The 41,457-nt window shown below is 68.7% G+C and carries 44 protein-coding genes, 1 tRNA gene and 1 pseudogene; 23 read left to right on the top strand and 23 right to left on the bottom strand.

The window, feature by feature from the left end; translation table 11 throughout:
• The first annotated feature begins 154 nt into the window (after window positions 1–154).
• A complete protein-coding gene (locus FE811_RS01590; RefSeq protein WP_166435399.1) occupies window positions 155–415 on the top strand; it encodes a helix-turn-helix domain-containing protein in 261 nt (86 codons plus the stop codon).
• A gap of 219 nt (window positions 416–634) precedes the next feature.
• On the opposite strand, the gene FE811_RS01585 is transcribed toward FE811_RS01590, so the two are convergent.
• Window positions 635–709: transfer RNA gene (locus tag FE811_RS01585), tRNA-Gln, on the bottom strand.
• A gap of 96 nt (window positions 710–805) precedes the next feature.
• Between FE811_RS01585 and FE811_RS01580 the strand changes: the two genes are divergently transcribed.
• The gene (locus FE811_RS01580) at window positions 806–2,014 is read left to right on the top strand and encodes an NAD(P)/FAD-dependent oxidoreductase (protein ID WP_116220924.1); all 1,209 of its coding nucleotides are present in this window, start codon (window positions 806–808) and stop codon (window positions 2,012–2,014) included.
• On the opposite strand, the gene kdsA is transcribed toward FE811_RS01580, so the two are convergent.
• Genes kdsA through FE811_RS01565 form a run of 3 tightly spaced genes read right to left on the bottom strand, consistent with a single transcriptional unit; the run spans window position 2,015 to window position 5,230 of the window.
• Window positions 2,015–2,848 (bottom strand): 3-deoxy-8-phosphooctulonate synthase, encoded by an 834-nt coding sequence (kdsA, locus tag FE811_RS01575; RefSeq protein ID WP_036760622.1) that lies wholly within the window; start codon window positions 2,846–2,848, stop codon window positions 2,015–2,017.
• Window positions 2,845–4,593 (bottom strand): capsule biosynthesis protein, encoded by a 1,749-nt coding sequence (locus FE811_RS01570; protein ID WP_116220925.1) that lies wholly within the window; start codon window positions 4,591–4,593, stop codon window positions 2,845–2,847. Before FE811_RS01570 ends, kdsA begins: the two co-directional genes overlap by 4 nt.
• Entirely contained in the window at window positions 4,577–5,230 is a 654-nt protein-coding gene (locus FE811_RS01565) for an ABC transporter ATP-binding protein (RefSeq protein ID WP_072462460.1), read from the bottom strand. Before FE811_RS01565 ends, FE811_RS01570 begins: the two co-directional genes overlap by 17 nt.
• Window positions 5,231–5,433: 203 nt before the next feature.
• Between FE811_RS01565 and FE811_RS01560 the strand changes: the two genes are divergently transcribed.
• Both FE811_RS01560 and FE811_RS01555 read left to right on the top strand, forming a co-directional pair.
• Entirely contained in the window at window positions 5,434–6,042 is a 609-nt protein-coding gene (locus FE811_RS01560) for a uracil-DNA glycosylase family protein (RefSeq protein WP_244294918.1), read from the top strand.
• Window positions 6,026–6,778 (top strand): SseB family protein, encoded by a 753-nt coding sequence (locus FE811_RS01555; RefSeq protein ID WP_116220927.1) that lies wholly within the window; start codon window positions 6,026–6,028, stop codon window positions 6,776–6,778. Before FE811_RS01560 ends, FE811_RS01555 begins: the two co-directional genes overlap by 17 nt.
• A gap of 68 nt (window positions 6,779–6,846) precedes the next feature.
• On the opposite strand, the gene FE811_RS01550 is transcribed toward FE811_RS01555, so the two are convergent.
• Window positions 6,847–7,407: a DUF882 domain-containing protein gene (locus tag FE811_RS01550; protein ID WP_036760631.1), complete on the bottom strand. Its 561-nt coding sequence runs from the start codon at window positions 7,405–7,407 to the stop codon at window positions 6,847–6,849.
• Window positions 7,408–7,740: 333 nt separating this feature from the next.
• Between FE811_RS01550 and FE811_RS28110 the strand changes: the two genes are divergently transcribed.
• From FE811_RS28110 to FE811_RS01530, 5 genes are all read left to right on the top strand, one after another.
• Entirely contained in the window at window positions 7,741–8,427 is a 687-nt protein-coding gene (locus FE811_RS28110; RefSeq protein ID WP_255469572.1) for a hypothetical protein, read from the top strand.
• Window positions 8,405–9,328 (top strand): murein L,D-transpeptidase, encoded by a 924-nt coding sequence (locus FE811_RS28105; RefSeq protein WP_255469574.1) that lies wholly within the window; start codon window positions 8,405–8,407, stop codon window positions 9,326–9,328. The genes FE811_RS28110 and FE811_RS28105 overlap by 23 nt, the downstream gene beginning before the upstream one ends.
• Before the next feature lie 26 nt (window positions 9,329–9,354).
• Window positions 9,355–10,449: a UDP-3-O-(3-hydroxymyristoyl)glucosamine N-acyltransferase gene (locus FE811_RS01540; RefSeq protein ID WP_116220929.1), complete on the top strand. Its 1,095-nt coding sequence runs from the start codon at window positions 9,355–9,357 to the stop codon at window positions 10,447–10,449.
• A 47-nt stretch (window positions 10,450–10,496) separates the two neighbouring features.
• Entirely contained in the window at window positions 10,497–10,757 is a 261-nt protein-coding gene (locus FE811_RS01535) for an acyl carrier protein (RefSeq protein ID WP_116220930.1), read from the top strand.
• A 137-nt stretch (window positions 10,758–10,894) separates the two neighbouring features.
• The gene (locus FE811_RS01530) at window positions 10,895–12,103 is read left to right on the top strand and encodes a beta-ketoacyl synthase (protein WP_114535988.1); all 1,209 of its coding nucleotides are present in this window, start codon (window positions 10,895–10,897) and stop codon (window positions 12,101–12,103) included.
• A 45-nt stretch (window positions 12,104–12,148) separates the two neighbouring features.
• On the opposite strand, the gene FE811_RS01525 is transcribed toward FE811_RS01530, so the two are convergent.
• From FE811_RS01525 to FE811_RS01510, 4 genes are all read right to left on the bottom strand, one after another.
• On the bottom strand, window positions 12,149–13,369 hold the full coding sequence (locus tag FE811_RS01525) for an MFS transporter (RefSeq protein WP_166435491.1): 1,221 nt from the start codon (window positions 13,367–13,369) through the stop codon (window positions 12,149–12,151).
• Window positions 13,370–13,382: 13 nt separating this feature from the next.
• Window positions 13,383–14,021, bottom strand: a complete 639-nt coding sequence (gene eda, locus FE811_RS01520) for a bifunctional 4-hydroxy-2-oxoglutarate aldolase/2-dehydro-3-deoxy-phosphogluconate aldolase (RefSeq protein WP_114535978.1) — start codon at window positions 14,019–14,021, stop codon at window positions 13,383–13,385.
• 188 nt (window positions 14,022–14,209) lie between these two features.
• The gene (locus tag FE811_RS01515; protein ID WP_116220932.1) at window positions 14,210–14,830 is read right to left on the bottom strand and encodes a DUF1190 domain-containing protein; all 621 of its coding nucleotides are present in this window, start codon (window positions 14,828–14,830) and stop codon (window positions 14,210–14,212) included.
• 2 nt (window positions 14,831–14,832) lie between these two features.
• The gene (locus FE811_RS01510; protein ID WP_116220933.1) at window positions 14,833–16,056 is read right to left on the bottom strand and encodes a glutathionylspermidine synthase family protein; all 1,224 of its coding nucleotides are present in this window, start codon (window positions 16,054–16,056) and stop codon (window positions 14,833–14,835) included.
• A 211-nt stretch (window positions 16,057–16,267) separates the two neighbouring features.
• Here FE811_RS01510 and FE811_RS01505 point away from each other — a divergent pair, with 211 nt between their 5' ends.
• From FE811_RS01505 to FE811_RS01485, 5 genes are all read left to right on the top strand, one after another.
• Window positions 16,268–17,866: an ABC transporter substrate-binding protein gene (locus tag FE811_RS01505; protein WP_114535976.1), complete on the top strand. Its 1,599-nt coding sequence runs from the start codon at window positions 16,268–16,270 to the stop codon at window positions 17,864–17,866.
• A gap of 81 nt (window positions 17,867–17,947) precedes the next feature.
• Window positions 17,948–18,958 carry an ABC transporter permease gene (locus FE811_RS01500; RefSeq protein ID WP_072462472.1) on the top strand — a complete coding sequence of 337 codons (1,011 nt, stop codon included), beginning with the start codon at window positions 17,948–17,950 and terminating at the stop codon, window positions 18,956–18,958.
• Entirely contained in the window at window positions 18,955–19,860 is a 906-nt protein-coding gene (nikC, locus tag FE811_RS01495; protein ID WP_116220934.1) for a nickel transporter permease, read from the top strand. The genes FE811_RS01500 and nikC overlap by 4 nt, the downstream gene beginning before the upstream one ends.
• Entirely contained in the window at window positions 19,857–20,711 is an 855-nt protein-coding gene (locus FE811_RS01490; protein ID WP_116220935.1) for an ABC transporter ATP-binding protein, read from the top strand. The genes nikC and FE811_RS01490 overlap by 4 nt, the downstream gene beginning before the upstream one ends.
• 46 nt (window positions 20,712–20,757) lie before the next feature.
• Window positions 20,758–21,513, top strand: a complete 756-nt coding sequence (locus FE811_RS01485; RefSeq protein ID WP_072462451.1) for an ABC transporter ATP-binding protein — start codon at window positions 20,758–20,760, stop codon at window positions 21,511–21,513.
• A 42-nt stretch (window positions 21,514–21,555) separates the two neighbouring features.
• Here the strand turns inward: FE811_RS01485 and FE811_RS01480 are convergent.
• Both FE811_RS01480 and FE811_RS01475 read right to left on the bottom strand, forming a co-directional pair.
• Window positions 21,556–22,853, bottom strand: a pseudogene (locus FE811_RS01480) (IS701 family transposase).
• An 84-nt stretch (window positions 22,854–22,937) separates the two neighbouring features.
• Window positions 22,938–23,645 carry a VIT family protein gene (locus FE811_RS01475; protein ID WP_036759830.1) on the bottom strand — a complete coding sequence of 236 codons (708 nt, stop codon included), beginning with the start codon at window positions 23,643–23,645 and terminating at the stop codon, window positions 22,938–22,940.
• A gap of 121 nt (window positions 23,646–23,766) precedes the next feature.
• On the opposite strand from FE811_RS01475, the gene FE811_RS01470 reads away from it, so the two are divergent.
• Window positions 23,767–25,212: an aldehyde dehydrogenase family protein gene (locus tag FE811_RS01470; RefSeq protein ID WP_140846484.1), complete on the top strand. Its 1,446-nt coding sequence runs from the start codon at window positions 23,767–23,769 to the stop codon at window positions 25,210–25,212.
• Window positions 25,213–25,227: 15 nt separating this feature from the next.
• Window positions 25,228–25,971, top strand: a complete 744-nt coding sequence (locus tag FE811_RS01465) for an SDR family oxidoreductase (RefSeq protein WP_116220937.1) — start codon at window positions 25,228–25,230, stop codon at window positions 25,969–25,971.
• Here FE811_RS01465 and FE811_RS01460 read toward each other — a convergent pair.
• The 4 genes from FE811_RS01460 to FE811_RS01445 are packed head-to-tail and all read right to left on the bottom strand — an operon-like array spanning window position 25,968 to window position 29,422.
• Window positions 25,968–26,801: a metal ABC transporter permease gene (locus tag FE811_RS01460; protein WP_072462448.1), complete on the bottom strand. Its 834-nt coding sequence runs from the start codon at window positions 26,799–26,801 to the stop codon at window positions 25,968–25,970. The genes FE811_RS01465 and FE811_RS01460 overlap by 4 nt on opposite strands.
• Window positions 26,801–27,661, bottom strand: coding sequence for a metal ABC transporter permease (locus FE811_RS01455; protein WP_036759834.1), 861 nt, complete (start codon window positions 27,659–27,661; stop codon window positions 26,801–26,803). The genes FE811_RS01460 and FE811_RS01455 overlap by 1 nt, the downstream gene beginning before the upstream one ends.
• Window positions 27,658–28,524 (bottom strand): manganese/iron ABC transporter ATP-binding protein, encoded by an 867-nt coding sequence (locus tag FE811_RS01450; protein ID WP_116220938.1) that lies wholly within the window; start codon window positions 28,522–28,524, stop codon window positions 27,658–27,660. The genes FE811_RS01455 and FE811_RS01450 overlap by 4 nt, the downstream gene beginning before the upstream one ends.
• The gene (locus FE811_RS01445; RefSeq protein ID WP_116220939.1) at window positions 28,517–29,422 is read right to left on the bottom strand and encodes a metal ABC transporter substrate-binding protein; all 906 of its coding nucleotides are present in this window, start codon (window positions 29,420–29,422) and stop codon (window positions 28,517–28,519) included. The genes FE811_RS01450 and FE811_RS01445 overlap by 8 nt, the downstream gene beginning before the upstream one ends.
• A 107-nt stretch (window positions 29,423–29,529) precedes the next feature.
• On the opposite strand from FE811_RS01445, the gene FE811_RS01440 reads away from it, so the two are divergent.
• A complete protein-coding gene (locus FE811_RS01440) occupies window positions 29,530–29,952 on the top strand; it encodes a Fur family transcriptional regulator (RefSeq protein WP_072462445.1) in 423 nt (140 codons plus the stop codon).
• Window positions 29,949–30,308, top strand: coding sequence for a YigZ family protein (locus FE811_RS01435; RefSeq protein WP_140846483.1), 360 nt, complete (start codon window positions 29,949–29,951; stop codon window positions 30,306–30,308). Before FE811_RS01440 ends, FE811_RS01435 begins: the two co-directional genes overlap by 4 nt.
• On the opposite strand, the gene FE811_RS01430 is transcribed toward FE811_RS01435, so the two are convergent.
• From FE811_RS01430 to pth, 3 genes are read right to left on the bottom strand one after another with little or no spacing between them, the layout of a single operon-like run.
• Window positions 30,305–30,679 (bottom strand): DUF2237 family protein, encoded by a 375-nt coding sequence (locus FE811_RS01430; protein ID WP_072462444.1) that lies wholly within the window; start codon window positions 30,677–30,679, stop codon window positions 30,305–30,307. The genes FE811_RS01435 and FE811_RS01430 overlap by 4 nt on opposite strands.
• Before the next feature lies 1 nt (window position 30,680).
• The gene (locus FE811_RS01425) at window positions 30,681–31,727 is read right to left on the bottom strand and encodes a DUF2332 domain-containing protein (protein ID WP_116220940.1); all 1,047 of its coding nucleotides are present in this window, start codon (window positions 31,725–31,727) and stop codon (window positions 30,681–30,683) included.
• The gene (gene pth / locus FE811_RS01420) at window positions 31,724–32,431 is read right to left on the bottom strand and encodes an aminoacyl-tRNA hydrolase (protein ID WP_116220941.1); all 708 of its coding nucleotides are present in this window, start codon (window positions 32,429–32,431) and stop codon (window positions 31,724–31,726) included. Before pth ends, FE811_RS01425 begins: the two co-directional genes overlap by 4 nt.
• A gap of 196 nt (window positions 32,432–32,627) precedes the next feature.
• Between pth and FE811_RS01415 the strand changes: the two genes are divergently transcribed.
• The 5 genes from FE811_RS01415 to FE811_RS01395 all read left to right on the top strand — a co-directional run bounded on the left by FE811_RS01415 (window position 32,628) and on the right by FE811_RS01395 (window position 36,877).
• Window positions 32,628–33,257, top strand: a complete 630-nt coding sequence (locus FE811_RS01415; protein ID WP_036759845.1) for an ATP-dependent Clp protease proteolytic subunit — start codon at window positions 32,628–32,630, stop codon at window positions 33,255–33,257.
• Window positions 33,258–33,419: 162 nt separating this feature from the next.
• Entirely contained in the window at window positions 33,420–34,685 is a 1,266-nt protein-coding gene (clpX, locus tag FE811_RS01410) for an ATP-dependent Clp protease ATP-binding subunit ClpX (protein ID WP_036759847.1), read from the top strand.
• 854 nt (window positions 34,686–35,539) lie between these two features.
• Entirely contained in the window at window positions 35,540–35,914 is a 375-nt protein-coding gene (locus FE811_RS01405; RefSeq protein WP_036759849.1) for an NADH:ubiquinone oxidoreductase subunit NDUFA12, read from the top strand.
• Between the two features lie 4 nt (window positions 35,915–35,918).
• Entirely contained in the window at window positions 35,919–36,386 is a 468-nt protein-coding gene (gene mlaD / locus FE811_RS01400) for an outer membrane lipid asymmetry maintenance protein MlaD (protein WP_072462441.1), read from the top strand.
• Entirely contained in the window at window positions 36,383–36,877 is a 495-nt protein-coding gene (locus FE811_RS01395) for a DUF2155 domain-containing protein (protein WP_116220942.1), read from the top strand. The genes mlaD and FE811_RS01395 overlap by 4 nt, the downstream gene beginning before the upstream one ends.
• On the opposite strand, the gene aat is transcribed toward FE811_RS01395, so the two are convergent.
• The 5 genes from aat to FE811_RS01370 all read right to left on the bottom strand — a co-directional run bounded on the left by aat (window position 36,841) and on the right by FE811_RS01370 (window position 41,334).
• Window positions 36,841–37,482 carry a leucyl/phenylalanyl-tRNA--protein transferase gene (gene aat, locus FE811_RS01390; RefSeq protein WP_116220943.1) on the bottom strand — a complete coding sequence of 214 codons (642 nt, stop codon included), beginning with the start codon at window positions 37,480–37,482 and terminating at the stop codon, window positions 36,841–36,843. The genes FE811_RS01395 and aat overlap by 37 nt on opposite strands.
• Window positions 37,483–37,517: 35 nt before the next feature.
• On the bottom strand, window positions 37,518–38,870 hold the full coding sequence (accC, locus tag FE811_RS01385) for an acetyl-CoA carboxylase biotin carboxylase subunit (RefSeq protein ID WP_036759858.1): 1,353 nt from the start codon (window positions 38,868–38,870) through the stop codon (window positions 37,518–37,520).
• 7 nt (window positions 38,871–38,877) lie between these two features.
• Window positions 38,878–39,396, bottom strand: coding sequence for an acetyl-CoA carboxylase biotin carboxyl carrier protein (gene accB / locus FE811_RS01380; RefSeq protein ID WP_072462438.1), 519 nt, complete (start codon window positions 39,394–39,396; stop codon window positions 38,878–38,880).
• A 103-nt stretch (window positions 39,397–39,499) separates the two neighbouring features.
• A complete protein-coding gene (locus tag FE811_RS01375) occupies window positions 39,500–40,396 on the bottom strand; it encodes a lysophospholipid acyltransferase family protein (RefSeq protein ID WP_116220944.1) in 897 nt (298 codons plus the stop codon).
• Window positions 40,393–41,334, bottom strand: coding sequence for a DMT family transporter (locus tag FE811_RS01370; RefSeq protein WP_116221687.1), 942 nt, complete (start codon window positions 41,332–41,334; stop codon window positions 40,393–40,395). The genes FE811_RS01375 and FE811_RS01370 overlap by 4 nt, the downstream gene beginning before the upstream one ends.
• Window positions 41,335–41,457: the final 123 nt, after the last annotated feature.

Here is a 41,457-nt window from a genome sequence, read left to right as displayed (position 1 = left end):
GCCGGGTTTTACTCCGCCGTTGACACCATAGTTGACCGCTAGCTGACCGTGTCAGCTATGGCGATGGGGTTGATTCATCAAATACTTCCTGAAATCCGATTTTTCACAGAATACTTCATAGAGCAAGAGGGATAAGTCTTGCTTGTGCGCGGGGATGGATACCAACCCCGACGCCTTTCTCATGGTCTATGCGCGGGTGCTGCGCAGGCATCGCAAGGACCGGGGCCTCTCACAGGAGGAACTCGCATTCCGGGCGGGGTTGAGCATGCGCTACGTGTCGCTGCTTGAGAGCGGGAAGCACCAGCCCAGCCTTGCCACGATGAAGGCGCTGGCCGATGCCCTGGAAACGAATCTTACCGCGATGATCGCCGAAGCCGAGGGCGACGATCAAGGAGAGAGGCGGCTTCCTGAATAGGGCGGCATCAACAGATCAAGCACGCAACAAGGTCTCGGCACTCTCACCTGACCTCCTAGACGTAAACTTGGGGCATCTCTTGGGGCATAACCACGCTCGTTGCCCAATCGGCATCACGAGGCAGGTCACGAGCCGATCTAGGCTATCCCGTCAAAAAGGTTCGGAAAGATCCTGTCCTTAAGGGAGGAAAATCCCATCTCCTCAAAGACTTGGATGATTTGGCTGGGGCGGTAGGATTCGAACCTACGGTACACGGTACCAAAAACCGTTGCCTTACCACTTGGCCACGCCCCAACTTGTGGAGGCGTATCTAGCCAAGCCGACGGGGGGGTGCAAGAGGCAAAACGGAAAAATCTTGTGGCTTCCGCGCCGGAGTTCTATGCGCCCGGCATGGAACAGGTCGATACAGTCATTCTTGGTGCCGGGGCCGCCGGACTTTTCTGCGCCGGCTCGATCCTGTGGCAGGCAGGCGAGCGGGCGGGGCGGATCGTCGTGCTGGATCACGCCCGTGCGCCGGGCGAAAAGATCCGCATCTCGGGCGGCGGGCGCTGCAACTTCACCAATCTGGCGACGGGGCTTGATCGCTTCGTTTCGGGCAACCCGCGTTTTGCCGCCTCGGCCCTGGCGGGCTTCACGCCTGGGGATTTCGTCGCCCTGGTGGATCGGGCGGGCATCGCCTGGCATGAAAAGACGCTGGGGCAGCTGTTCTGCGACGGCAGCGCCCGGCAGGTCATCGACATGCTGCTGCACCGAATGCGCGGCGCCGAATTGCGGCTCGGGACCGCCGTCGCGGGGGTGGAGCGGGCAGGCGACGGCTTCGTGGTCGCCACCCCAGGAGGGCCGCTGGCGGCGCGGCGCGTGGTCGTGGCGACGGGCGGCAAGTCGATCCCCAAGATGGGTGCCACGGGGATCGGCTATGACATCGCCGCCCGCTTCGGGCTGGCGCTGGCCGAGCCAAGGGCCGGGCTGGTGCCGCTGACCTTCGCCCAGCAGGACCTGGACCTTTGCCGGCCGCTGGCCGGGCTGTCGGTCGCCGCCGAGGTCAGCCATGGCGCCGGGCGGCGGCGCACCCGCTTTCGCGACGGGCTGCTCTTTACCCATCGCGGCCTGTCGGGACCGGCGATCCTGCAGATCTCGAGCTTCTGGCGGCCGGGAGAGGAGATCGCCGTCGACCTGGCCCCCGATGCGGATGTCGCCGCGGCGCTGCGCGAGATCCGCGGGCAGGGCGGGCGCATGGCCGTGGCCTCGGCCCTGACGCGCTGGCTGCCCGCGCGGCTGGCCGAGGCCATCGCTGCCGAGGCAGGGCTGGTCGGCGCGCGGCTGGCCGATCAGGGCAACGCGACGCTCGACCGGCTGGGGGCGCGGGTGAATCGCTGGGCCCTGCGCCCGGTCGGCACCGAAGGCTGGCGCACGGCCGAGGTCACGGTGGGCGGGGTCGATACGCGGGCGCTCGATTCGCGGAGCATGCAGGTGAAATCCGTTCCCGGCCTCTATTTCATCGGCGAGGTGGTGGATGTCACCGGCTGGCTCGGCGGCTATAATTTCCAATGGGCCTGGGCCTCGGCCCATGCCGCGGCCAGGGCCATTGCGGCCGGCTGATCAGCCCATCACCGGGTCGGATTTGGCCAGCGCGTCGAAGCGCATCAGCGAGGCGATCAGCGCCGGCATCCGTTCCAGATGGATCATGTTCGGCCCGTCGGAGGGGGCGTTGTCGGGATCCTGATGCGTCTCGATGAAGACGCCGGCCACGCCCAGCGCCACCGCCGCCCGCGCCATGACCGGCGCGAATTCGCGCTGCCCGCCGGAGGAACCGCCCTGTCCGCCCGGCTGCTGCACGGAATGGGTCGCATCCATGATCACCGGCCAGCCGGTCCGCGCCATGATCGGCAGGCTGCGCATGTCGGCGACCAGCGTGTTGTAGCCGAAGCTGACGCCGCGTTCGGTCAGCAGGATGCGCTTGTTGCCGGTCGAGGCGACCTTTTCGGCGACATTGGGCATGTCCCAGGGGGCAAGGAACTGGCCCTTCTTGATGTTCACCGCCGCCGGTGTCTCGCCCGCCGCCAGCAGCAGGTCGGTCTGGCGCGACAGGAAGGCGGGGATCTGGATCACGTCCACCACCGAACCGGCCAGGCGTGCCTGCTCGATGTCATGCACGTCGGTCAGCACCGGGCAGCCGATGCGGCGGCGCACCTCGTCGAGCATGCGCAGCCCCTCGTCGATGCCGATGCCGCGCCGGCCCGTCAGCGAGGTGCGGTTGGCCTTGTCGTAGCTGGCCTTGAAGACGAAGCCCGCGCCGGCCTTGGCGCAGGCCTCGGCCACGGTCTCGGCGATCATCAGCGCATGATCGAGGGTTTCAAGCTGGCAGGGGCCCGCGATCACCGCAAGGGGGCGGTCGTTGCCGAAGGTGACGTTGCCGATCTGGACATGATTCATGAGGATACCTGTTCGCGCAGGATCGAGGCGGTCAGCGAAAGCATCAGGTAGATGCCGGAAAACACCAGGAAAGCCACGATCGTGTTCTGGAAAGCCTTGGGATAGGTCGCCTCGTCCGGCGGGACCGGCGCGACCGAGAGCGAGAGATAGCGCACCTGCTTGTTGGCCTCGATCCGCGCGGTTTCCATCTGCGCGGCGGCGGCGGCCAGCAATTCCTGCCGGGTCAGCAGGTCGGATTCGGCGATGCGGATCTCGCCCGAGATGGTGGCCAGCGAGCCGCGGGCGGTGCTGCCCTCGGTCAGTTGGCTGCGGGTCTCGGCCAGCATCTCCTCCAGCCGGCCGATGTCGCCCTTGACCCCGGCGACGCGGCTGGCATTGGGGCTCTGGTTGGAGAGCAACTGGCCCAGCTCCAGCTTCTTTTCCGCCAGCTGGCGCTCGAGTTCGGCGATATGGCTCATGATCACGCCGCCCTCGGCCGCGGGGTCCAGCACGCCCAGCCTTTGCTGCAGCTCCTGGACGCGGCGCTGCGCCAGCAGCACCTTTTCCTCGGCCTCCTGGTAGCTCTCGACCGAGCCCTTCATCTGGTCCTCGCGCAGCCGCGCGGTCATCTGGTCCACCTGGCCCTCGGCATATTTGATCAGCGCCAGCGAGAATTCCTGGCTGAGCTCGGGATCGGGGGCGATCACCTCCATGTTGATGACGCCCTCGGTCGGATCGTAGCCGATCTTGACCGAGTTCCGATAGAGCTTGTAGGCCTGTTCGTTCGTCGTATCCGGCGCCAGGCGCAGGATCGGGTCCATGGCCGGATCCTGGAAGGCGCGCTTGAAGCCCAGATCCCGGTCGAGCCGCAGCATCGCATCGCGCGAGGTCAGGTAGCTTTGCACCGACACCGAATCGGTATTGGTCGCCAGCTGCGTGCCGCCGAACAGGCCCCCCAGCCCGCTCGAGCTTGACTGATCGGCCTGCTGGATCTGGAATTGCGAGACGGTGGCGTAAAGTGGCGTCGCGACGAAGAAGTAATACCAGCCGGCGACCAGCGTCGGCAGCCCGACAAAGGCCGCCAGGCGCGCGAACAGCATCAGGAGCTTGCGGCGGCGGCGGCGGGCGATGTCCTGCTGGATGCGGATGATCTCGGCGGCGCGGCGGTCCTCGGTCAGTTCCTCGCGCGAGGGCAGGTTGGTCGTGCCGGGGGGCAGCGGCGCGATCTCGGTCCCGCGCCGGCGGGGCGGCGTGCGATCCCCCCGCATCGGCACCGGCATGGTGGTGCCGGCCGCCTCGGCCGCCGCCTGGGCCCGCGCGCCCTCTTCCGACAGGATCCTGCTGACGGAGGCGCGGTGGAACGGGTCGATGCCGCGGTCGCGCAGCAGGACCACCGCCTCGTGATCCGAGGCGGCTTCGATCTCGTGCATGGCGGCGATGCGGCGCGCCATGCGCAGCTGGCGATCGGTCAGGTTTTCCGCCCGCACCGCGGCGATACGCTCGGCCATCGGGGGCTGGTCCGGGGCTGCCGCATCCTGGGGCGGATCGGCCGGCCGCGGCGCCGCGCCGGGAAAGCGCATGTCGCCGAAACCGTCGTCGGCCGTGGCGAAAAGCCGTTCCGCGTCCTGGGTCGGGGTCTCGGCGCCTTTCCTGACCTCGACCTTCACCTTGGGCTTCTTTGCGGTCTCCGTGGGTTCCTGGCCGACGGCCAGCACCGATTCCTCGCGGCGGGTGCGATAGGCGCGCGCCTTAGGCGGTGTAGTCATAATATTGCTTCGCCTCTTCGAGGGTTTCAAACTGGTATAGCTTGCCGTCGCGCAGGACGGCAGCGGAATTGCAGAATTTTTCAATGGTTTGCGCCTGGTGCGACACGACGACCACCGTCGCCGACCTGAGGCGTTCGTAAAGCACCGTCCCGGCCTTGCGGTTGAATTCCGGGTCGGTGGTGCTGGGCATGCCCTCGTCGATCAGGTAGACGTCGAACTCCAGCGCCAGCATCAGCGAAAAGGTGAAGCGCGACCGCATCCCGGCGCTGTAGGTGCCGACCGGCATGTCGAAATATTCGTCGATGTCGGTCAGCCAGCGGCAGAACGCCTCGACGTAATCCGGGTCCAGCCCGTAGATGCGGGCGATGAAGCGCGCATTCTCGTTGGCGCTGAGCGACGAGGTGATGCCGCCCATGAAGCCCAGCGGAAAGGACACCCGGCATTCGGTGCGGATCGTGCCCTCGTCGGGCTTTTCCAGCCCGCACATCATGTTGATGATCGTGGTCTTGCCGGTGCCGTTGGGGGCCAGGATGCCCATCGACCGCCCCAGCTCGATCCGAAACGAGGCGCGGTCGAGGATCACCTTGCGTTGCGTGCCGGTCCAGAACGATTTGGAGACGTTGTCGAATTCGATCATCTGGCCGTCCTGGTCCGCGCGCGGGCGCGGAATGGTAATGGTTACGACATACACAGTTCCCGCCGCCGACCGAAAACACCCCAGGCCGCGGCAGGCCGGACCATATGCCGGGCGGGTCGCGCTGTCCACCATGGCGATCAATGCTTGATATATCGTGAATGCCGGCCCTTTTCTGCCGTCGGCGGGCTGCCTATCTGCCAGGCATGCCCAGCCTTCTTCGCGAGATTTCCGACTGCCGTCTCTGTGCGCCGCGCTTTGCCGCGACGGCGACCCGGCACAGCCCGCGCCCCGTCGCCTGGTTCCGGCCCGGCGCGCGCATCCTGGTCGTCGGCCAGGCGCCGGGCATGCGCGTGCATCTGGCCGGGCGGCCCTTTGCCGACCGTTCGGGCGACCGGCTGCGCGACTGGATGGGCGTGTCCGAGGCCGAGTTCTATGACCGCGCGCGCATCGCCATCGTGCCGATGGCCTTCTGCTTTCCCGGCTATGACGCCAAGGGTGCTGACCTGCCGCCGCCGCCGATCTGTGCGCAGACCTGGCGCGCGCGCGTCATGGCCGAGCTGCGGCCCGACCTGACGCTGCTGGTCGGCGGCCATGCGCAGCGCTGGCACCTGCGGGCCGCGGCGCGCGGCGGGGTGACGGCGACCGTCGCCGGCTGGCGCGATCATGCGCCGCACATCTTCCCCTTGCCTCATCCGTCCTGGCGCAATACCGGCTGGCTGCGGCGCAATCCCTGGTTCCAGGCCGAGCTGCTGCCGGAATTGCGCGCCGCCGTTGCCGCCCTGTTGAGAGAAGCCGATGACCCCGCTGGATGAGCTTTGCCAGGTTCCCTTTCACGAGGCCGATGCGCCCGCCCGGTCGCGCATCCTGTCGCGCCTGGCCGATACCGAGCTTTTCGTCGCGCTGTTGGCCGAGCCGGCCGACGACCGCGCCGAATTGCGGCTGTTCGACCTGCCCGAGGGCCGCTTTGCCCTGGCCTGCGACCGCGAGGAGCGGCTGGCCGGTTTCGTCGGCGGTCCCGTCGCCTATCTTGCCCTGCCGGGCCGCGTGCTTGCCGCCGCCCTGGCCGAGGAGGGGCGGGGCCTGCTGGTCAATCCGGGCCATGGCTCGCAGCTGATGCTGGATGCCGGGGTGCTGGCCTGGCTGGTGCGGGCGCTCGAGGCGCGGCCCAGCATGGCGCCGGACGAGGCCGCGCGGCGCCTGGGCGCGCCCTCGCCCCAGGCGGTGGCGCTCTTGGCCGAGCCCCTGGCGCAGCGGCTGGGCGACATGGCCGGGCTGGTCGGCCGCCTGGCCCTGGTCGCCGCCGAATGGCGCGACGGGCGGCAGGGCCATGCGCTGATCCTGTCGGGCGTCGAGCCGGCGCATCAGGCCGCGGTGGCCAAGGCCCTGGCGGAGTTGCTGGCCTTCCTGCCCGAACTGCCCGGCGGCGTGGACATCGGCTTTGCCGAGCCGGACCTGCCCGCCGGCGCGCTGATCCTGGAGCCGCCGCCCCCGCCGCCGGCGCCCGAACCGGTGCGGCGCGATCCCTCGGCCCCGCCGCGGCTGCGCTAGCAGGCAAACGAAAACCCGCCCAAGCGGGCGGGTCTTTGCGTGATCACCGGAAGTTGATCGGTCGCGAGTCAGGCGCCCCAGTGGCGGATCGGGCCGCAGTCCATATGGACGAAGTTCGAGCGCGAATATTTGCCGACCCCGCCCGCATTGCAGGCGGCCGCGGCCTTGTACATCTGCGAGACCGAGCGCGACTTCAGGCGCAGGTCCGCAGCCTTGCCCACCATGTGCAGCGAGTTGCGCGCGACGCCCGAGGATTGCGAGCGCAGCATCGCATTGGTCTTGGGCGAGCGATAGCCCGACAGCATCATGTAGGGTTCGTTGGTTTGCAGCAGCCTGTGCGAGGCTGCGGCGATGTCAACCGTGCGCGGATCGATTCCGATGGCCTGGCCCGTCCGCCAGTCGCGCATGAAGATGTTGATTTCATTCAAGGCATCCCGGATATACTTGCCTTCGACCCAGTAAACCGTGTCGATGCTTTCGCCCGTGCGCCCCGAATACATGCGAATGCGGCGGATGTCGCCGGCACCCCGCAGCAGACCGAAGGCATTGGCCATAACCGGCGCTGCTGCCACCGTGGTCGCCGCGAAGACGCCAAGGATGCCCCGACGCGAGAGAGTTTCGAACGTCATGTCAGATCGCCTGTCCTGCTTTCGTTGTTCTTGCCGTCCGTTGAAACGGCGCGGTCCGGTTTAGCCGGAACCGGTTAAGACTATGTCACCAGCGCGCGAGCGGTGGGAAGCTTTTCGTTCCAGGGGCGGCGAAGTTCTGCCATTCTCGGCGAGAATCCGCCGAAATCCGCGCGATTCGGAACCAAATCCAATGTTTCTGCGCGGCCGTGTTCACGCTGCATCAGTGATGCAACAAAAAACCCGCCTCGCTGGACCGGAATCCGCCCGGATGCGAAGATTTGCCGCAGGTGTTGAAGGGAATGTCAGGTGCGCTCTTTTGGGCTGATTCGCGTGATGGTTGTTGCGGCCGTTCTGGCCATGCCGGGGGCTGCCGCGGCCCAGGCGCTGGATGCCGCGCCCGTGGCCGCGCTTCCGGCGCCGCGGCTGAGCTTTTCCGAAAGGGAAATGCGGCTGGCCGAGCAGGTCGCCGACCATCCGGGCCTTGCGGATTTCTATGGCACGAACGGGCTGAAGCCGATCTTCGCCGGTGCCGAGGGCGCCCTGCGCCGGGCCGCGCTGATCGAGGCGCTGGGGCAGGCGGCCTCGCACGGCCTGCCGCCCGCGCGCTATCGCCAGGCCGCGCTGCGCAGGCTGGGCGGCGCCGGCGCCGATACGGTCGAGGACGAGATCCGCTTTGCCCGCGCCTTTGCCGACTGGAGCCGGGACGTGTCGGGCGGGATCCTCGATCCGCGCAAGGTCGAGCCGGGGATCAAGCGCGAGGTGCAACGCCCGCGCACCGGCGACCTGCTGCGCGCCTTTGCCGCCGCCGACGATCCGGCGGCGATGCTGGCCGCCCTGCCGCCGCAGGATCCGCGCTACGAGGCGCTGCGCCAGGNAGCTGGTGGCGCCCGCCGATGCGCCGCCGGTGCCCGAGGGGCTGTGGCGCGAGGGGACCAGCGACGCCGCCGTCGCGGCCTTGCGCGTGCGGCTGGCCTCGGTCGGCTTTGCCGCGGCGCCCATGGGCAGCCCGCTGACCTATGACGGCGCGCTGGCGCAGGTGGTCGCCGCCTATCAGCAGGCGGCGGGGCTGCCGGCCGACGGGGTGGCCGGGCCGCGCACGGTCGCGCGGCTCAACCGCGGCACCGGCCCCGAGGCCGAGGCGATCCTGGTCGCGCTGGAGCGGATGCGCTGGATGGCCGGCCACGACCTGAACGCCCGCCACGTCTGGGTGAACCTGCCCGAGTTCAACGCCCGCATCTACGAGAACGGCCGCGAGGTCTTCGAGACCCGCGTCGTCATCGGCAAGGCCAACCAGGAATTCGAGACGCCCGAGTTCAGCGAGACGATGAAATACATGGTGGTCAACCCGCGCTGGAACGTGCCGCGCTCGATCACCGTCAAGGAATACCTGCCGCGGCTGCAGGCCAACCGCCACGCGGTTTCCCATCTGGACGTGGTGGACGGGGCCGGCAACGTCATCCCGCGCGACCGCATCGACTTTCGCAAATACAGCGCCAAGACCTTTCCCTATCACATGCGGCAGAAACCCAGCGACGACAATGCGCTGGGGCAGGTCAAGTTCATGTTCCCCAACCCCTGGAACATCTATCTGCACGATACCCCGACCAAGCACCTGTTCAACCAGTCGAGCCGCGCCTATTCGCATGGCTGCATCCGCGTCGGCCGCCCCGTCGACCTGGCGCATGAGCTGCTGAAGGGCCAGGTCGAAAGCCCCGAGGCGGTCTTTGCCAAGGCGCTGAAATCCGGGCGCGAGACCTATCTGAACCTGCACCCGCCGGTGCCGGTGCATCTGGTCTATTTCACCGCCTTCCCCGACGAGACCGGCCAGATCCGCCGCTTTCCCGACATCTATGGCCGCGACGCGCTGATCCATGCCGCCCTGGCCAAGGCCGGGCTGGATTCCGCCGGCCCGGATGAATAGATGAACCCCAAGCAAAGGGGAGTCGCATGACATTGACCATCGCTGAACTGGCCCGCGCACTCGATGCCCGCCTCTGGGGCGACGGCAGCCTGCTCGTCAACGGTGCGGCCGAGGCCGGCCAGGCGCGCGAGGACCAGATCGCGCTCGCCACCTCGCCCGCCTATGCCGAGAAGCTGGCGCCGGGCGGCATGGCGCTGCTGGCCGAGGGGGCCGACCCCGAGGCGCTGGGGCTGCGCGCCGCCATCCTGGTCGGCCGGCCGCGGCTGGCCATGGCCGGGCTGACCCGCGCCTTCGATCCCGGCCCCGGCATCGCCCCCGGCATCCATCCCAGCGCGGTGATCGACCCGACGGCCGAACTGCCCGAGGATGCCGCTATCGGCCCCTTCGTGGTCATCGGGGCGCGGGTGCGGATCGGGGCGGGGGCGCGCATCGCCTCGCATGTCTCGATCGGCGCGGATACGGTGATCGGCCGCGACGCGCTGATCCATCCCGGCGTGCGCATCGCCCATGGCGTGACCATCGGCCACCGGGTGATCCTGAACCCCGGCGTCTCGCTGGGCGCGGACGGGTTTTCCTTCGTCACCCCCGAGAAATCGGGGGTCGAGGAGATCCGGCAGTCCCTGGGCGAGCGGGCCGAGATCCGCCAGCAGCACTGGACCCGCATCCATTCGCTGGGCGGGGTCGAGATCGGCGACGATGTCGAGATCGGCGCCAATTCCACCGTGGACCGCGGCACCATCCGCGCCACCCGCATCGGCCGCGGCACCAAGATCGACAACCTGGTGCAGGTCGGCCATAATTGCCTGGTGGGCGAGGATTGCCTGCTTTGCGGCCTGGTCGGCATCGCCGGCTCGGCCCGGATCGGCAACCGCGTGGTGCTGGGCGGGCAGGTCGGGGTCTCGGACAATATCTTCGTCGGCGACGACGTGATCGCCGGCGGCGCGACCAAGATCTTCACCAACGCCCCCGCCGGCCGGGTGCTGCTGGGTAGCCCGGCGGTCAAGATGGAGGCCCATGTCGAGGCGCAGAAGAACATCCGCCGCCTGCCACGGCTTTACGCGCAAGTGGCCGAGCTTCGCGAAACTGTTAAGAAACTGCTCGACAAGGGCGGCGTGGAATAGCATTCCCGCATGTAATCGCCCCTGACCGGGACAGAACGGAGGCCGAGATGACAGAAATCCGCGATCGCATCATCCAGATCGTCGCAGAACAGGCGATGCTGGATCCGTCCGAACTGAAGCTCGAGATGTCGCCGCAAGACATCGGCATCGACAGCCTGGGCCTGGTCGAATCCATCTTTGCCATCGAGGAAGCCTTCGACATCTCGGTGCCCTTCAACGCCAACGAGCCCGAGAAATCCGACTTCGACATCTCGACCCTCGGCGCCATCATTGCCGCCGTGGAAAAGCTGGTCGCTGAAAAGGCATGAACGCCAAGAGGACCAAGGGCGAGAAAACGCCCAAATCCGAACGCAAGCCCGGCAAGGTCAAGGGCAAGGTCAAGAACGCGACCAAGATCGCCCGCACCATGCTGGGCCGCGTCATCATGGGGCGGCATGCCAACGGCATGCGCCGCGTCGCCATCACCGGCATGGGCACGGTCAACGCGCTTGGCCGCGACGTGCCCTCGACGCTGGAGGCCATGCGCGAGGGGCGCTGCGGCATCGGCCCGCTGGAGTTCCGCGACGTCGAGCGGCTGGCGATCCGCATCGGCGGCCAGGTCCGCGACTGGGAGGCCGAGACCTATTTCAACCGCCAGCAGATCGTCCTCTACGACAAGTTCACCCAGTTCACCCTGCTGGCCGCGCGCGAGGCGGTGGCGCAATCCGGGCTGGTCTTCGAGGGCGAGCTGGGCCTGCGCTCGGGCGTGGTGCTGGGCACCGCTGCCGGCGGCATGAACACCTGGGACGAGAATTACCGCACCGTCTATGAAGAGGGGAAGAACCGCGTCCATCCCTTCGTCGTGCCCAGGCTGATGAACAACGCGGCCTGTTCGCATCTGAGCATGGAATACGGGCTGCTGGGCCCCAGCTTCACCGTGGCCACCGCCTGCGCCAGTTCCAACCACGCCATGGGCCTGGCCTTCAACATGGTGCGCTCGGGCGCCGCGACCGTCATGCTGACCGGCGGGTCCGAGGCGATGCTGTGCTTCGGCGGCGTCAAGGCCTGGGAAGGGCTGCGCGTCATGTCCAAGGACGCCTGCCGCCCGTTCTCGGCCACCCGCAACGGCATGGTGCAGGGCGAGGGGGCCGGCGTCTTCGTCTTCGAGGATTGGGAACACGCGGTCGCCCGCGGCGCCGACATCCTGGCCGAGGTGGTGGGCTTTTCCATGTCGGCCGATGCGCAGGACATCGTCATGCCCTCGGCCATCGGCGCCGAGCGCACCATCACCGGCGCCATGCTGGACGCGCATATGCGCCCCGAGGAGGTCGGCTATATCAACGCCCATGGCACCGGCACGGCGGCGAACGACAAGACGGAATGCGCCGCTGTGGCCCATGCCTTCGGCCATCACGCCGACCGGCTGATGATCTCGTCCACCAAGTCCATGCACGGCCACCTGATCGGCGGCACCGGCGCGGTCGAACTGCTGGCCTGCATCATGGCGCTGCGCGACGGCGTCATCGCGCCCACCATCGGCTATGAGGAGCCGGACCCGGAATGCGCGCTGGACGTGGTGCCGAACGAGGCGCGCGAGGCCAGGGTCGAGGCGGTGCTGTCCAACGCCTTCGCCTTCGGCGGGCTGAACGCGGTGATCGCGCTGCGCAAGGCCTAGGTCGGGTGCCGCCCGCCGCAGGTGGGGCGGGCGGGTCAGGCCGCCCTAGCGTGCCACTTCGCGCGGGCGCAGCATCAGCCACAGGAGCGCACCGCCCGCCAGCACCAGGAAGGGCAGCATGGCCAGGTTGACCGCGCTCCACCCCGCCTGGGCCGAGCCGCCCATGCAATTCATCAGCCCGCCCGAGGACAGCGAGGCCAGGAACACCCCGCCGAAGACGATGGCGTCGTTCAGGCCCTGCACCCGCTCGCGCTCCTCGGGGCGATAGGCGCGGGTCAGCATGGCGGTGGCGCCGATATAGCCGAAGTTCCAGCCGAGCCCGAGCAGGATCATGGCGATGTAGAAATGCGCCAGGTCCACCCCCGACAGCGCCACCGCCCCGGCGCCCGCCAGGATCGCCAGGCCGACCATGACGATGCGGGTGGCGCCGAAGCGGGCGATCAGGTGGCCGGTGAAGAACGAGGGCGCGAACATCGCCAGCACATGGCCCGAGACGATGTTGGCCGCATCCGCGGTGGCAAAGCCGCAGCCCACCACCGCCAGCGGCGCCGAGGTCATCACCAGGTTCATCAGCGCATAGGAGACCATGCCGCAGATCATCGCCACGGCGATCTGCGGCACGCGCAGAAGCTCGCCCAGCGGCCGGCCCTGGGAATGGCCCTGGGCAGGGGCGGGCGGGCGCGGAATGTCGAGAAAGGCGAAAAGCACCGGGCCCAGCAGGTTCAGCCCGATGATCGCGGCATAGGTGGCCAGGAAGGGGATGGCGGTCACTTCCGCCGTCCAGCGCACCAGCAGCGGGCCGGTGAAGGCGGCGGCCAGCCCGCCCGCCAGCACCCAGGAGATGGCGCGCGACTGGAACTCGGGCGGGGCGCAATCGGTGGCGGCGAAGCGGAAGAATCCCTGCGCCGCCATGTAGACCCCGGTAAAGAGCGCGCTGGCGGTGAACAGCCAGAAATTGCCGCTGGCCAGGGCATAGGCGGCGATGGCCGCCCCAAGCGCCGCCGAGCCGCAGGACAGAAGGAACCCCGCCCGCCGCCCGTGCCGGCGCATGAAGCCCGAAAGCGGCCGGGCCGACAGCGCCGAGCCCAGGATCATCATCGACAGCGGCAGGGTGGCGATGCAGGGGTTCGGGGTCAGCATCTGGCCGGCCAGCCCGCCGACGATGAAGATCATCGACATCTGCGCCCCGAGCAGCGCCTGCGCCAGCAACAGCACGATGACATTGCGCCAGGCGCGGCGCATCGGGTCTGCCTCGGCCAGGGTCATCGCCATGGCGGGTCTAGCGCAGCGTGCGCGCGTCGCGGGCGCGGGTCTCGATCGCCGCCCAGTCGCTGGCGGCGACATCGGCGTCGGGCGCGATCCAGCTGCCGCCGACGCAGACCACGTTCGGCAGGGCCAGGTAGTCGGGGGCGTTCTGCAAGGTCACGCCGCCGGTCGGGCAGAAGCTGACCTGCGGCAGCGGACCGGCCAGGGATTTCAGCGATTTCGCCCCGCCCGCCGCCTCGGCCGGGAAGAATTTCAGCATGGAATAGCCCAGTTCCATCGCCCGCATCACCTCGGAGGCGGTGACGGCGCCGGGCAGGAGCGGCAGGCCGATCTCCTCGCAGGCCCGCGCCAGCCGCTCGGTCAGGCCGGGCGAGACGGCGAAGCTGGCGCCGGCGTCCCTGGCCCGCTTCGCATCGTCCGGGGTCAGTACGGTGCCGGCGCCGACATGGCCGCCGGGCACCTTGGCCATCGCGCGGATCACATCGAGCGCGGCGGGGGTGCGCAGCGTCACCTCGAGCACCGGCAGGCCGCCGGCGACCAGCGCCGTCGCCAGCCCCTCGGCGCGGGTCGCATCGCCGACGACCAGGACAGGGATCACCGGGGCGAGTTCGCAAAGCGCGCGGGTGTTCCGGGATTGCTGTTCGGGGGTCATGGCGGGCCTCGTTCTTGCGGAAATCTCGCGGCAGGTTGCGCTTTTCCGCGCCGCTGCGCAAGGGTTCGTGTTAGCGTTAACTTGCCGCGGGCGGGGTGGGCCGGCGCAGGACAGGGGGCTGTCCGCCCCCTCTTGCGGCGCAAGGCCGCAATTCACCCCCGAGGGTATTTCGGCAACGGAGAAAGGCTTCAGCCGCCGAAACTGCTGCGCCCGCCCGAGCGGGCGGTGGCCGAGGCGCCGAAGCCGCCGCGCTGGCTGACCTGGGCCGCGCTCATCGGCGGCTTGCCGATGGTCGAGGGCGCACGCTGGAAGGCTGCCGCCGGCACCTTGCCCGCGCCGCGGTTGCTGGCGAAGCTCTGGTCGCCCTTGGGCGTGGAATAGCGCCCGTCGGCCGTGTTCACCATCGGCTGCGAGAAGATGCCGCCGCCGCGCGACAGCATCGAGCCCATCATGTAGCCCACCAGCAGCGGCATGAAGGAAAACCCGCCGCCCGAGCCCTGCGCCTGCTGTTCCTGGGCCGGGTCGCCGCCGCAATTGCCCACGCCATGTTCCTGTTCGCACAGCTCCTTGGATTCGTAGCGCGGCGCGGTTTCCAGGAATTCCTGCTGGGCGGCGGCGAAGTTCTGGCGGCAGTCCTCTTCGGTGAACCACAGGGTTTCCTGCTTGCTGGCGGCGATGCAGCTTTCCAGGTCGGGAAAGCTTTGCGCGTCCATGCGGTCGTCCTCGCAGGCGGCCAGCGCCAGGGTCGCGGTTCCGGCCAGCACCAGCGCGACATGGCGCGAGCGTTTGCGGGGGAGGCGGTCGGTCATGGTCAGCCCTCGATGAAATGCGGCTTGAAGCGCGACAGGTTGTGGGTGATGGGCGAGCGGTCCTCGCGCAGGCCGAGCCCGCAGCAGGTCTCGCCCACGATCCAGGCGCCCAGCACCGGGTGGAAGCCGCCGAAATCCGGCAGCCGGGCCAGGCCCTGCACGATCATCGGGTGATGCGAATAGCTGTCGTCGCCGGTGCGCGCCACCTCGCGGCCCGCTTCGCGGATCACCACGCCCGCGCCCTCGCGCGAGAAGATCGGCTTGGTCACATGGCCCTGGGCCAGGGTTTCGCGCGCGGCCTCGAAGGCCGGGGCCAGCTCGGGGGCGGGGCTGCCGCCCGCCATCGCCTCCTCGACGTCGGCCAGGAAGAAGGCGGGCAGCAGGTTCGGGTGGCCGGGGAACATCTGCCATAGGAGCGGCAGGATGCCCTTGTTCGACAGCACCGCCTTCCAGGGCGGCTCGATGAAGCGGGTGCCGGAGCCTTGCAGGTGCCGGGCGAAGTCGTCGCGCAGCATGTCCTCCCAGGGGTAGAGCTTGAAGAGCGTGCCGATGACGCGGGACTGGTCGTCGGCGAATTGCCCCTCCTCGGTCAGGCCGATCTGGGAAAGCGCGGTGAAATGCGCGCCCAGGCCCGCCTCGCGCGCGGCCCAGGCCAGGGTCTCGACGGTGGCGTAATCCTCGGGGTTGTCGGGATCGGCGGTGAAATGCACCTCTTCGCCGTCGGTGCAGATCTGCGTCCAGCGCGCCACGATCGCCTCGTGGATGCTGTTGAACTGGTCGGCATCGGCATCCAGCACCCCCGCCGCCCGCTGCTGTTCGAACCAGAGCCATTGGAAGCTGGCGGATTCGTAGAGCGATGTCGGGGTGTCGGCGTTGTATTCCAGCAGCTTCGCGGGGCCATGGCCGTCATAGGCCAGGTCCATGCGGCCGTAAAGCTCGGGCTCGCCCCGCGCCCAGCTGGCGGCGACCAGATCCCAATGCTCGCGCGGGATGTCGAGCCGGGTCAGCCAGGATTCGTCGCGGACGGCGCGGTCCACCGCCTCGCGGCAGAGCGCGTGCAGTTCCGTCGCGGGGGCCTCGATGTCCTCTTCGACCTGGCGCAGGGTGAAGCGATAGGCGCTGGTTTCGTCCCAATAGGGCTCGCCGCCCATGTCGGCGAAGCTGAAGCCCAGCTTCTCGGCCTCGTCGCGCCAGCCGGGTCGCTCGGGAAGGGTGCGTTTTTCCATGGTCTCTCCTTCCGCCCGAGATAGGACGGGGCGGCGCCCCGGCGCAAGCCTGCGCCGCGATTTTCTGGCCGGGCGGGTCGGTGCATCGGCCGCCCTTCGCCCCCCGGCAGGCCGGGTTTCACGCGGGGCTTGCGGCAGGGCCGGCTTCGCGCCAAGCTGCTACCATTCCAGCCCCGCGAGCGACGGGGCGCGACAACAGGGATGATCCGTCATGCAGAACCGTTTCCCGCTTCGCGCGCTCATGCTGGCCTCGGCCGTGGCCTTGGCGCCGGCCGGTGCCGCCTGGGCCGAGACCCCCGCCGATACGCTGGTGATCGCTCATCAGATCGACGACATCATCAGCCTGGACCCCGGCCAGAGCTTCGAGTTCTCGGGCCAGGACGTGGTCAGGAACCTTTACGACCGGCTGGTCGATATCGACCCGCTGGACCTGGCGGCGGGCATCAAGCCCAGCCTGGCCGAAAGCTGGGAGGTCAGCGAGGACGGCAAGACCATCACGCTGACCATGCGCGAGGGGGTGAAGTTCCATTCCGGCAACCCGGTCCGGGCCGAGGATGCCGCCTGGTCGCTGCAACGCGCCGTCAAGCTGAACAAGTCGCCCGCCTTCATCCTGAACCAGTTCGGCTTCACCGCCGAGAACGTGGACGAGCGCGTGACCTTCGACGGCAACAGGCTGGTGCTGCAACTCGACCAGCCCTATGCGCAAAGCTACGTGCTGAACTGCCTGGCCTCGGAGGTCGGCTCGGTCGTGGACAAGGAAACCGTGATGGCCCATGCCGAGGGCGAGGATTTCGGCAATGCCTGGCTGTCCACCAACGATGCGGGTTCGGGGCCCTTCACCCTGGCCACATGGCGGCCGAACGAGGCGGTGCAGCTGACCGCCAATCCCGATTACTGGCAGGGCGCCCCGGCATTGGCGCGGGTGATCGTGCGCCATGTCCAGGAAAGCAGCGCGCAACGGCTGCTGCTGGAGCAGGGCGACGTGGACGTGGCCCGCAACCTGACGCCGACCGATGTCGAGGGCATCGCCGGCAACGACAGGCTGAAGGTGATGGACGAGCTGCGCGGCCGCATCCTCTACATGGGGCTGAGCCAGAAGGATCCCCTGCTGTCCCGCCCCGAGATGGTCGAGGCGATGAAATACCTGATCGACTATGCGGGCATGGAATCGAGCTTCCTCAAGGGCCAGTGGAAGGTGCATCAGAACTTCCTGCCCGAGGGCTACCTGGGCGCCTCGGACGAGAACCCCTGGACCCATGACATCGAGAAGGCCCGCCAGATCCTGACCGATGCCGGCATCACCTCGGGCACGGTCAGGACCATCGTGCGCGACATCCGCGAATATGTCGACGCCGCCCAGACCCTGCAGGCCGCCATGGCGCAGGTCGGGCTGACGCTGGAGATCCAGCAGATGACCGGGGCGCAGGTGCTGGACGCCTATCGCGCGCGCCAGGTGCCGATCTTCATCGGCGAATGGGGGCCGGATTACGCCGATCCGCATACCAATGCCTCGACCTTCGCCCATAACCCGAACAATGCCGACGATGCCGGCCTGTCGCAGCTGGCATGGCGCAACAGCTGGGCGGTGCCCGACGAGATGAACCGCGCCGTCGAGGCCGCCACGCTGGAGGGCGACACCGACAAGCGGGTGCAGATGTATCTGGACATCCAGAGCCAGTATCGCGAGATCGCGCCGATCATCCCGATGTTCCAGAAGATCGAGCAGGTGGCGATGCAGCAGAACGTCCAGAACTGGACCTCGGGCGGCTCGGTCAGCTCGGTCCTCTATCGCCAGGTGACGAAGGAATAGGGCGTGGTCCAGCCCGACATGCTGGACCAGCCGGGGCGGGACGGGCCGCCCCCCGCCGCCGGCGCGCCGTCGGGGCGCGCCATGCGGCTGGGCCGTCGCTTCGCCGGCGTGGCCCTGTCGCTGGTGCTGACGCTGCTGGGCCTTTTGCTCGTCACCTTCGTCATCGGCCGCATCATGCCGATCGACCCGGTGCTGAAGGTGGTGGGCGAGCGCGCGACCCAGGCGCAATATGACGCGGCCTACCAGGCCATGGGGCTGGACAAGCCGATCTGGCAGCAGTTCCTGCGCTACATGGCCGAGGTGCTGCGCGGCGATTTCGGCCGCTCGATCTCGACCGGCCATGCGGTGGCGCAGGACTTGCGGCGGGTGTTCCCGGCCACGCTGGAGCTGGCGACGCTGGGCACGCTGATCGGCGTGCTGGTCGGCGTGCCGCTGGGCGTGGTCGCCGCCGCGCGCCGGGGCGGCTGGATCGACCAGGTCGCCCGCGTGGTGGCGCTGGTGGGCTATTCCATGCCGATCTTCTGGCTGGGGCTGATGGGCCTTCTGCTGTTCTACGGCATCCTCGGCTGGGTCGGCGGGCCGGGACGGCAGGGCATCGTCTACGACGGCATGGTGCCCACCGTCACCGGGCTGATCCTGGTCGACAGCCTGGTCGCCGGCGACTGGGCCGCCTTCCGCGACGCCTTCAGCCATATCGTGCTGCCGGCCGGCCTTCTGGGCTATTTCAGCCTTGCCTATATCAGCCGCATGACCCGCAGCTTCATGCTGGAGCAGCTTTCGGCGGAATATGTCGTCACCGCCCGCGTCAAGGGCCTGTCCGAGCGCCGGGTGATCTGGGGCCATGCCTTCCGCAACATCCTGGTGCCGCTGGTCACGGTGATCGCGCTGAGCTTCGGCTCGCTGCTGGAAGGCTCGGTGCTGACCGAGATCGTGTTCTCCTGGCCCGGCATCGGCCAGTATATCACCAAGGCGCTGCTGGCCGGCGACATGAACGCGGTGCTGGGCGGGACCGTGGTGGTCGGCACCTGCTTCGTGGCGCTGAACCTGCTTTCCGACATCCTCTACCGCCTGCTGGACCCGAGGGCGACATGACCCGGACCACCCGCGCATGGCTGCTTTCGGACGCGCCGCAGACAAGGCGGCAGGCCCGGCTCGGGGCGCTCTACCAGGGCTGGCTGACCTTTCGCGCCAACCGGCTGGCGATGGTCGGGCTCGCGATCCTGGTCCTGCTGGTGCTGGTCGCGGGTTTCGCGCCCTGGATCGCGCCGCAAAACCCCTATGCGCAGAACCTGGCCCAGCGGTTGCAGCCGCCCTCCGCGCAGCATTGGCTGGGCACGGATGCGCTGGGGCGGGACATCCTGTCGCGGCTGATCTTCGGTTCGCGGGTGACGCTGTTCATCGTCGGCACCGTGGCGCTGATCGCGCCGGTGATCGGGCTTTTCGTCGGCACGGTGGCGGGCTTCGCCGGCGGCTGGGTCGACCAGGTGCTGATGCGCGTCACCGACATCTTCCTGGCCTTCCCCAAGCTGATCCTGGCCCTGGCCTTCGTCGCCGCCCTCGGCCCCGGCATCGGCAATGCGGTGCTGGCGCTGGCCATCACCTCATGGCCGCCCTATGCGCGGCTCGCGCGGGCCGAGACGCTGACCATCCGCCGCGCCGACTATATCGCCGCCGCCCGGCTGCAGGGCGCGGGGCCCTTGCGGCTGCTGATCGGCCATGTCTGGCCGCTCTGCGTCAGCTCGCTGATCGTGCGGGTGGCGCTCGACATGGCGGGGATCATCCTCTCGGCCGCGGGCCTGGGCTTCCTGGGCCTCGGCGCGCAGCCGCCGATGCCGGAATGGGGGGCGATGATCTCGGACGGGCGCAGCTATATCCTGGATTTCTGGTGGGTCGCGGCCATGCCCGGCCTGGCGATCTTCGTCGTGTCCCTGGCCTTCAACCTGCTCGGCGACGGGCTGCGCGACGTGCTGGACCCCAGGGGAGGCCGGGAATGACGCCGCTGCTTTCGGTCCGGAACCTGCGCGTCGCCTTCCCGACCCGCTCGGGCCTGTTCGAGGCGGTGCGCGGCGTCAGCTTCGAGCTGGGCCGCGAGCGGCTGGGCGTGGTCGGCGAAAGCGGCTCGGGCAAGACCATGACCGGCCGTGCCATCCTCGGCCTGGTGCGTCCGCCGGGGCGGGTCGATGCCGACCGCATGGCGCTTGGCGGCGAATCGATCCTGAACCTGCCCGAGCGGCGGATGCGCCGCCTGCGCGGCGCGCGCATCAGCATGGTGATGCAGGATCCCAAGTTCAGCCTGAACCCGGTGATGACCGTCGGCCGCCAGATCGTCGAGGGCTACCGGCTGCACACGGGCGTCAGCCGCGCCCAGGCCCGCGACAAGGCGCTGGAAATGCTCGCCGCCGTGCAGATCCGCGACCCCGAACGGGTGTTTCACGCCTATCCGCACGAGGTCTCGGGCGGCATGGGCCAGCGCATCATGATCGCGATGATGCTGGCCCCCGACCCCGAGATCCTGATCGCGGACGAACCCACCTCGGCGCTGGACGTCTCGGTCAGGAACGGGGTGCTGCGCATCCTGGACCGGCTGGTGCGCACACGCGGCATGGGGCTGATCTTCATCAGCCACGACCTGAACCTGGTGGCGCAATTCTGCGACCGCGTCCTGATCATGTATGCCGGCCGCGTGGTCGAGGAACTGCCCGCGCGCGATCTGCACGCCGCCCGCCACCCCTATACCCAGGGCCTGCTGAACAGCCTGCCGCGCCTCGACCGCCCGGTGGAACGGCTCGCGGTCCTGCAAAGGCAGGCGGGCTGGCGCGACGCCCCGCCCGAGGGCGCGGCATGATGCGGCTTCTTCGTTCCCCAAATACCCATCCGCCCCGGTGCAACCCATGCTGACGGTCGAGGATCTGGACGTCTGGTTCGGCCATCCGCCCGAGCGCGTCGATGCGGTGAAATCCGCCAGCTTCGCCGTCCGGCCGGGCGAAAGCTTCGGCCTCGTCGGCGAAAGCGGCTCGGGCAAGTCCACGATCCTGCGCGCCATCGCCGGGCTTGTCGACAGCTGGTCGGGCCGCATCGAGGTCGCGGGCGAAGCCGTCGCCGGCCGCCGCCGCTCGCGCGGCTTCCACAAGACCGTGCAGATGGTGTTCCAGGATCCCTATGCCAGCCTGCATCCGCGCCATTCCGTGGACCGGGTGCTGTCGGAAACCCTGCGCCTGCAGGGCATGGACCGGATCGACGCCCGCATCGCCCGGCTTCTGGACCAGGTCGGGCTGGGGCAGGGCTTCCGCTTCCGCTATCCGCACCAGCTGTCGGGCGGCCAGCGCCAGCGCGTCGCCATCGCCCGCGCGCTCGCCGCCGAGCCCAGGCTCCTCTTGCTCGACGAGCCGACCTCGGCGCTCGATGTCAGCGTGCAGGCCGAGATCCTGAACCTGCTTGCCGACATCCGGGCCGAGCGGCGGCTGAGCTATGTCCTGGTCAGCCACGACCTGGCGGTGGTGGCGCATATGTGCGACCGGCTGGCGGTGATGCGCGCGGGCCGGATCGTCGAGGAAATGGACGCCGCCAGCCTGCGCGCGGGCGCGGCGCAGGGCGATTACGCCCGCGCGCTGATCGCCGCCAGCGCCGGCTATGTCCGCGAAGCCTAGCACTACTTTGGCAGAAGTCTGTTGAGCATTTTTCGCCACTTCCTACGGCAGTGGGGACAGTTGGGCGGCGGCTGACTGAGCTGGATCAAGATCGTCTGTCTGATAGCTGGTAGGCTCGGTTGCGGCGGGGCAGCTGGGGCCCTGTTTTTTCCGACCCGCTGCCTTCAGGCGTCGGGCTTGCAGGAAGGCGAACGCGATCATGGTCATGAGCGCATGTCGGTGCAGGCCCTGCCATGATCGGCCCTCGAAGTGGTCAAGGCCCAACTCTTCCTTGAGCTGCTGATGGGCTTGCTCACAGACCCAACGGGCCTTGATGGCCCCGGCCAGTTTCTTGAGCGGTGTGTCGGCCGGCAGGTTGCTGAGGTCGTATTTGCGCTCGCCGGTGGAACGGTGCTCGCCGACCAGCCAGACCTCCTCGCCGGGCAGATGCTGCTGGCCAAGATTGCCAATGCGCTGCGGCGGTCCGCAGGCCAACGCGGACGCGCATGGCAGCGAACCGGGCTGAGAGCTTGCCTTTCGTGCCGCGCCGCCAACTCACGGCCTGCCCCTTCGCATTCTCAAGTATCCTGCGCCGGACGAGATGGGACATCGGGGACATGGTTCTTACGCGGTCGCCCGCGCCCGGCGACCGGGAAGATCAGGGTAACGTTGGCCGAGTAGAGCTTCTGCTTGTGAGGGATGCCCACGGCCCAGATCAGTCCACGCTCGGTGAGCGCCTGCCGGAACGGGCCAGACAGGCCATAGCCGGCGTCGGCCAGGATGCCGCCAAAGCACGCACCTGCGCTGCGCACACGGTCGATCTCGGCCAATGCGATCTCCGGCTTGGTACGGTAGGTGCGCGCCTCGTCAGGAACCTTTGCCCGATCCATGCGCGCCGTATCACTGGTCCAGCTCTCGGGCAGAAACAGCCGAAGCCCGATCATCACGGGCACTTCGCCTGATGCCAGCGTCACCGACACAAGGGTCTGGCAGTTGGCGTTCTTGCCGAGCGCCGACGCGTACTGCGGTGCTACCCCAACTGAGGCACGCCCCTTCTTGGGTAACGCGGTATCATCAATAATCAGCCAAGCATCGCTGCCACCAACCAAGGCGTCTGCCTGCTGGCACAGTTCCTTCTCCAGCGGCGCGCTGGCCCACAGCGCGGCACCAATAAAATGATGACGTTGGTCATAACCAATCCCGGGCGAACGCATCGCCATGGGCTGCACGCTCTTGCGATCGCCAGGACCAATCAGCCCCTCAACGCAAGCCGGACACATCCGCGCCCGGCGCCGGTCGCCCAATGTTGCCACAAAGGGACGAAGCCACTCCGTCAGATCGTCCCGTCGATCATCCGCCATCGCCAGCCTCCACAAGCTGGCACTCTATGAATCACCGCAAGTGACTCTTGGGAATCCTGAAAATGCACTTCTGCCAAAGTAGTGCTAGACCGCCACGCCGAAGATCTTGCCGATGCCGGCGGTGGCTGCCAGCGCCAGGGTTCCGCCCGCCGTCACCCGCAGCACCGCCCGGCCGGGCGGGGCGCCGCCGGCCCAGGCCCCCAGCGCGCCCAGCGTCCCCAGTGCGACCAGCACCGCGACCAGCACGCTGGCGACGACCTGGCCGCCGGGCGCGAACACCGCCGCCAAGAGCGGCACCGACGCCGCGGTGCTGAAGGTCGCGGCCGAGGCCAGCGCCGCTTGCAGCGGGTTCGCGTTCGACGCCTCGCTGAGCCCCAGCTCGTCGCGGACATGGGCGGCCAGCGCATCATGCTCGGTCACTTCGCGCGCGGCCTGCAGGGCGGTGCCGGGGCTCATGCCGCGCGTTTCGTAGATGGCGGCCAGCTCGTGCAGCTCCGCCTCGGGCATCTCGCGCAGGGCCGTGCGTTCGCGGGCGATGTCGGCGCGCTCGGTATCCGATTGCGAACTGACCGAGACATATTCGCCCATGGCCATGGACATTGCCCCCGCGACCAGCCCGGCAAGCCCGGCGATCAGGATCGCCTCGCGTCCCGGATCGGCCGCGGCGACCCCGGTGATCAGCGCGCCGGTCGAGACGATGCCGTCGTTCGCCCCCAGCACCGAGGCGCGCAGCCAGCCCAGGCGGCTGACGTAATGCGGATCGTCGGGATGGGCGCTGGGTTGCTTGCTCATGGCTGGCCTCGGCTGCTGCATCGCGGGCAGATTAACCGGCCCCGCCGGATTTGCCAGCCTTGCGTCCCGCGCCCGGCGCCGTCACGCTGCGGCCAGGCGAATCCCGCCGGACGGAGGCGACATGCTCCACGACCCGATCCTGCCGCCGCCGCGCAACCTCATCGGCGGCGCCTGGCGGCCGGCCGCCTCGGGGCGCGAGATGCCGATGATCTCGCCCCTCGATGGCCGGCCCTTCGCCGCCATCGCCGATTCCGGCCCCGAGGACGTGGATGCCGCGATCCGCGCCGCCCGCACCGCCTTCGAGGGCGACTGGGGCCGCCTGACCGCCGCCGAGCGCGGCCGGCTGATGCTGCGCCTTGCCCTGCGCATCGAGGCCGAGGCAGAGATGCTGGCGCAGCTGGAAACCCGCGACAACGGCAAGCCCATCGCCCAGTCCCGCGCCGACATGGCGGCGCTGGCGCGCTATTTCGAATATTACGGCGGCGCGGCCGACAAGCTGCATGGCGAGGTGATCCCCTTCCTGAACGGCCATGACGCCATCAGCCTGCGCGAGCCGCATGGCGTCACCGGCCATATCATCCCCTGGAACTATCCGGTGCAGATCTTCGGCCGCTCGGTCGGCGCGGCGCTGGCCATGGGCAATGCCACCGTGACCAAGCCGGCCGAGGATGCCTGCCTGACCATCCTGCGCCTGGGCGCGCTTGCGGCCGAGACCGACTTTCCACCCGGTGCGATCAATATCGTCACCGGGCGCGGCGCGGTCGCCGGGCGGGCGCTGTCCGAACATCCCGGCGTCGATTTCATCAGCTTCACCGGCTCGCCCCAGGTCGGCCAGGCCATCGGGATCGCTGCGGCGCGCAATCACATCCCCTGCACGCTGGAACTGGGTGGCAAGTCGCCGCAGATCGTCTTCGACGACGCCGACCTCGAGGCGGCCGCGCCGGTGATCGTGGGTGCCATCGTGCAGAACGGCGGCCAGACCTGCTCGGCCGGATCGCGCGTGCTGATCCAGCGCGGCATCTGGGACCGGCTGACCGCCATGCTGGCCGAACGCTTCCGCGCGGTCGAGGCGGGCCCGGCCGAGGGCGCGCTGCTGGGCCCGCTGATCTCGGCCCGGCAGAAGGCGCGGGTCGAAGGCTACATCGCCGGGGCCGCGGCGCCGCTGATCGCCCGCGGCGCCATTGCCGGGGACGCGCCGGCGGCGGGCTTCTACGTCGCGCCGGCGCTCTTCGGCCCGGTCGATCCGGCAAGCCCGCTGGCGCAGGAGGAAATCTTCGGCCCGGTGCTGGCCGCCATCCCCTTCGACACCGAGGCCGAGGCCGTGGCCATCGCCAACGGCACCGAATACGGGCTGGTCGCCGGCATCTGGACCCGCGACGGGGACCGCCAGGCGCGCATGGCCCGCGCCATGCGCTCCGGGCAGGTCTTCATCAATGCCTATGGCGCCGGGGGCGGGATCGAGCTGCCCTTCGGCGGGCTGCGCAGATCCGGCCACGGGCGCGAAAAGGGCTTCGCCGCGCTTTACGAATTCTCGCGGCTGAAGACCGTGGTTCATCGTTTCGCATAAAGGGAGGGAAAGATCATGCGGCTGCAAGGCAAGACGGCATTGGTGACGGGCGGCGCCTCGGGCTTCGGGCGCGGCATCGCCGAAACCTTCGCGCGCGAGGGGGCGCGGGTGGCGGTGCTGGACATCGACGGCGAAGGCGCGGCGGCGGTGGCCGAAGGGATCGACGGGCTTGCGCTGGCCTGCGATGTGAGCCGGGGCGACCAGGTCCGCGCGGCGGTGGACAAGGCGCGCGAAGCCTTCGGCGCCCTCGACATCGTGGTCAACAACGCCGGCTGGACCACGCCGAACGGCCCGCTTCTGGACACCGACGAGGCGGCGTTCCGCAAGATCTACGACATCAACGTGCTGTCGATCTTTCACATGACCCATGCAGTGCTGCCGCATTGGCGGACGCGCGGGCAGGGGGTGATGATCAACGTCAGCTCGACCGCCGGCATCCGGCCGCGGCCGGGGCTGAGCTGGTACAATTCCTCGAAGGGCGCGGTGAACACCCTGACCCGCAGCCTGGCGGCGGAACTGGCGCCCGAGGGCATCCGCGTGAACGCCATTGCCCCGGTCATGGGCGAGACCGGGATGCTGGAGCGCTTCATGGGCTGCGAGGACACGCCCGAGAACCGCGCCCGCTTCCTTTCGACCATCCCGCTGGGCCGGCTGTCGAAGCCGCGCGACATCGCCAATGCGGCGCTTTACCTGGCCTCGGACGAGGCCGATTTCATCACCGGCGTCATCCTCGAGGTCGATGGCGGGCGGACGGTCTAGCCCGTCACGCCCTGTGCCCGCCGCGTGGCCACGCTGCGCCACAGGAAGGCCAGCACGAACAGCGCCGTCAGCACCAGCACGATGGTCGGTGCCGGCGCGCTGTTCAGCCAGAAGCTGGCCCAGACCCCGCTGGCCGCCCCGAATGCCGCGACGCCGACCGAGGTGGCCAGCATGGCGGACAGCCGGCGCGTCAGCAGGAAGGCCACCGCCCCCGGCGCGATCAGCAGCGCGACGGCCAGGATGATGCCGACCGAGCTGAGCATGGCGACCACCGTGGCCGAGATCATGGCGAGCAGCCCGTAGTTCAGCAGGTTGAACGCCAGCCCCGACACCCGCGCCTGCACCGGGTCGAAGGCCAGGAGCGCGAAATCGCGCCATTTCAGCACCAGCACCAGCCCGACCATGGCCGAGATGCCGCCGGCAAGGCGCAGATCCTCGGGGCCGACGCCCAGCATGTTGCCAAACAGGATATGGTCCAGGTGCAGGTCGGTCTGGATCGCGGTGTAAAGCACCACCCCCAGCCCGAACATGCCCGACATGACCACGCCCAGCACGGTGTCGGCCTTGACGCGGCTGTTGTCCTGGATCCAGCCGGTCAGGGCCGCGCAGCCCAGGCCCGCCAGGAAGGCGCCAAGGATCAGCGGCAGGCCCGCGACATAGGCCAGCACTACGCCGGGCAGCACGGCATGGCTGACCGCATCGCCCATCAGCGACCAGCCCTTGAGCACCAGAAAGCAGGACAAAAGCCCCGCCGGCAGCGCGATCATCAGCCCGATCAGCGCCGCATCGCGCATGAAGGGGAAGGAAAAGGGCATCAGCAGCCAGTCCATCACGCGGCCTCCTTCAGCGCGTCGCGGGCGCGGCGGCGGGCGGCCAGAAGCCCGTGCTTCGGCGCCAGCAGGAAGGCGGCCAGGAAGATCAGCGTCTGCAGGCAGACGATCACCCCCCCGGTCGCGCCGTCGAGGAAGAACGAGACATAGGCGCCAATGGCCGAGGTGAGCGAGCCGATCGCCACCGACAGCAGGATCAGCCGCGGAAAGCGGTCGGTCAGCAGATAGGCGGTGGCGCCCGGCGTCACCACCAGCGCCACCACCAGGAAGGCGCCGACGGTCTGCATCGCCGCCACGGTCGAGGCCGAGAGCAGGGTGAAGAACAGCACCTTCAGCGCCTGCGGGTTCAGCCCGATGGTGCGGGCATGGCTTTCGTCGAAGAACACCACCATCAGGTCGCGCCATTTCGCTGCCAGCACCAGCGCCGAGATGCCGCCGATGAGCGCCAGCTGCAGCGTGTCGCCGGGCGTGATCGCCAGGATGTTGCCCATGGTGATGGTCTGCACGGAAACCGCCATCGGGTTGAGCGAGACCATGAACAGCCCCAGCCCGAAGAAGCCGGTGAAGATCAGGCCGATGATCGCATCCTCGCGCAGGCCCGTGCGCTTGTTCAGAAACAGCATGGTCAGCGCCGCGAGCCCGCCCGACAGGAACGCCCCCAGCGCGAAGGGCAGGCCCAGCATGTAGGCCCCGGCGACGCCCGGCACGATGGAATGGGACAGCGCGTCGCCGATCAGCGACCAGCCCTTGAGCATCAGATAGGCCGACAGGAAGGCGCAGACCCCGCCGACCAGCGCCGAGACCCAGATCGCGTCGGTCATGTAGCTGTATTCGAAGGGCACCAGCAGCGTGCGGATCATTTCGGCGCCGCCTCTTCGCGGGCGCTGCGCTGCTTGTCGTCGTAAAAGACCAGCGGGCGCTCGTCGTCCGACAGCACGGTCAGGCCGCGCGGGTCGTCGTCGTCGTGCAGGTGCCGCGGCCCCAGCACGAAATGGCGCAGCACGCCGCCGAAGGCCAGCCGCAGGTTGTCGGGGGTGAATACCTCGGCCGTGGGGCCATGGGCCAGCACCGTGTTCTTCATCAGCACCACCCGGTCGCAATATTCCGGCACCGAGCCGAGGTCGTGGGTCGAGACCAGCATGACCCGCCCCTCGTCCCGCATTTCCTGCAACAGCGCGATGATGGCGGATTCGGTCTTGACGTCCACGCCGGTAAAGGGCTCGTCGAGCAGGATCACCCAGGCACCCTGCGCCAGGGCGCGGGCCAGGAAGACGCGCTTCTTCTGGCCGCCCGAAAGCTCGCCGATCTGGCGGTGGCGGAAGTCCTGCATGTTCACCCGCGCCAGCGCCTCGTCCACGGTGCGGCGATCCTCGGGCCGGGCGCGGCGCAGAAAGCCCATATGGCCGTAGCGGCCCATCATCACCACGTCCTCGACCAGCACCGGAAAGGACCAGTCCACCTCCTCGGCCTGGGGCACATAGGCGATCAGGTTGCGGCGCAGCGCCTGCGGCACGGTCAGGCCCAGCACCCGCACCTTGCCGGCGGCGGCCGGAACAAAGCCCATCAGCGCCTTGAACAGCGTGGACTTGCCCGAGCCGTTCACCCCCACCAGCGCCGTGACCGAGCCCTGCGGCACGGTGAAACTCGCGTCGCGCAGGGCGGTGAAGCCGTTGCGATAGGCCACGGTCAGGCCGGATACCTCGATGCCCAGGGTGTCACGCATCGCTCAGCGCCTCGACGATGGTTTCCGAGGTCACGCGCAGCAGGTCCAGGTAGGTCGGCACCGGCCCGCCGGCCTCGGACAGGCTGTCGACGTAAAGCACGCCGCCATAGCGCGCCCCGGTCTCGGCCGCGATCTGCCTGGCCGGGCGGTCCGAGACGGTGCTTTCTGAAAACACCACCGGGATCTTGTGCTGCCTGATCGCATCGACCACGCGGCGCACCTGCTGGGGCGTGCCCTGCGCATCGGCGTTGATCGGCCACAGGAACAGCTCGCGCAGGCCGAAATCCCGCGCCAGATAGGAAAACGCCCCCTCCGACGTCACCAGCCAGCGCCGCTCCTCGGGCAGGGCGCGGGCGGCGTCGCGCAGCGGGCCGATGGTGCGGGCGATCTCGCCCTTGTAGCGGCCGGCATTGGCGCGATAGCTGCCCTCGCCCTCGGGGTCGACCTGGGACAGGGCGGCGGCGATGTTGTCGACATAGAACAGCGCCGTGTCCAGCGCCATCCAGGCATGCGGGTTGGGCTTGCCGTCGTAATGCCCGCCCGAGATCGGCATCGGCTCGATCCCCTCGGTCAGCGTGGCCGAGGGCAGGTCGCCCAGGTTGCGCAGGAACTGTTCGAACCACAGTTCCAGGTTCATCCCGTTGCGCAGGACCAGGCTGGCGTCGCGGGCGCCGATCAGGTCGCTGGGGGTGGGTTCGTAATTGTGGATCTCGGCCCCCGGCTTGGTGATCGAGACCACCTCGGCCCGGTCCCCGGCCACGTTGCGCGCCATGTCGGCGATGATGGTGAAGGTGGTCGCCACCTTGAACTTGCCGCCCTGCGCCAGTGCCGGGGCGGAAAGGATGGCGGGAGCGGCCAGCCCGGCAAGGGCCGTGGTCAGGAATGTTCTGCGCTTCATGGTCCGATTCTTGTTCCCGTGGGCCTGGTTCTGTTGCCGTTTATCTGCGAACGATTCTCAACTGTCAAGCCAGTTGCAATTTCTTCGCATCTGGGCCAGAAAACCGCATGGAGATCGAAACCCGCGCCGAAGCCTTCGAGGCCGCGCTGCGCCGTGCCGGCGTGCGCATCACCCGCCAGCGGGCGGCGCTGTTGCGCGTGCTGGCCGGGGCCGAGGATCACCCGGACGCGACGCAGCTGCACCAGCGCGCCATGGCGGCGGGGGCGGGGGTGTCGCTGGCGACGGTCTACCGCACGCTCTCGGCGCTCGAGGCGCAGGGCGTGATCCAGAAGCTGGAGTTCGAGGGCGAACCGGCGCGGTTCGAGCCCGCCGACGGCAGCCACCACGACCACATGATCGACGTCGAGACCGGCGAGGTCATGGAATTCGTCAACGAGCGCATCGAGCGCCTGCAAGCCGAGATCGCCGCCGAGATGGGCTATGAGATCGTCCGCCACCGGCTGGAGCTTTACGTCCGGCGGCGGAGATGAGCCTGGCGGTCTTCGACAAGATCATCTCGGACCGCGGCTCGCGCTATGCGGTGGCGGGCGGGCCGGCCAGGACGCGCGCCGAGGCCGAGGCGCTGCTGGCCGAGCTGCGCCGCAACAAGCGTTTCGCCAAGGCGACCCACAACAGCTGGGCCGCGATCCTGTCGGGCGAGGCGGTGCGCGACGACGACGGCGAAAGCGGCGCCGGCCAGATCATCCTGCAGATGCTGGAGCGGGCCGGGCTGACCGACCATGTGGTGATCGTGACGCGCTGGTATGGCGGCAAGCACCTGGGCGGCGACCGCTTTCGCCATGTCGTCGATGCGGTGCGGCACTATCTGGCGCAGGTGGGGCGCTAGTCCTCGCCCTTCACGGCATGGGCTTGCAGCAGTTCCAGCGGCACGATCTCCAGCGTGCGGGCATGGGTGGCCTCCAGCACCACCTCGGGCGCGGCGAATTCCTGCGCGGCCTGCAGGAAGCGCGCGGCGCAAAGGCACCAGCGGTCGCCCGGCTTCAGCCCCGGAAAGCGGAACTCGGGCCGCGGCGTGCTGAGGTCGTTGCCCAGGTATTTCGACAGCGCCAGGAACTCGGCCGTCACCACGACGCAGACCGTGTGCCGGCCGCGATCCTCGGGGCCGGTATTGCAGCAGCCGTCGCGGAAAAATCCGGTCAGCGGCGCGGTCGAGCAGGGCGCAAGCTTGCCGCCAAGGACGTTGAGCGCGGGGTCCATGTCAGGTCTCCTTCGGCTGCCAGTCGATCCAGCGGGCATGGAAATCCGCCCGGCCGAGGCTCCATTGCCGCATCCCGCCGCCGGCCCAGAGCCGCAGGGCCAGCGCCGCGCCCTCGCCGCCGTCGGCCTCCATCGATAGATGCGCCAGGGGGCGCTCGGGGCTGGCCTGCGCGCCGGCGGCCTGCAGCGCGGCCTCGATCCGCGCGCGCGTGGCGGCGGGAAAATATTGCGCCGCAACGGTGTGATAGACAAGCCTGCCATGGTTGCAAGGTTCGGCCAGCCGGGCCGGCAGCCAGTCGCCCGCATCGCCGCGATCCACCCGCGGCGGATGGCTCCGGGCCAGGGCCAGCGCCGCCTGCATCCGCTCCAGCCGCGCGTGCTGGTCCGCCCAGATATAGGACAGAAGCCGCAGCCCGTCCCGCACCGGATCGAGCGGGTTCAGGTCCACCCCCCGCGCCGCGCCGGTCGCCAGCAGAGCATGGGCCGGGACCGCGCCGCGCCATTCCGGGGCAAGCCGGACAAGCGTCGCATTGTCTCCAATAGTCCGGTATTCATCGCCTATATCAAGATGATATAGAGGAAAGTTCAGGTTCAGTCCAGCACTCGCCCCCAGCTCCAGCAAGTCAAAGCGGCATCCGGGAAGCTCGCCGGCCAAGTGCCGGCCCGCAGCGATCAGCACCGCGGCGCGGGCGACCTCATTGGTCTGCGGCGCAAGCTCGAGCCATTCCAGCATATGCGGCTGATGCTGATGAATTGCTTCGGAAATCTTCTGGCGAAGCCATGCATCATCGCCCCCGGCATAGGCCCGCGCCAATTCCGGGTCGCGCCCGCTCAGCACCAGCGCATGCAGCGCCCCGCAAAGCCGCAGCGGCAGCGAATCGCCGCGGTGGCTGGGATCGCCGGGCCAGGTTCGCACCCGCCGCGCCAGCGCGCCGTCGCCCTCGGCCAGGACCGGCGCCAGCTGCTCGCAGACCCGGGCCGTCAGCGGCGAGCCGAGCGTGCGGCAGGCGCCCGCCTGCAAGGCGAAGGCCTCGCGCCAGGCCGTCACCGGAACCGCTCGGTCAGCGCCCTGAGCCGGTCGGAGAGGCTGGGCGGCTCGGCGGCGAGGTCGTTGGCGGGTTTCGCCGCGGGCCTTTCCGGCGATCCCTTGCGGGGGTTCTCGGCGCGGGTGCCGCTGTTGCGCGCCGGCGCCACCCGCGCCGCGACTGCGTTCATGAACCGCGCATCGTCCCCCGCCGCCAGCGCCTCCGCCCCCTCCGAGATGCCGCGCAAGAGGTCGTCCAGCCCGGCCTCTTCGGCCTTGGCGAAATCCGACAGCACATAGCCCGACACGCGGTTCTTGTCGCCGGGATGGCCGATGCCGATGCGCAGCCGGCGATAGCCCTCGCCGATATGCTGGTGCAGCGAGCGCAGTCCGTTGTGCCCGGCATGGCCGCCGCCGGTCTTAAGCCGCAGCTTGCCGGGGGCGAGGTCCAGCTCGTCATGCAGCACGGTCACGTCCTCGGGCCCGAGCTTCAGGTAGCGCATCGCCTCGCCGACCGACTGGCCCGACAGGTTCATGAAGGTTCCGGGCTTGAGCAGGGTGACGCGCGTGCCCCCCAGCCGCCCCTCGGCGATCTCGCCCTGGAAACGCGCGCGCCAGGGGGCAAAGCCGTGGTCGGCGGCGATGCGATCGACCGCCATGAAGCCCACATTGTGCCGGTTCGCGGCGTATTTCGCGCCCGGATTGCCCAGGCCGACGATCAGTTTCATGCGTTTCTCCGTCGCTCGGGCGCCAGATTACCGGCCCGGCCGGTCAGGGGCAAATTTTATCGCTCTCTTGTCCTCGGGGCCCGGCGTTACTAAGACTCTGTCAACCTTTCGCGTCTAAGAGCGGTCGAACGGGACAGGGGCCTTGGGACGAATCGCGAAACGGACAGGCCAGGCAGGGACAAAAGCAAGGACAGACATGCACGATCCGGCAGAATTCTACATGAACACCCTCGTCCCCATGGTCGTCGAACAGACCAGCCGGGGCGAACGTGCCTATGACATCTTCTCGCGCCTGCTGAAGGAAAGGATCATCTTCCTGTCCGGCCCGGTGCATGACGGCATGGCGACGCTGATCTCGGCGCAGCTGCTGTTTCTCGAGGCGGAAAACCCGACCAAGGACATCAGCATGTATATCAACAGCCCCGGCGGGCTGGTGACGGCGGGCCTGTCGATCTATGACACAATGCAATACATCAAGCCGCGCGTCTCGACGCTGGTGGTGGGGCAGGCGGCCTCGATGGGCTCGCTGCTGCTGTGCGCAGGCCAGCCGGGGCAGCGCTTCTCGCTGCCGAACAGCCGCATCATGGTCCACCAGCCCTCGGGCGGCTTCCAGGGCCAGGCGACCGACATCCTGATCCATGCGCGCGAGACCGAAAAGCTCAAGCGGCGCCTGAACGAGATCTATGTCCAGCACACCGGCCGCACGCTGGAAGAGGTCGAGGAGGCGCTGGAGCGCGACCGCTTCATGTCGCCGCAGGAGGCGAAGGATTGGGGCCTCATCGACGAGATCCTGACGGCGCGCGGCAAGGCCGAGCCGGGCCAGTGATCACGGCTGCGGGAAGCTGGCGGGGCAGGCGTTTTGGGGATTGTGACGGGCCGGGGGGGCTCGTAACATGATGGGCAACGCATGGCGTGGCCTGGCCACGTCCGGAACAGGCGGTCGTCCGGCGCTTTTGCCGGGCCTCCGGTGCTATACGAGGATGAACTGATGGCCAATCCGACCGGCGGCGACAGCAAGAACACGCTCTATTGCAGCTTCTGCGGCAAGAGCCAGCATGAGGTGCGCAAGCTGATTGCCGGTCCGACCGTGTTCATCTGCGATGAATGCGTCGAACTCTGCATGGACATCATCCGCGAGGAGACCAAGTCCTCGGCGCTGAAATCCGGCGACGGCGTGCCGACCCCGCGCGAGATCTGCAACGTGCTGGACGATTACGTGATCGGCCAGGAACATGCCAAGCGCGTGCTGTCGGTGGCCGTCCACAACCACTACAAGCGGCTGAACCACAGCTCCAAGACCGACATCGAGCTGGCCAAGTCGAACATCCTGCTGATCGGCCCGACCGGCTGCGGCAAGACGCTGCTGGCGCAGACGCTGGCGCGCATCCTGGACGTGCCCTTCACCATGGCCGACGCCACCACGCTGACCGAGGCCGGCTATGTCGGCGAGGATGTCGAGAACATCATCCTCAAGCTCCTGCAGGCCAGCGAATACAACGTCGAGCGGGCGCAGCGCGGCATCGTCTATATCGATGAGGTCGACAAGATCACCCGCAAGTCCGACAATCCCTCGATCACTCGCGACGTCTCGGGCGAGGGGGTGCAGCAGGCGCTGCTGAAGATCATGGAGGGCACGGTCGCCTCGGTGCCGCCGCAAGGCGGGCGCAAGCATCCGCAGCAGGAATTCCTGCAGGTGGACACGACCAATATCCTCTTCATCTGCGGCGGTGCCTTTGCCGGGCTGGACCGGATCATCGCGCAGCGCAACAAGGGCACGGCGATGGGCTTCGGCGCCAACGTCAAGGAGGACGACGACAAGGGCGTGGGCGAGTTGTTCAAGCAGCTCGAGCCCGAGGACCTGCTGAAATTCGGCCTGATCCCGGAATTCGTCGGCCGCCTGCCGGTCATCGCCACGCTGGGCGACCTTGACGAACAGGCGCTGATCACCATCCTGACCCAGCCCAAGAACGCGCTGGTCAAGCAGTATCAGCGGCTCTTCGACCTCGAGGGCGTGAAGCTGACCTTCACCGAGGACGCGCTGGTCGCCATCGCCCGCCGCGCCATCAAGCGCAAGACCGGCGCGCGGGGCCTGCGCTCGATCATGGAGGACATCCTGCTGGACACCATGTTCGACCTGCCCGGCATGAGCAGCGTCGAGGAGGTGGTGGTCAACGAGGAGGCGGTGGACAATCCCGCAGCCAAGCCTTTGCTGATCCACACCGATTCGAAAAAGGAAACCGCGACCGCGGGCTAGGCCCGCATCGCATAGGGGCTCGGCCGGCCGCCTTGGCGGCTGCCGATCCCGCGCCGCGGCGGGTCGGTCGGCGTGGTGCAGGCGGGGCCATGGGCGCCGCCTTTTTCGTTTACCCCTCCGCGCGCGTCCATCCGCACGGAGAACGTCTCTGTCCGGCGGGCCGCAATGGTTTGTCGGCGCGTAAGGTTTCCGGCCGCGCTCGGATCGGCTTGTCCCCGTGCGGGCTCCGCCGGGGTGAACCGCATCCAGCTGCTGGCCTGCGACTACGGCTTGCCCCTGCGCGGGCTCCGCCGGATTTCCGGCCCAACGCTATCGCGCGGCTGCGGCGCATCATCTGCCTGATCGCCTTCGGGCTGCTGTTCCTGGGAATGCTTTCAGTCATCCTGGGGATGGCAGTTCTATTGGTGCAGCAGATCGTCAATCTGGGCCGACTGACGCTTCTGGGCTTGCTCTCCAGGCCCCAGTCAAGAGCCGAGACTCTCCATATAAGCCCCCCGACCAGGAGCAATGAGAAACCCTCCCGAGAGCAACTCGGGAGGGGGATCTCATCCCGACCTGGATCTTGGGGAAACTGGGGTGCGCTGTCCGTGGGGGGTTTCCCGGATCGCCACATCGGCCTCGGTCAGGTTCTCGGAAATGGTCGAGAACTCGCCAGCATTCAGCAGGGGAGCGATGGAAAGCCGGGCATTGGCCTCCTCCAGCGCCCTGATCCCGCCGCGATGAGCCGGCCCACCATCCGCCCCCCGGCCGCGTCGATTTGCCTTGTCCGGGCACGGCTGCGGCCAAGCGTCTCTGGACCTTCGCCGCAACTTGCGGCATATCTCGGCCACACCCGATTGATGAGGTTCGCACCCATGTCGTTTCTGCTGCGCTTTCTGACCTGGTGGAACAGCCAGACCCTGAACACCCAGGTCTGGACCAAGCTTTACGGCGAAAAGGTCGGCGAGGACGATCAGGGCAATGTCTATTACCAGTCCGGCGGCGGCAAGCGGCGCTGGGTGATCTATAACGGCGAGGCCGAGGCAAGCCGCATCTCGCCCGAATGGCACGGCTGGCTGCATCACACCTACAAGGAGCCGCCGACCGCGGCCCCGCTGCCGCACAAGACCTGGGAAAAGCCGCATGAGCCGAACCTGACCGGGACGCCTGGCGCCTATCACCCGGCGGGCTCGCTCTATCGTGCGCAGCCGGTCGAGCGGCGCGACTACGACGCCTGGCAGCCCGAGTAGGCGCATGAACACCGCCGCCGAACGGGCCGAGCTTTGGGTTGGCGCGGCGGTCCTGGCCGTGGCGGCCGGCTTCCTGGCCTGGTCCACCGCCGGCGGCAGGCTGGGGGCGCAGCTGGCGGGCGGCTATGAGCTGCGCGCGGCCTTTCCCAACGTGGACGGCATCGAGGTCGGCACCGATGTCCGCGTCGCCGGCGTCAGGGTGGGGCGGGTCTCGGCGGTTGACCTGAACCCGCAGACCTATTTCGCCGAGGCGCGGCTGCGCCTGCCCGACGGCATCCGCCTGCCCAGCGACAGCGCGGCGCTGATCCAGTCGGACGGGCTGCTGGGCGGCGCCTATATCGAATTGCAGCCGGGCGGCGCGCCCGACAACCTGGCGCCGGGCGACGAGATCGAGGATGTGCAGGGCGCGGTCAGCCTGATCTCGCTGATGATGAAATTCGTGGATGCGCAAAGCACGGACGACAGCCCATGACCGATCTTCTGACCCGCGCCTGCCTGTGCCTGCTGCTGGCCGCCAGCCCCGTCTTCGCCCAGGACGAGGAGCCGGCCGAGGACCAGCAGCTGATGATCGACCCGGCCTTCAGCGACGATCCCGATGCGGTGGTCCCCGTCGAGCCCTCGGCGGCCGAGCGGCAGCGCGCCGCCGAAGCCGCCCGCGGCCCCGAGACGGCGCGCGGCACCGGCGCGCAGCTGCGCGGCCTCGACAAGATCACCGGCCGGACGCAGGATTTTACCCTGGCCGTGGGCGAGTCGATCGCCTTTGGCCGGCTTCAGTTGAGCCTGGCGGAATGCCGCTATCCGGCGGCGGACCCGACCTCGGACGCCTATGCCGAGCTGACGATCACCGACCATCAGGCCAATGCCCGGCTGTTTGCGGGCTGGATGATCGCCTCGTCCCCGGCGCTCTCGGCGCTGGACGATCCGCGCTATGACGTCTGGGTGATTTCCTGCAACAGGGCCTGAACGCCGGGCAGGGCATGGGTAGTCAGGTCGGCCCGGACCTTTAGCGCGACCGCCAGCCGCCGGCGATATTCAAGGCGCGGGATGGCCTGGCCACCCATCGAGGCGAGATGCGGGTTCGGATATTGCGTGTCCCACAGCGTGAATCCGCAGCGCGCCAGATGCGAGGACATCCAGATCAGCGCCGCCTTGGAGGCATTGGGCCGGTGCGAGAACATGCTTTCGGCAAAGAAGGCCCCGCCCAGCGTCAGGCCGAACATGCCGCCGATCAGCGCGTCGCCGGCCCGGATCTCCAGCGAATGGGCGTGGCCCATGCGGAACAGATCGCGGTAAAGCGCCATCAGCGGGGCATTGATCCAGGTTTCCGCGCGATCGGCGCAGCCCTGGACCACGCCGACGAAATCGCAGTCGAGGGTCGCATGCCAGCCGCAATGGCGCAGCACGCGCCGCATCGAGCGCGAGACATGCACCCCGCCCACCGGCAGGATGCCGCGCAGCCCCGGCTCGAACCAGTAAAGCTGGGGATCCGAGGCGGATTGCGCCATCGGAAACACCCCCTGGGCATAGGCGGCCAGCATCCGTTCGGCAGTCAGGCCCCTGCTGCTCATGCAGGGACCGCCGGTCGTGCCGCCTGCCGCATCGCTCAGGCGCTGACGGCCATCTCGGCCAGCCAGCGTTCCAGCCAGTGGATCGAGTAATCGCCGCGCTGGATGTCGGGATTCTCGATCAGCGCCCGGAACAGCGGCACGGTGGTGTCGATCCCGTCCACGATCAGCTCGCCCAGGGCGCGGTTCAGCCGTGCCAGCGCCTCGGGGCGGTCGCGGCCATGCACGATCAGCTTGCCGATCAGGCTGTCGTAATAGGGCGGGATGCGGTAGCCGTCATAGATCGCCGAATCCATCCGCACGCCCAGCCCCCCCGGCGCGTGATATTGCGAGATGGTGCCGGGCGAGGGGGTGAAGTTCGGCAGCTTCTCGGCATTGATCCGCACCTCGATGGCATGGCCGCGGATCTGAAGGTCTTCCTGGCGGAACTCCATCTCTTCGCCGGCGGCGACCAGGATCTGCTGGCGCACCAGGTCGACGCCGAAGATCGCCTCGGTCACAGGATGCTCGACCTGGAGGCGGGTGTTCATCTCGATGAAGTAGAACTCGCCGTCCTCGAACAGGAACTCGATGGTGCCTGCGCCGCGATAGCCGATCTTGGCCATGGCATTGGCGCAGATGCCGCCGATGCGGGCGCGCTGCTCGGCGGTGATGACCGGGCCGGGCGCTTCCTCGAAGACCTTCTGGTGGCGGCGCTGCAGCGAACAGTCGCGCTCGCCCAGATGCACGGCGCGGCCGCGGCCGTCGCCAAAGACCTGCACCTCGATATGGCGCGGGCGCTGCAGGTATTTCTCGATATAGACCTCGTCGTTGCCGAAGGCGGCCTTGGCCTCGGCGCGGGCGGTGCGGAAGGCGGTCTCCAGCCCGGCTTCGTCATTGGCGACCTTCATGCCGCGCCCGCCGCCACCGGCGGTGGCCTTGATGATGACCGGATAGCCGATCTGCGCCGCCACCTGCTTGGCCGCGGCCACGTCCGCCACGCCACCGTCCGAGCCGGGCACCACCGGGATGCCCAGCGACTTCGCCGTCTCCTTGGCGGTGATCTTGTCGCCCATGATGCGGATATGCTCGGCCGAAGGGCCGATGAAGGTGATGCCGTGATCCTCGACCATCTGCACGAAGGCGGCGTTTTCCGACAGGAAGCCATAGCCGGGATGCACCGCCTGCGCACCGGTGATCTCGCAGGCCGAGATGATGGCGGGTTGCGACAGGTAGCTGTCGGTCGAGGGCGGCGGGCCGATGCAGACGGATTCGTCGGCCATGCGCACATGCATCGCATCGGTATCGGCGGTGGAATGCACGGCGACCGAGGCGATGCCCATTTCGCGGCAGGCGCGGATCACGCGCAGCGCGATCTCGCCGCGGTTGGCGATCAGGATCTTGTCGAACATCCGCGCCTCACTCGACGACCATCAGGGGCGCGCCGAACTCGACCGGGCTGCCGTCGTCGACGAGGATGCGCTTGACCGTGCCCGAGCGGGGCGAGGGGATGTGGTTCATCGTCTTCATCGCCTCGACGATCATCAGCGTCTCGCCTTCCTTGACCTGCTGGCCGATGGCGACGAAGGGCGTGGCGCCGGGCTCGGGCGCCAGGTAGGCGGTGCCGACCATGGGCGAGGTCACGACGCCGGGCAGGCTGGCCGGATCCTCGCTGGCGGGGGCTGCGGCCGCGGCCGGGGCGGCGGCGGGGGCCATCGCCGCGGGGGCGGCGAAGGCGGCCGGCATGGCTTGCGGCGCGGCTTGTTTCTGGTGCTTGGACAGGCTGACGGTCAGCCGGTCGTTTTCGTCATATTCGCGCTTGACGGTCAGTTCGGTCAATTCGTTGCGATCGAGCAGTTCGGCCAGCGCCTGGATGAAGGCGACATCGCCCTCGTGATGGCGCTTGTCTTGACCAGCGTGTTTGGAATCGTCGCTCATGCCGTCCTCTGGATGTCGTTGTCGGGGCCCGCGTTCTGATTGCGCGGCGGATTTGGGCGTCCTTATAGACCGTCGGGCAACCCAAGGGAAAGGGATTCGCCGCCTAGCCCCTGCGTTTCCAGCGCCGATGGACCCAGAACCACTGCTCCATATGGTCGCGGACCAGCCGCTCCAGATCGTCGTTCAGCGCCTGCATCATGGTCGGGGCGTCGCTGTGGGGGATGGGCGCGCCGACCTCGACGCGAAAGCTCAGCCCGTCGGGCTGGCGCACCCCGGCGATGGGCAGGATCAGCGCATCATAGCGCAGCGCCAGTTCCGCCGGGGTCAGCACCGTCCTGGTCGGCAGGCCGAAAAAGCGCAGCTCGGCGCCGTGGACGTCGAACTGGTCGAAGCCCAGCGACAGCCAGCCCCCACCCTTGAGAAAGCGCAGCATCGCCGCAAGCCCGGCGCGGCCGCGCGGGAACATCGGCTCGGCGATGGCGCGCATGGCGGGGATGTAATGGCGGTTGAACGCCTCGTTGTTCATCGGCCGGTAAAGCGCGCCGACCGGCCAGCCGCGCCCGGCAAGCGCCGCGCGCATGGCGTCGTAATTGCCGAAATGCGCCACGGCCAGGATCACCGGCCGGCCCGCCTGCGCGGCCTGTTCCAGCGCCGGCAGGCCGGGGCCGGCCAGCGGGTCGGCGGCATGGATGCGGTCGGTGAACTCGGAGCCGGAATAGATCTCGGCCAGCGAGCGGCCGGCGTTGTCGGGCACCGCGCGGGTCAGGCGGCGGACCTCGGCCGCGGAAAGGTCGGGACGCGCCATGGCCAGGTTGGCGCGGATGCGCCGGCGCCAGCCCGCCAGCGGGCCAAGCAGATGGGCAAAGAACCAGCCCATCGCGGGCACGCGCCGCCGATAGGGCAGGATGCGCGCCAGCCCCATGACGGCCAGGAAGGCGCCATTGGCGATGCGGTCGCGCAGCGGGGCGGGCTCCTGGGTCTCGGTGTCGGTCTCGGTCATTGCGGCCCCGTTCCGGCGGCCCGGTTCATCGCGCGGGCCTCGCGCATCCAGACATACAGGCCCGCGGCCACGATGATCAACGCGCCGATGAGGGTCCAGAGGTCGGGCAGGGTGCCCCAGAACAGCCAGCCCCAGAGCCCTGCCCAGACCAGCCCGGTATAGCCGAAGGGGGCGATGGCCGCCGCCTCGGCCAGCGAGAAGGCGCGGATCAGCAGCGCCTGCGCCGCCGTGCCGAGCCCGCCGAGCAGCAGGAAGGCCCAGAGGTCGCCGGCCGCGATGGGCTGCCAGACGAAGGGCACGGCGAGCGAGGAGAGGACCGTGCCGACCAGCGCCGACCACAGGATCGAGGTCGCGGTGGAATCGCTTCTCGCCATGCGGGTCAGGATGGCGCCGGCGGCATAGGTGAAGGCCGCGGTGAGCGCCAGCAGCGCCGCGGGATGGAAGACGCCGGCGCCGGGGCGGATGATGAGCATGGCGCCGCAGAAGGCGGCGAGGATGCCGAGGATGCGGCGGATGCCGATGGATTCGCCCAAAAAGACGGCCGCGCCCAGCGTGATCAGCACCGGGTTGAGGTCCATGATCGCCGTCGCCTCGGCCAGGCCGATGAATTGCAGCGCGCTGAAGAACAGCAGGCCCGAGCCGAATTGCGTCACGCCGCGGAAGAACTGCACCGCCGGGCGCCGGGTGGCGAGGGCAGGGCGCAGCCGCGGCGCAAAGATGACCGCGACGATGGCCAGGTTGGTGACGAAGCGCACCCAGACCACCTGCACCGGGTGGTAGAGCGTCGAGAGATGCTTGCCGGTGGCATCCATCAGCGTGAACAGGAAAATCGCCAGCAGCAGGAGCAGGATGCCGCGCAATTGCGCCGAGCGCGCCGGATCGCCCGCGGGCGCGAGGATCGGCGGCAAGGCGCCGGGGCTGGGTTCGGGCGGTGTCATGGCATGTCCCTCTTGTTCCCGCTTATGCCCGTGGGCGGCGGCGGGGTCCATGGGGGCGGAGCGGGTGCCTGCCCGCGCCGTCGCATGGGTATTTGGGGAACGAAGAAGCCGGGCGGGGATTCG

Source organism: Paracoccus sp. FO-3, assembly GCF_006386455.1.
GTDB lineage: Bacteria > Pseudomonadota > Alphaproteobacteria > Rhodobacterales > Rhodobacteraceae > Paracoccus > Paracoccus versutus.
This window is presented reverse-complemented; position numbering and strand designations above follow the sequence as displayed.

Coding starts and splice junctions, on each gene's coding strand:
- FE811_RS01455 (WP_036759834.1), bottom strand. CDS start 27,661: ATGATCCGCACGCTGCTGGTGCCCTTCGAATACAGCTACATGACCGAC.
- FE811_RS01510 (WP_116220933.1), bottom strand. CDS start 16,056: ATGGAAAAACGCACCCTTCCCGAGCGACCCGGCTGGCGCGACGAGGCC.
- nikC (WP_116220934.1), top strand. CDS start 18,955: ATGACCCGGACCACCCGCGCATGGCTGCTTTCGGACGCGCCGCAGACA.
- FE811_RS01500 (WP_072462472.1), top strand. CDS start 17,948: ATGCGGCTGGGCCGTCGCTTCGCCGGCGTGGCCCTGTCGCTGGTGCTG.
- FE811_RS01590 (WP_166435399.1), top strand. CDS start 155: ATGGATACCAACCCCGACGCCTTTCTCATGGTCTATGCGCGGGTGCTG.
- FE811_RS01535 (WP_116220930.1), top strand. CDS start 10,497: ATGACAGAAATCCGCGATCGCATCATCCAGATCGTCGCAGAACAGGCG.
- FE811_RS01580 (WP_116220924.1), top strand. CDS start 806: ATGGAACAGGTCGATACAGTCATTCTTGGTGCCGGGGCCGCCGGACTT.
- FE811_RS01460 (WP_072462448.1), bottom strand. CDS start 26,801: ATGGACTGGCTGCTGATGCCCTTTTCCTTCCCCTTCATGCGCGATGCG.
- FE811_RS01515 (WP_116220932.1), bottom strand. CDS start 14,830: ATGACCGACCGCCTCCCCCGCAAACGCTCGCGCCATGTCGCGCTGGTG.
- FE811_RS01565 (WP_072462460.1), bottom strand. CDS start 5,230: ATGATCGAATTCGACAACGTCTCCAAATCGTTCTGGACCGGCACGCAA.
- eda (WP_114535978.1), bottom strand. CDS start 14,021: ATGACCCCCGAACAGCAATCCCGGAACACCCGCGCGCTTTGCGAACTC.
- FE811_RS01550 (WP_036760631.1), bottom strand. CDS start 7,407: ATGACGTTCGAAACTCTCTCGCGTCGGGGCATCCTTGGCGTCTTCGCG.
- pth (WP_116220941.1), bottom strand. CDS start 32,431: ATGAAACTGATCGTCGGCCTGGGCAATCCGGGCGCGAAATACGCCGCG.
- FE811_RS01475 (WP_036759830.1), bottom strand. CDS start 23,645: ATGAGCAAGCAACCCAGCGCCCATCCCGACGATCCGCATTACGTCAGC.
- FE811_RS01465 (WP_116220937.1), top strand. CDS start 25,228: ATGCGGCTGCAAGGCAAGACGGCATTGGTGACGGGCGGCGCCTCGGGC.
- FE811_RS01470 (WP_140846484.1), top strand. CDS start 23,767: ATGCTCCACGACCCGATCCTGCCGCCGCCGCGCAACCTCATCGGCGGC.
- FE811_RS01490 (WP_116220935.1), top strand. CDS start 19,857: ATGACGCCGCTGCTTTCGGTCCGGAACCTGCGCGTCGCCTTCCCGACC.
- FE811_RS01485 (WP_072462451.1), top strand. CDS start 20,758: ATGCTGACGGTCGAGGATCTGGACGTCTGGTTCGGCCATCCGCCCGAG.
- accC (WP_036759858.1), bottom strand. CDS start 38,870: ATGTTCGACAAGATCCTGATCGCCAACCGCGGCGAGATCGCGCTGCGC.
- FE811_RS28105 (WP_255469574.1), top strand. CDS start 8,405: ATGGGCAGCCCGCTGACCTATGACGGCGCGCTGGCGCAGGTGGTCGCC.
- FE811_RS01405 (WP_036759849.1), top strand. CDS start 35,540: ATGTCGTTTCTGCTGCGCTTTCTGACCTGGTGGAACAGCCAGACCCTG.
- FE811_RS01555 (WP_116220927.1), top strand. CDS start 6,026: ATGACCCCGCTGGATGAGCTTTGCCAGGTTCCCTTTCACGAGGCCGAT.
- FE811_RS01395 (WP_116220942.1), top strand. CDS start 36,383: ATGACCGATCTTCTGACCCGCGCCTGCCTGTGCCTGCTGCTGGCCGCC.
- FE811_RS01445 (WP_116220939.1), bottom strand. CDS start 29,422: ATGAAGCGCAGAACATTCCTGACCACGGCCCTTGCCGGGCTGGCCGCT.
- FE811_RS01375 (WP_116220944.1), bottom strand. CDS start 40,396: ATGACCGAGACCGACACCGAGACCCAGGAGCCCGCCCCGCTGCGCGAC.
- FE811_RS01450 (WP_116220938.1), bottom strand. CDS start 28,524: ATGCGTGACACCCTGGGCATCGAGGTATCCGGCCTGACCGTGGCCTAT.
- FE811_RS01415 (WP_036759845.1), top strand. CDS start 32,628: ATGCACGATCCGGCAGAATTCTACATGAACACCCTCGTCCCCATGGTC.
- FE811_RS01435 (WP_140846483.1), top strand. CDS start 29,949: ATGAGCCTGGCGGTCTTCGACAAGATCATCTCGGACCGCGGCTCGCGC.
- accB (WP_072462438.1), bottom strand. CDS start 39,396: ATGAGCGACGATTCCAAACACGCTGGTCAAGACAAGCGCCATCACGAG.
- FE811_RS01370 (WP_116221687.1), bottom strand. CDS start 41,334: ATGACACCGCCCGAACCCAGCCCCGGCGCCTTGCCGCCGATCCTCGCG.
- FE811_RS01540 (WP_116220929.1), top strand. CDS start 9,355: ATGACATTGACCATCGCTGAACTGGCCCGCGCACTCGATGCCCGCCTC.
- FE811_RS01525 (WP_166435491.1), bottom strand. CDS start 13,369: ATGACCCTGGCCGAGGCAGACCCGATGCGCCGCGCCTGGCGCAATGTC.
- aat (WP_116220943.1), bottom strand. CDS start 37,482: ATGAGCAGCAGGGGCCTGACTGCCGAACGGATGCTGGCCGCCTATGCC.
- FE811_RS01530 (WP_114535988.1), top strand. CDS start 10,895: ATGCGCCGCGTCGCCATCACCGGCATGGGCACGGTCAACGCGCTTGGC.
- FE811_RS01560 (WP_244294918.1), top strand. CDS start 5,434: ATGCCCAGCCTTCTTCGCGAGATTTCCGACTGCCGTCTCTGTGCGCCG.
- FE811_RS01430 (WP_072462444.1), bottom strand. CDS start 30,679: ATGGACCCCGCGCTCAACGTCCTTGGCGGCAAGCTTGCGCCCTGCTCG.
- FE811_RS01440 (WP_072462445.1), top strand. CDS start 29,530: ATGGAGATCGAAACCCGCGCCGAAGCCTTCGAGGCCGCGCTGCGCCGT.
- mlaD (WP_072462441.1), top strand. CDS start 35,919: ATGAACACCGCCGCCGAACGGGCCGAGCTTTGGGTTGGCGCGGCGGTC.
- FE811_RS01505 (WP_114535976.1), top strand. CDS start 16,268: ATGCAGAACCGTTTCCCGCTTCGCGCGCTCATGCTGGCCTCGGCCGTG.
- FE811_RS01570 (WP_116220925.1), bottom strand. CDS start 4,593: ATGACTACACCGCCTAAGGCGCGCGCCTATCGCACCCGCCGCGAGGAA.
- clpX (WP_036759847.1), top strand. CDS start 33,420: ATGGCCAATCCGACCGGCGGCGACAGCAAGAACACGCTCTATTGCAGC.
- kdsA (WP_036760622.1), bottom strand. CDS start 2,848: ATGAATCATGTCCAGATCGGCAACGTCACCTTCGGCAACGACCGCCCC.